Annotated in this window: 65 protein-coding genes and 1 pseudogene (2 of these 66 cut by a window edge); 31 read left to right on the forward strand and 35 right to left on the reverse strand. The window is 48.0% G+C overall.

Going from position 1 to position 55,828, the window contains the following annotated elements; genetic code table 11:
- Positions 1–766, forward strand: partial view of an FAD-dependent oxidoreductase gene (locus KNP94_RS03600; RefSeq protein ID WP_215115243.1) — the end only. The gene continues 899 nt to the left of window position 1, outside the view; 766 of the gene's 1,665 nt are visible here — the last part of the coding sequence; its start codon lies off the left edge, out of view; it ends in the stop codon at positions 764–766.
- A 252-nt stretch (positions 767–1,018) separates the two neighbouring features.
- Here KNP94_RS03600 and KNP94_RS03605 read toward each other — a convergent pair whose 3' ends face one another.
- From KNP94_RS03605 to KNP94_RS03615, 3 genes are all read right to left on the reverse strand, one after another.
- A complete protein-coding gene (locus KNP94_RS03605) occupies positions 1,019–1,666 on the reverse strand; it encodes a DUF4352 domain-containing protein (protein WP_215115244.1) in 648 nt (215 codons plus the stop codon).
- Between the two features lie 11 nt (positions 1,667–1,677).
- Positions 1,678–3,036, reverse strand: a complete 1,359-nt coding sequence (locus tag KNP94_RS03610; protein WP_215115245.1) for an alkaline phosphatase — start codon at positions 3,034–3,036, stop codon at positions 1,678–1,680.
- A gap of 209 nt (positions 3,037–3,245) precedes the next feature.
- Positions 3,246–3,782, reverse strand: coding sequence for a GNAT family N-acetyltransferase (locus tag KNP94_RS03615; RefSeq protein WP_251132559.1), 537 nt, complete (start codon positions 3,780–3,782; stop codon positions 3,246–3,248).
- Positions 3,783–3,934: 152 nt separating this feature from the next.
- Here KNP94_RS03615 and KNP94_RS03620 point away from each other — a divergent pair, with 152 nt between their 5' ends.
- On the forward strand, positions 3,935–4,351 hold the full coding sequence (locus tag KNP94_RS03620) for a GNAT family N-acetyltransferase (RefSeq protein ID WP_215115247.1): 417 nt from the start codon (positions 3,935–3,937) through the stop codon (positions 4,349–4,351).
- 12 nt (positions 4,352–4,363) lie between these two features.
- On the opposite strand, the gene KNP94_RS03625 is transcribed toward KNP94_RS03620, so the two are convergent.
- Complete coding sequence (locus tag KNP94_RS03625; protein WP_214894223.1) at positions 4,364–4,840, reverse strand: DUF2178 domain-containing protein; 477 nt, start codon at positions 4,838–4,840, stop codon at positions 4,364–4,366.
- Positions 4,837–5,046: a helix-turn-helix transcriptional regulator gene (locus KNP94_RS03630; RefSeq protein ID WP_215115248.1), complete on the reverse strand. Its 210-nt coding sequence runs from the start codon at positions 5,044–5,046 to the stop codon at positions 4,837–4,839. Before KNP94_RS03630 ends, KNP94_RS03625 begins: the two co-directional genes overlap by 4 nt.
- Before the next feature lie 197 nt (positions 5,047–5,243).
- Between KNP94_RS03630 and KNP94_RS03635 the strand changes: the two genes are divergently transcribed.
- The gene (locus KNP94_RS03635) at positions 5,244–5,423 is read left to right on the forward strand and encodes a DUF2171 domain-containing protein (RefSeq protein WP_214765909.1); all 180 of its coding nucleotides are present in this window, start codon (positions 5,244–5,246) and stop codon (positions 5,421–5,423) included.
- A gap of 50 nt (positions 5,424–5,473) precedes the next feature.
- Here the strand turns inward: KNP94_RS03635 and KNP94_RS03640 are convergent, their stop codons facing one another.
- A complete protein-coding gene (locus KNP94_RS03640; RefSeq protein WP_215115249.1) occupies positions 5,474–6,661 on the reverse strand; it encodes an MFS transporter in 1,188 nt (395 codons plus the stop codon).
- Positions 6,662–6,691: 30 nt separating this feature from the next.
- Positions 6,692–7,270, reverse strand: coding sequence for a TetR/AcrR family transcriptional regulator (locus KNP94_RS03645; protein WP_214765913.1), 579 nt, complete (start codon positions 7,268–7,270; stop codon positions 6,692–6,694).
- A 289-nt stretch (positions 7,271–7,559) separates the two neighbouring features.
- On the opposite strand from KNP94_RS03645, the gene licT reads away from it, so the two are divergent.
- From licT to KNP94_RS03675, 6 genes are all read left to right on the forward strand, one after another.
- Entirely contained in the window at positions 7,560–8,411 is an 852-nt protein-coding gene (gene licT, locus KNP94_RS03650; RefSeq protein WP_214894232.1) for a BglG family transcription antiterminator LicT, read from the forward strand.
- Positions 8,412–8,518: 107 nt separating this feature from the next.
- Positions 8,519–10,354: a beta-glucoside-specific PTS transporter subunit IIABC gene (locus tag KNP94_RS03655; protein ID WP_214804713.1), complete on the forward strand. Its 1,836-nt coding sequence runs from the start codon at positions 8,519–8,521 to the stop codon at positions 10,352–10,354.
- Between the two features lie 17 nt (positions 10,355–10,371).
- Entirely contained in the window at positions 10,372–11,823 is a 1,452-nt protein-coding gene (locus KNP94_RS03660) for a glycoside hydrolase family 1 protein (protein ID WP_215115250.1), read from the forward strand.
- Between the two features lie 146 nt (positions 11,824–11,969).
- Positions 11,970–12,332, forward strand: a complete 363-nt coding sequence (locus KNP94_RS03665; RefSeq protein WP_215115251.1) for a hypothetical protein — start codon at positions 11,970–11,972, stop codon at positions 12,330–12,332.
- A 75-nt stretch (positions 12,333–12,407) separates the two neighbouring features.
- Entirely contained in the window at positions 12,408–13,496 is a 1,089-nt protein-coding gene (locus KNP94_RS03670) for a flavin monoamine oxidase family protein (RefSeq protein WP_215115252.1), read from the forward strand.
- 203 nt (positions 13,497–13,699) lie between these two features.
- A complete protein-coding gene (locus KNP94_RS03675; protein ID WP_251132560.1) occupies positions 13,700–14,902 on the forward strand; it encodes a cation:proton antiporter in 1,203 nt (400 codons plus the stop codon).
- 66 nt (positions 14,903–14,968) lie between these two features.
- On the opposite strand, the gene KNP94_RS03680 is transcribed toward KNP94_RS03675, so the two are convergent.
- Entirely contained in the window at positions 14,969–15,679 is a 711-nt protein-coding gene (locus tag KNP94_RS03680) for a GntR family transcriptional regulator (RefSeq protein ID WP_214894244.1), read from the reverse strand.
- Positions 15,680–15,844: 165 nt separating this feature from the next.
- On the opposite strand from KNP94_RS03680, the gene KNP94_RS03685 reads away from it, so the two are divergent.
- The 3 genes from KNP94_RS03685 to KNP94_RS03695 all read left to right on the forward strand — a co-directional run bounded on the left by KNP94_RS03685 (position 15,845) and on the right by KNP94_RS03695 (position 20,030).
- Positions 15,845–17,743, forward strand: coding sequence for a beta-glucoside-specific PTS transporter subunit IIABC (locus tag KNP94_RS03685; protein ID WP_215115254.1), 1,899 nt, complete (start codon positions 15,845–15,847; stop codon positions 17,741–17,743).
- A gap of 15 nt (positions 17,744–17,758) precedes the next feature.
- On the forward strand, positions 17,759–19,219 hold the full coding sequence (gene bglA, locus KNP94_RS03690) for a 6-phospho-beta-glucosidase BglA (RefSeq protein WP_215115255.1): 1,461 nt from the start codon (positions 17,759–17,761) through the stop codon (positions 19,217–19,219).
- A gap of 139 nt (positions 19,220–19,358) precedes the next feature.
- Positions 19,359–20,030, forward strand: coding sequence for a 5'-methylthioadenosine/S-adenosylhomocysteine nucleosidase family protein (locus tag KNP94_RS03695; protein WP_215115256.1), 672 nt, complete (start codon positions 19,359–19,361; stop codon positions 20,028–20,030).
- Between the two features lie 366 nt (positions 20,031–20,396).
- On the opposite strand, the gene KNP94_RS03700 is transcribed toward KNP94_RS03695, so the two are convergent.
- Genes KNP94_RS03700 through KNP94_RS03710 form a run of 3 tightly spaced genes read right to left on the reverse strand, consistent with a single transcriptional unit; the run spans position 20,397 to position 21,499 of the window.
- Positions 20,397–20,591 carry a nucleic acid-binding protein gene (locus KNP94_RS03700; RefSeq protein ID WP_215115257.1) on the reverse strand — a complete coding sequence of 65 codons (195 nt, stop codon included), beginning with the start codon at positions 20,589–20,591 and terminating at the stop codon, positions 20,397–20,399.
- Between the two features lie 54 nt (positions 20,592–20,645).
- Entirely contained in the window at positions 20,646–21,185 is a 540-nt protein-coding gene (locus KNP94_RS03705; protein ID WP_215115258.1) for a DUF2812 domain-containing protein, read from the reverse strand.
- The gene (locus KNP94_RS03710) at positions 21,182–21,499 is read right to left on the reverse strand and encodes a PadR family transcriptional regulator (protein ID WP_251132561.1); all 318 of its coding nucleotides are present in this window, start codon (positions 21,497–21,499) and stop codon (positions 21,182–21,184) included. Before KNP94_RS03710 ends, KNP94_RS03705 begins: the two co-directional genes overlap by 4 nt.
- Before the next feature lie 183 nt (positions 21,500–21,682).
- Here KNP94_RS03710 and KNP94_RS03715 point away from each other — a divergent pair, with 183 nt between their 5' ends.
- Entirely contained in the window at positions 21,683–21,865 is a 183-nt protein-coding gene (locus KNP94_RS03715) for a hypothetical protein (protein ID WP_215115259.1), read from the forward strand.
- Between the two features lie 415 nt (positions 21,866–22,280).
- Here the strand turns inward: KNP94_RS03715 and KNP94_RS03720 are convergent, their stop codons facing one another.
- The 5 genes from KNP94_RS03720 to KNP94_RS03740 form a co-directional block, all read right to left on the reverse strand.
- A complete protein-coding gene (locus KNP94_RS03720; protein ID WP_215115260.1) occupies positions 22,281–24,158 on the reverse strand; it encodes a diguanylate cyclase domain-containing protein in 1,878 nt (625 codons plus the stop codon).
- Between the two features lie 168 nt (positions 24,159–24,326).
- Entirely contained in the window at positions 24,327–25,952 is a 1,626-nt protein-coding gene (locus KNP94_RS03725) for a putative bifunctional diguanylate cyclase/phosphodiesterase (protein WP_215115261.1), read from the reverse strand.
- Between the two features lie 95 nt (positions 25,953–26,047).
- Positions 26,048–26,584: a hypothetical protein gene (locus KNP94_RS03730; RefSeq protein WP_215115262.1), complete on the reverse strand. Its 537-nt coding sequence runs from the start codon at positions 26,582–26,584 to the stop codon at positions 26,048–26,050.
- Positions 26,585–26,870: 286 nt separating this feature from the next.
- A complete protein-coding gene (locus KNP94_RS03735) occupies positions 26,871–27,047 on the reverse strand; it encodes a hypothetical protein (protein WP_215115263.1) in 177 nt (58 codons plus the stop codon).
- Complete coding sequence (locus tag KNP94_RS03740) at positions 27,040–27,432, reverse strand: hypothetical protein (RefSeq protein WP_215115264.1); 393 nt, start codon at positions 27,430–27,432, stop codon at positions 27,040–27,042. The genes KNP94_RS03735 and KNP94_RS03740 overlap by 8 nt, the downstream gene beginning before the upstream one ends.
- A 116-nt stretch (positions 27,433–27,548) precedes the next feature.
- Here KNP94_RS03740 and KNP94_RS03745 point away from each other — a divergent pair, with 116 nt between their 5' ends.
- From KNP94_RS03745 to KNP94_RS03755, 3 genes are all read left to right on the forward strand, one after another.
- Entirely contained in the window at positions 27,549–27,848 is a 300-nt protein-coding gene (locus KNP94_RS03745) for a putative quinol monooxygenase (protein WP_215115265.1), read from the forward strand.
- Positions 27,849–27,937: 89 nt separating this feature from the next.
- Positions 27,938–28,405 (forward strand): hypothetical protein, encoded by a 468-nt coding sequence (locus tag KNP94_RS03750; RefSeq protein ID WP_215115266.1) that lies wholly within the window; start codon positions 27,938–27,940, stop codon positions 28,403–28,405.
- A 22-nt stretch (positions 28,406–28,427) separates the two neighbouring features.
- Positions 28,428–28,889, forward strand: a complete 462-nt coding sequence (locus KNP94_RS03755) for a hypothetical protein (RefSeq protein WP_215115267.1) — start codon at positions 28,428–28,430, stop codon at positions 28,887–28,889.
- 48 nt (positions 28,890–28,937) lie between these two features.
- Here the strand turns inward: KNP94_RS03755 and KNP94_RS15880 are convergent, their stop codons facing one another.
- The 3 genes from KNP94_RS15880 to KNP94_RS03765 form a co-directional block, all read right to left on the reverse strand.
- Positions 28,938–29,972, reverse strand: coding sequence for an ABC transporter permease (locus KNP94_RS15880; RefSeq protein WP_251132562.1), 1,035 nt, complete (start codon positions 29,970–29,972; stop codon positions 28,938–28,940).
- Between the two features lie 33 nt (positions 29,973–30,005).
- Positions 30,006–32,168 (reverse strand): ABC transporter permease, encoded by a 2,163-nt coding sequence (locus KNP94_RS03760; RefSeq protein WP_251132563.1) that lies wholly within the window; start codon positions 32,166–32,168, stop codon positions 30,006–30,008.
- A 101-nt stretch (positions 32,169–32,269) separates the two neighbouring features.
- The gene (locus KNP94_RS03765; RefSeq protein WP_214894269.1) at positions 32,270–32,881 is read right to left on the reverse strand and encodes a hypothetical protein; all 612 of its coding nucleotides are present in this window, start codon (positions 32,879–32,881) and stop codon (positions 32,270–32,272) included.
- A gap of 248 nt (positions 32,882–33,129) precedes the next feature.
- On the opposite strand from KNP94_RS03765, the gene KNP94_RS03770 reads away from it, so the two are divergent.
- On the forward strand, positions 33,130–33,735 hold the full coding sequence (locus tag KNP94_RS03770; RefSeq protein ID WP_215115268.1) for a GNAT family N-acetyltransferase: 606 nt from the start codon (positions 33,130–33,132) through the stop codon (positions 33,733–33,735).
- A 45-nt stretch (positions 33,736–33,780) separates the two neighbouring features.
- Here KNP94_RS03770 and KNP94_RS03775 read toward each other — a convergent pair whose 3' ends face one another.
- A complete protein-coding gene (locus KNP94_RS03775; RefSeq protein ID WP_214769300.1) occupies positions 33,781–34,440 on the reverse strand; it encodes a hypothetical protein in 660 nt (219 codons plus the stop codon).
- 103 nt (positions 34,441–34,543) lie between these two features.
- A complete protein-coding gene (locus tag KNP94_RS03780) occupies positions 34,544–35,755 on the reverse strand; it encodes an MFS transporter (protein WP_215115269.1) in 1,212 nt (403 codons plus the stop codon).
- A 143-nt stretch (positions 35,756–35,898) separates the two neighbouring features.
- On the opposite strand from KNP94_RS03780, the gene KNP94_RS03785 reads away from it, so the two are divergent.
- Together KNP94_RS03785 and KNP94_RS16200 are read left to right on the forward strand one after the other, a co-directional pair.
- Positions 35,899–36,657 (forward strand): NAD(P)-dependent alcohol dehydrogenase, encoded by a 759-nt coding sequence (locus KNP94_RS03785; RefSeq protein ID WP_483299332.1) that lies wholly within the window; start codon positions 35,899–35,901, stop codon positions 36,655–36,657.
- 8 nt (positions 36,658–36,665) lie between these two features.
- Positions 36,666–36,830: a zinc-binding dehydrogenase gene (locus KNP94_RS16200; protein WP_483299333.1), complete on the forward strand. Its 165-nt coding sequence runs from the start codon at positions 36,666–36,668 to the stop codon at positions 36,828–36,830.
- A gap of 109 nt (positions 36,831–36,939) precedes the next feature.
- On the opposite strand, the gene KNP94_RS03790 is transcribed toward KNP94_RS16200, so the two are convergent.
- On the reverse strand, positions 36,940–37,461 hold the full coding sequence (locus tag KNP94_RS03790) for a dihydrofolate reductase family protein (protein WP_214894277.1): 522 nt from the start codon (positions 37,459–37,461) through the stop codon (positions 36,940–36,942).
- 85 nt (positions 37,462–37,546) lie between these two features.
- Between KNP94_RS03790 and KNP94_RS03795 the strand changes: the two genes are divergently transcribed.
- Positions 37,547–38,434, forward strand: a complete 888-nt coding sequence (locus KNP94_RS03795; protein ID WP_215115270.1) for a helix-turn-helix transcriptional regulator — start codon at positions 37,547–37,549, stop codon at positions 38,432–38,434.
- An 83-nt stretch (positions 38,435–38,517) separates the two neighbouring features.
- Positions 38,518–40,530, forward strand: coding sequence for a Na+/H+ antiporter (locus KNP94_RS03800; protein ID WP_214765962.1), 2,013 nt, complete (start codon positions 38,518–38,520; stop codon positions 40,528–40,530).
- 46 nt (positions 40,531–40,576) lie between these two features.
- On the opposite strand, the gene KNP94_RS03805 is transcribed toward KNP94_RS03800, so the two are convergent.
- Positions 40,577–41,992 (reverse strand): NAD-dependent succinate-semialdehyde dehydrogenase, encoded by a 1,416-nt coding sequence (locus KNP94_RS03805; RefSeq protein ID WP_029329917.1) that lies wholly within the window; start codon positions 41,990–41,992, stop codon positions 40,577–40,579.
- A gap of 183 nt (positions 41,993–42,175) precedes the next feature.
- Complete coding sequence (locus tag KNP94_RS03810; protein WP_214765966.1) at positions 42,176–42,943, reverse strand: SDR family NAD(P)-dependent oxidoreductase; 768 nt, start codon at positions 42,941–42,943, stop codon at positions 42,176–42,178.
- Between the two features lie 123 nt (positions 42,944–43,066).
- Between KNP94_RS03810 and KNP94_RS03815 the strand changes: the two genes are divergently transcribed.
- Entirely contained in the window at positions 43,067–43,702 is a 636-nt protein-coding gene (locus KNP94_RS03815) for a hypothetical protein (RefSeq protein WP_215115271.1), read from the forward strand.
- A gap of 49 nt (positions 43,703–43,751) precedes the next feature.
- Complete coding sequence (locus KNP94_RS03820; RefSeq protein WP_214845643.1) at positions 43,752–44,183, forward strand: DUF4362 domain-containing protein; 432 nt, start codon at positions 43,752–43,754, stop codon at positions 44,181–44,183.
- A gap of 1 nt (position 44,184) precedes the next feature.
- On the opposite strand, the gene KNP94_RS03825 is transcribed toward KNP94_RS03820, so the two are convergent.
- The 3 genes from KNP94_RS03825 to KNP94_RS03835 all read right to left on the reverse strand — a co-directional run bounded on the left by KNP94_RS03825 (position 44,185) and on the right by KNP94_RS03835 (position 45,831).
- Positions 44,185–44,553, reverse strand: a complete 369-nt coding sequence (locus KNP94_RS03825; RefSeq protein WP_215115272.1) for a hypothetical protein — start codon at positions 44,551–44,553, stop codon at positions 44,185–44,187.
- A gap of 92 nt (positions 44,554–44,645) precedes the next feature.
- On the reverse strand, positions 44,646–45,512 hold the full coding sequence (locus KNP94_RS03830; RefSeq protein WP_215115273.1) for an NAD-dependent epimerase/dehydratase family protein: 867 nt from the start codon (positions 45,510–45,512) through the stop codon (positions 44,646–44,648).
- Between the two features lie 22 nt (positions 45,513–45,534).
- The gene (locus tag KNP94_RS03835; RefSeq protein ID WP_251132564.1) at positions 45,535–45,831 is read right to left on the reverse strand and encodes a hypothetical protein; all 297 of its coding nucleotides are present in this window, start codon (positions 45,829–45,831) and stop codon (positions 45,535–45,537) included.
- Positions 45,832–45,921: 90 nt separating this feature from the next.
- Here KNP94_RS03835 and KNP94_RS03840 point away from each other — a divergent pair, with 90 nt between their 5' ends.
- Positions 45,922–46,569: a hypothetical protein gene (locus KNP94_RS03840; protein WP_215115274.1), complete on the forward strand. Its 648-nt coding sequence runs from the start codon at positions 45,922–45,924 to the stop codon at positions 46,567–46,569.
- A gap of 4 nt (positions 46,570–46,573) precedes the next feature.
- Here the strand turns inward: KNP94_RS03840 and KNP94_RS03845 are convergent, their stop codons facing one another.
- Entirely contained in the window at positions 46,574–47,059 is a 486-nt protein-coding gene (locus KNP94_RS03845; protein WP_214803611.1) for an NUDIX hydrolase, read from the reverse strand.
- Positions 47,060–47,076: 17 nt separating this feature from the next.
- Positions 47,077–47,607: a hypothetical protein gene (locus KNP94_RS03850; protein ID WP_371816000.1), complete on the reverse strand. Its 531-nt coding sequence runs from the start codon at positions 47,605–47,607 to the stop codon at positions 47,077–47,079.
- Positions 47,608–47,683: 76 nt separating this feature from the next.
- Here KNP94_RS03850 and KNP94_RS03855 point away from each other — a divergent pair, with 76 nt between their 5' ends.
- Positions 47,684–47,863: a hypothetical protein gene (locus KNP94_RS03855; RefSeq protein ID WP_215115276.1), complete on the forward strand. Its 180-nt coding sequence runs from the start codon at positions 47,684–47,686 to the stop codon at positions 47,861–47,863.
- A 523-nt stretch (positions 47,864–48,386) separates the two neighbouring features.
- The gene (locus KNP94_RS03860; RefSeq protein ID WP_215115277.1) at positions 48,387–48,893 is read left to right on the forward strand and encodes a GNAT family N-acetyltransferase; all 507 of its coding nucleotides are present in this window, start codon (positions 48,387–48,389) and stop codon (positions 48,891–48,893) included.
- Between the two features lie 33 nt (positions 48,894–48,926).
- On the opposite strand, the gene KNP94_RS03865 is transcribed toward KNP94_RS03860, so the two are convergent.
- From KNP94_RS03865 to KNP94_RS03875, 3 genes are all read right to left on the reverse strand, one after another.
- Positions 48,927–49,370, reverse strand: coding sequence for a hypothetical protein (locus tag KNP94_RS03865; protein WP_088837057.1), 444 nt, complete (start codon positions 49,368–49,370; stop codon positions 48,927–48,929).
- A gap of 384 nt (positions 49,371–49,754) precedes the next feature.
- Positions 49,755–50,450, reverse strand: a complete 696-nt coding sequence (locus KNP94_RS03870) for a DUF3169 family protein (protein WP_088837058.1) — start codon at positions 50,448–50,450, stop codon at positions 49,755–49,757.
- Complete coding sequence (locus KNP94_RS03875; RefSeq protein WP_088838481.1) at positions 50,447–50,653, reverse strand: helix-turn-helix transcriptional regulator; 207 nt, start codon at positions 50,651–50,653, stop codon at positions 50,447–50,449. The genes KNP94_RS03870 and KNP94_RS03875 overlap by 4 nt, the downstream gene beginning before the upstream one ends.
- Before the next feature lie 270 nt (positions 50,654–50,923).
- Between KNP94_RS03875 and KNP94_RS03880 the strand changes: the two are divergent.
- Positions 50,924–51,037, forward strand: a pseudogene (locus KNP94_RS03880) (helix-turn-helix domain-containing protein); the annotation flags it as partial.
- Positions 51,038–51,158: 121 nt separating this feature from the next.
- On the opposite strand, the gene KNP94_RS03885 reads toward KNP94_RS03880, so the two are convergent.
- Together KNP94_RS03885 and KNP94_RS03890 are read right to left on the reverse strand one after the other, a co-directional pair.
- The gene (locus KNP94_RS03885) at positions 51,159–52,061 is read right to left on the reverse strand and encodes an ABC transporter ATP-binding protein (protein ID WP_215115278.1); all 903 of its coding nucleotides are present in this window, start codon (positions 52,059–52,061) and stop codon (positions 51,159–51,161) included.
- Between the two features lie 2 nt (positions 52,062–52,063).
- Positions 52,064–52,747: an ABC transporter permease gene (locus KNP94_RS03890; protein WP_215115279.1), complete on the reverse strand. Its 684-nt coding sequence runs from the start codon at positions 52,745–52,747 to the stop codon at positions 52,064–52,066.
- Between the two features lie 284 nt (positions 52,748–53,031).
- Here KNP94_RS03890 and KNP94_RS03895 point away from each other — a divergent pair, with 284 nt between their 5' ends.
- The 3 genes from KNP94_RS03895 to KNP94_RS03905 all read left to right on the forward strand — a co-directional run bounded on the left by KNP94_RS03895 (position 53,032) and on the right by KNP94_RS03905 (position 54,594).
- Positions 53,032–53,469: an NUDIX domain-containing protein gene (locus KNP94_RS03895; protein ID WP_215115280.1), complete on the forward strand. Its 438-nt coding sequence runs from the start codon at positions 53,032–53,034 to the stop codon at positions 53,467–53,469.
- A gap of 13 nt (positions 53,470–53,482) precedes the next feature.
- On the forward strand, positions 53,483–53,950 hold the full coding sequence (locus tag KNP94_RS03900; RefSeq protein WP_215115281.1) for a GNAT family N-acetyltransferase: 468 nt from the start codon (positions 53,483–53,485) through the stop codon (positions 53,948–53,950).
- 272 nt (positions 53,951–54,222) lie between these two features.
- Positions 54,223–54,594 (forward strand): YciI family protein, encoded by a 372-nt coding sequence (locus KNP94_RS03905; protein ID WP_088837063.1) that lies wholly within the window; start codon positions 54,223–54,225, stop codon positions 54,592–54,594.
- 102 nt (positions 54,595–54,696) lie between these two features.
- Here KNP94_RS03905 and KNP94_RS03910 read toward each other — a convergent pair whose 3' ends face one another.
- Positions 54,697–55,554: a LysR family transcriptional regulator gene (locus tag KNP94_RS03910; RefSeq protein ID WP_215115282.1), complete on the reverse strand. Its 858-nt coding sequence runs from the start codon at positions 55,552–55,554 to the stop codon at positions 54,697–54,699.
- Positions 55,555–55,701: 147 nt separating this feature from the next.
- On the opposite strand from KNP94_RS03910, the gene KNP94_RS03915 reads away from it, so the two are divergent.
- A protein-coding gene (locus KNP94_RS03915) for an ArsR/SmtB family transcription factor (RefSeq protein WP_088837065.1) crosses the window boundary here: on the forward strand, positions 55,702–55,828 show its 5' portion. It continues 224 nt past the right edge of the window; only the first 127 of its 351 coding nucleotides appear in the window; the start codon lies at positions 55,702–55,704; the stop codon falls past the right edge of the window.

Genomic DNA, 55,828 nt, shown 5'->3' on the forward strand with positions numbered 1-55,828 from the left:
CGGTTCAACAGCGAACAAGATGGGTCGGATTGCCGGGATGGTCATCACCGGCGAAGAGGCGGCACATCGCGGCATTCTCGGGACGGGGATTTTCAAGGCATTCGATTTGACGGTCGCCCAAACCGGCTTGACGGAAAAAGAAGCCCTTGCCGCCGGATTCGATATTGAGATTTTACACAACATTAAACCGGACCGTCCCGAGTATATGGGCGGAAAGGACATGGTCATCAAAGCGATTGCTGACCGTAAAACGGGACGGGTCCTCGGGGCACAAATCGTTGGACCGCAAGGCGTCGACAAACGGATAGATGTCCTCGCGACGGCAATCACATTCAAGGCGAAAGCGGAAGACTTATTCCACCTCGATCTTGCCTATGCCCCGCCGTTCTCGACGACAAAAGATCCTGTCCTCTACACGGGGATGGCACTTGATAATGCGATTAAGAAGACGGCCCGCTTAGTGACGCCGGAAACATTGGTCGAGCAAACAGCGACGGAAGAATCGATTCAAATCATCGATACGCGGTCGAAAAAACAGTTCGAGAAGAATCATGTCGACGGCGCGGTTCATATCCCGCTCGGCGAACTGCGGACGCGGGCTGCGGAACTCGACCCATCCATCCCGACGGTCGTCTATTGTAATAAAGGCGTCACCGGCAATGCAGCGCAAAACGTGCTCAAGAATCTCGGGTTTACGGATGTCTGTAACTTGTCCGGTGGAAATACGAACTATCAGCACCTGAAGCATTGTTTTTCTAAGAAATAAGCGCAAAAATCGCATAAACAGGGACCACGCTCCGTCTGACGGAATGTGGTTCTTTCAGCGTGCAGACAAACTATTATGAAGCGTGAACATGCGATAACGAGAGGCAATCCGTTCGCGCTTCCTTATCTTGTCTCGCCTCGCCCGAGGAAAGCAACGAAAACAGACGCGCGATCTCCCGATAGCACTTTGTCTACAGTCTGCAAGAACCACGCTCCGCTAGTCGGAACGTGGTTCTTTATCTTGTCTATTAATTTAATCGTGTAGCGTCACTGTGAAAGGCTGACCTTTTTTAATGACCTGCTGCTGCGCATCAAGGACGTCACTCGTCAAAAACTCGAGTTTTTCAACGGGACGTTCCGTGATGAAACCGAGGTTGCCGCTGCGCTGTTCCGATGGCTCATATGTCCCGGCCAATGCTTCGAGGTACAGGTCATCATCAATCGTTTTTTCTGTCGATTGATTGATTTTTACATGAGCAACCGGGTTGAACGTGACCGGTTGCTTGCTCGTATTCGTAACCGTGACGCGGATCTTCACCATATCGAATGCTTCTTCATGGGTGAAGCCGTGAAAGAAATCAATCATCGCGTAACTCGGACGGGTCTGAATAACTTTTACTTCCTCGATTGTCATGTCAATCGGTCCAATCGAGTGAGTTTGTTTGACGAACTGGATTTGTTGTAACGTCAATTCACCTTTATCGTCACGAACCGTCTGATTCCGTTTCGTCAACATCCGGTCGTCCGGCAATTGCGGGTTCGGCACATAGACGTCCGTCTTTTCAAGTGCGACGGAGGTGTGTATGACGGGTGGTGCCGGCACGGCTTGTTGATCAGCTGAAGAATCACTACATCCGGCGAGGATGGTTCCAAGCGTGATCGAGAGCAGGAGTCGCTTCATGATGGACCTCCTTATTTATTCTTTTTCAAGAGATCAAAAATGATTTTGGCGTGATCCGTATTGTCGACTTGTCCGGCAAACCGGTCTTTAGCCGGTCCATAGGCATAGACGGGAACGTCTTCTCCCGTATGTCCGCCCGTCGTCCAACCCGTGTGCGACCGTTGATTGAAGATTTCTTCAATCGCGTTATCGACGTCTGTCACGTTCTTAGAGGCAGCAGCTCGTTCGACCGAAGTGAATTCCTCTTCCGTCAAAGCCAATTTTTGTTGATCGATGTACGTCGTCAAGGTTTTGCGGACATCGGCGCCGGAAACGATTTTTTCAGCCATGAAGTCGGGTGTTTTCTTTGCTGCTTTAATCGGCTCGGCGAACCAGTTATAAATCCCGTCTGCCCCGATTGAATAGCCACCCGTCGAATGATCGGCCGTCGCGACGACGAGCGTATGCTTGTCCTTTTTCGCAAAGGCGATTGCCGCTTTAAACGCCCGTTCGAAATCTTCCATTTCACTCATCGCGCCGACGATGTCGTTATCATGTCCGGCCCAGTCGATTTGACTCCCTTCGACCATCAGGAAGAAGCCTTTTTTGTTCGTATCGAGTCGTTTAATCGCCGCATTCGTCATTTGCTCCAATGAGGGAACGGTATTTTCGCGGTCGATCCGTTTTGCTAAACCGCCATCGGCAAACAGACCGAGGACTTGTTTGTTGCGGTCGGCATTTAATTCGTCAAGATCCGTCACGTATCCGTAACCGTCTTTTTTGAATGCTTTCGTCAAATCGACATCCGGACGGACGAAGTTGGATTTACCGCCGCCGAGTAAAACATCGATCTTATGTTTCCCGTTAATCCGTTCCTTAAAGTAATCATCTGCGATCGCGTTCATGTTTTTCCGATTTTCGTCATGAGCGCCGAACGAAGCCGGTGTCGCATGGGTGATTTCTGACGTCGCGACGAGTCCCGTTGACTTACCGCGTTCTTTCGCCGCTTCAAGGACGGTCTTGACTTCAGACTTATCATTGTCGACGGCAATCGCTGCGTTGTACGTCTTGACGCCGGAAGACATTGCGGTTGCGGCAGAGGCAGAGTCGGTGATGTTTTGTGCCGGATCTTCCGGATAGGTCATTTGCTGACCGACGAGATACTGGTCGAAGGCTGTTTTTTCGGCGACGGTCGTCGTCGGATCATTTTTTAAGTAGCGGTGCGCCGACGTATAGGAAACACCCATCCCGTCACCGATTAAAAAGATGACGTTGCGGATTTCCGGCGTCTTCTTGTATTTGCTTTTGGCATCGGCATCCGGTGTCGATACCATCGTGCCGAGCGATAAGGTCGATAGGGCGAGAATCGGGATCAGTCGTTTCAGTTTCATGGTAATTCCTCCTTGGTCATTTAAAGAACAGTATGTATTGCCTACATTCATCATCCTACTGAAGGAATATGAACGGAAGATGAGAAAAATGTAAACAATTATGAAGAAGTAATGACAAGGAGCTAAGAAAAAGGAGTTGGCATGCCTTACGAAACAAAAATATGAAAAAACTAGTCAGCGAAGCCACCGGCTAGTTAGTGTGAAGCGTGTTAAACGAGGAGTAAGCCCATCAAAATCGTATCATAATACAAGCCGTCCGCAAGCAGTCGGTCGTGCTTGAGTCGTCCTTCGACTTGAAACCCGGTTGTCTGATACAAACGAACGGCCCCTTGATTCGTCTCGACGACGGTCAATTGAATCTTTTGCAGTTCGACCGTCCGTGCCCAGTCAAGTGTCGTCTGTAAGAGAGCCCGCCCGATGCCTTGCCCCCAAAAGTCACGGACGACCCCGACGCCGAAGTCGGCTTTATGTGCGAACCGACGCAAGGGGAAACCGACACAGCGGGCATAACCGACGAGTTGTCGATCCACTTCAGCGACGAGCAGGGAGTGGGGAATACCGGTCTCATGCTGAATCAATTGCAGAAATCCCTTTTCATCCAGCACGTCTTCGCCCGGGAATCGGTCAAAGTGGTCCGTTTCTGCATCGAGTCTCGCGCGTAGTAAAGCAAGCTGTCGTGCATCCGTAGGTTCTGCCGGACGAATCGTGTACGTTACAGATTGAATGTTCGCGTCAATTGGATCCATCATATTCGCCTCCAAACTAGTAGAATCAAAATCGCCCCCCTTAAGGATGCCATAGATAATTTAAAAATGTAAAGTATTTCCATTAATGCGAACGAAGATTGTCTAAATCGACATATGATAGACTAGAAACAGATTGGAAAGGATGGATAGAGATGGAGATGATTCAGAACGGTTCAACGAAGGACCGCGAATACATTCGCGAACAATTGATCGGCTTCAACAAAACGAAAGTTCCGCTAGCGGTTCAACATGAGACGGAACAAATCTGTTTTCTTTTAAAGGAAGATGGAGAGATTAAAGGCGGATTGACAGGTGAATACAGCTGGAACCACGTCCACGTCTCTTTCTTGTGGCTCGACGAGTCCGTCAAAGGCGGCGGATACGGCAGCAAATTATTGAGTATGGTCGAAGCCTATGCCAAAGAACGTGCCTGCAGTAAAGTCATCCTCGACACGTTCAGTTTTCAGGCACCCGGCTTCTATGAAAAAAACGGGTACGTCGAATACGGTCGCTTGGACGATCATCCGGTCGAAGGGATGACGCAATACTTCTACAAAAAATTAATGTGAATGAATTGTTCCTTATTTCTTATAGTAGTAGATCCAGGCTGACATATAGGATAGTGTACCGATTGATAAAACAGCGGCCAGTGCATAAAACGGGAAGGTGGGGAAACGAGCGCTGAAATAAGGATAGGCTATGAAGGACACCATGACGACGGGAATCGAGACTAAAAATGAGACGTAAGCAATTCGGGTCGCCTGACCTGTAATGAAGCGCTCGCGTTCATCGTTATCGGAAAACTCTGGTGTTGTTGTCGACCAGCGTGAAAAACCAAGTGTTTTATTTGTCCGTGAAAAATAACCGAGACTGGTCAATAAAACCAGCAACAAAACAATCGGTAAGATGATCGACAGGTCGAGACTCAAGTTGAAGCCTGTTCCTTTAAGCGGATCGTCCTGAAAAACAACAAGCTGACGGGCGATGGAGCTGAGTAAGACAGCAGCTAAGACATACAACAGGACATTAGCGATTGATTGAATGATGACACGCTTCATGATGATTCCTCCTCCAAATAAAAGATGTCTTCGATTGGTTGGTCAAAGACCCGGGCGATGTGCATCGCCAGTAACAAGGACGGGGTGTAGCTTCCTTTTTCGAGTGAGATGACAGTCTGGCGCGTGACGCCGATCAAGTCAGCGAATTGTTCTTGCGTCCAGTCCATTTGGCGCCGTAATGCTTTGACGCGATTCGATAGTTTCATCAAAACGCTCCTTTCCTTCATGAGTTAATTGTATAGTTTGTTTTACATTTTGTAAAGTAGACTATACTTTTTATTTTTTTCGTCTCATTTATCGAAAATTCGTGGAGTCTGACTAAAACAGAATAGTCTGACAACTTTCGGGTAATATGTACTTTATCACTTCGACGGCATCGGGACAGAAAAAGGGGGGGAATTAAATGTTGCCTGAATGTATTCCGGATCAAAGGGAGCTCGCACGCCGCATGCGCATCGTCAAAACGTTACGGAAGCTCGGAAAAACGGATGAAGCCATTGCAAAATCATTATATGTCCCGGTCGAGTGGGTCAGATCAGTCGAAGATAATTTATCGAATACTAGTTACCAGCAATCATCTTAATGCATGAAAAAGAAGCGTCTCCCTTAGTTCAGGGGGACGCTTCTTCATGTTCACGATGACAGTTTCGTTGCGCCCGAGTCGACCGACAGTTTCGGTTGACGCCAAAAGAACGTCAGGATGATGCCGACTGTCAGGACGATCGTCGCGAAATAAAACGGATAGTTAAGATTGACGTCAAACAGGAGTCCGCCCGCAATCGGTCCGAGGATGTTCCCGACACTCGTAAACATCGAGTTCATCCCGCCGACGAAACCTTGTTCATCACCGGCGATCTTCGACAGATACGTCGTGACGGCAGGACGCATCAAATCGAAACCGACGAAAACGACCATCGTCACAAGGATGATTGCGAGGTAACTCGTCACGTACGTCATGACGAGGACGAGGGCCGTTGATAGGATCAAGCTGTAACGGATCAGGCGAATCTCACCAAACCACCGCGTCAAGCGGTCGAACAGGCCGACCTGGACGACGACACCGACAATCGCTCCGAGCGAAATCGCGAGGGCGATGTCCTTCGCCGTGAAGCCGAACTTCCGGTCGACGAACAGGGCGAACAGCGATTCGAACGAGGCGAGGCCGAATGATGAAATCAACAGGACCAAAAAAGCGACGAAATAGAGGGGGGAAAAGATTTTTGAGAACCCGGCCGCTTGTTTGACGGTCGGCGCATCGGCATAATGACGTTCCGGTTCACGTAACGTGAAGACGGACAAAATCATCGCTATCATCCCGAACGTCGCGGCAAAGAAAAACGGAACCCGTGTCCCGATGTCAGCGAGAAATCCGCCGATCCCCGGTCCGATGATGAAGCCGGTCGAAATGGCGGCCGACATATAGCCGAGCGCCTTCGGACGCGTCTCATTCGTCGTGATGTCGGCGATGAACGCCGTCACGGCCGGCATGATGAAGGCGGCACTGACTCCCCCTAGGATGCGCGAAGCGAACAGGACTTCGACCGTCTGTCCGAGACCGAATAACAGTTCCGACATGCTGAAGATGAACAGGCCGATGATGATCATCGGCTTTCGTCCATACTTGTCGACGGCGCGTCCGGCAAGCGGCGAAAGAATCAGTTGGGCAAAGGCGAAAGCCGACACCATATAGCCGACCGTCGAGCCGGAGATGTTCAATTCATTCATGATCGTCGGGGTGACGGGAATGACGAGTCCGATCCCTAAAAAGGCGATAAACAGATTGAGTAAAAGTGTACCTAAAATGAGTTTGTTGTTTTGCATGATTTGAACCTCAGTTTCTGATTTGACTTCTTAACGGACGAGTCCGCGCCAAAAAATCGGCCAGACGGCAGTGAGTCGTTGTTGGTAGGCGTCAATCCCGTTATAGACGAGTTCTGTCATCGTTCCTTCCGCAACCGTCAAATAGGCGAGTGCGCCGCTCGTATAGTCTTCGGAGTAGAGAATCTGCTCCGTCCGGTCGCGTTCGCGAAATAAGCGTGCAAGGTGACGATGGATCGAATCGAAAAACGGATTGATCAACGCCGTCACTTCATGCTCCAGTTTGACGGGTGGGAAATAAGCGATGCGAAGGATGAACTTCATTTGGTCGTTTTGGTTGCTTTCCTCGATGAACCAGTCGAAAAATCCTTTTAGCGATGCTTCGAGCGGCAACTGCCGTGTCTCGACGAAGTAGGACGCGAGGTGTTTTTTCTGTTCACCGAGCGCGTACGCCATCGTCTTCAAAAAGAGATCGTCTTTTCCGGAATAATGGGCATAGATGGATGGTTTCTTGATACCGACTTCCTGGGCGATGTCGTTTAAGGAGGCCCCTTCGTAGCCGTGACTCGCGAAGTGGCGCAAAGCGGTCGGGATTAATTGTGCAGCTTTCAAATCATTCACCTTCCTAACGGTCGTTAGTTTACAAAATGACTATATCATCAATGTATGGGATTTAAAAGGACTGTGTTTTAAAAAAATATTTACCCAAAATGAAAACGCTTAACTTTTTCTTGACGCAGTCTTCAAGAAATTGTATTCTAATTACGAAAAGAATAAACCGTTAGGGTTGTTACTGGTCAAGCAGGCAAAACCTAAATTGATATCTGTTGCGTGTTGCGGCGATGGATATGAATTTAGGTTTTTTCTTTTCATCAGACTGTGGGTGGAGGTGATGGATTCCATGCAGATCGTAAAAGTGTTTAATAACAACGTTGTATCGATTGAATCAAAAGGGCAGGAACATGTTGTGATGGGACGCGGGATTGCGTTCCAAAAACGGACGGGGGATACGATTGAAGAGAATCGTATCGAAAAAATTTTTACACTTGAAAGTAAGGAAACACAGGAACGATTCATCGATTTTTTGAATCAGATGCCACAAGACGAAATCGAGACTGTCAAAGAAATCGTTAAGGTAGCAGAGCATCAATTGAACAACGAGTTGCATGACACGATTTACGTAACGCTGGCCGATCATATTCACTATGCCCTCGAACGGTATGCGGAAGGAATCATCATTCGAAACCCTCTGGTTTGGGAAGTCAAACGTTTTTACGGACCAGAGTTTTCGATTGGCAAACAAGCCGTTCACCTGATCAATGAGCGGCATCATGTCAAGCTCGATGAAGATGAGGCAGTCGCGATTGCGCTTCATCTCGTCAATGCCTCGATGCTTGGCGTAAAAGGAGAGAGCTTACACGTCGTCACGGAAATGACGAAGGCGACACAAGCGATTTTGACCATCATCACCTATCACTTTCAAGTCGAACTCGATGAAGAAGCACATGCTTATTCCCGCTTTTTAACTCATTTAAAGTACTTTGTGCAACGAATCGTTTCTAAAGCAGCCTTGAAGGCGGGGGGCGATGAAACACTGTTCGAAATGGTCAAAAATCGGTACCCTGCAGCTGCTGAATGTGTATTGAAAATAGCGAATTTAATTGAAGCGAAATACGACTATCATGTTTCGACGGATGAACGATTATATTTGATGATTCACATCGAAAACTTAATGAAACAAAGTCAATCCTAAGGATGGTTACTGATGATGCAGGCCAAACCTAAATGACTACAAGTATGGTGTTACTTGTAGTGGTTTAGGTTTTTTTTATCCTATTATTTAAACCGGGAGTGAGACGAATGGGAAAATATCAAGCGTTAGCAAAAGACATCGTACGATTGATCGGCGGACAAGACAACGTAAAAAGTGTGTTTCATTGTGCGACGCGTTTACGGTTCAAGCTAAAAGATGAGCAAGCGGCTGACGCAGAACAACTCAAGCAACAGGACGGTGTCATTACTGTCGTCAAAAGTGGCGGACAATTTCAAGTCGTCATCGGAAACAATGTCAGTGAAGTCTATCAAGACGTAGTCGCGATTGGTGGTTTTGAAACGACGGTTGATGACGGTGAAAAAACGACGGTGTTCAACCGGCTGATCGATACGATTGCCGGAATCTTCACGCCGATTTTAGGACCGATGGCAGGGAGCGGTTTACTGAAAGGCTTACTGGCGATTTTAGTTGCCCTTGGACTGTTGACGCAAGACATGGGGACATACATCGTCCTCAATGCGACAGCAGACGCGCTCTTTTACTTCCTGCCCATCATTTTAGGTCATTCAGCTGCCAAAAAGTTCGGTGGGAATCCTTATATCGGGATGGTCATCGGGGGAGCGCTCGTTTACCCTTCGATGGTCGCCTTGCAGGCATCAGGTGAAGCACTCAGTTTCTTGACGGTTCCGGTCGTCTTGATGAGTTACGCATCGTCCGTCATTCCGATTATCCTAGCGACCTATGTATCAGCGAAACTCGAGAAGTTCTTTAATCAACATTCGCATGAGGCCGTCCGCAACTTTACGACGCCGATGCTCGCGCTCTTAATCGTTGTCCCGTTGACGTTCCTCGCAATCGGACCACTTGCGACGTACGCGAGTCAAGGACTAGCGGGTGCTTACTCGTTCATTTATAACCTAAGTCCAGTCCTCGCGATCGCTTTCATCGGAGCGTTTTGGCAAATCTTCGTCATGTTCGGATTGCACTGGGGTCTTGTACCAATTCTCATCAATAACATTACCGTCATCGGGTTTGATACGATCAGCGTCGGTGTACTGATGGCAACGTTCGGTCAGGTCGGTGCCGTCCTCGCGATTACTGTTAAAACGAAAGATAAGAAGACGAAGGGACTCGGTACATCTTCAACGATTGCAGGTGTCTTCGGAATCACGGAGCCTGCGATGTACGGCTTGACGCTGCCGCGGAAAAAGCCGTTTATCTTTGGTGTCATCGGTGGAGCAGCAGGTGGACTTGTTGGGGGTGCACTGGGTACAGCTTCTTACACGATGGGCGGACTTGGCATATTCGCTGTGCCAGTCATGATTCCTCAAAGTGGTGTTGACCTCTCGTTTTGGGGTGCCTTCATCGGTTTGTTCGTGGCGACGGCGGTTGCTTTCAGTTTGACGTACTTCCTGACGAAGGAAGAGATCGCAACGACTGAAACAACACCATCTTTATCAAAAGAGGTCGGGTTACCCGTCCTCGCGCCAATCAAAGGCGAAATCATTTCTCTGGAGTCAGTCAATGACGAAGTCTTTTCGAGTGGCGCGATGGGCAAAGGTGTGGCAATCATTCCGAACGAAGGAGTCGTTTACGCTCCGTTCGATGGTGAAGTCGTGACTGTTTATCAATCGATGCACGCGATTGGTTTACGTTCAGATACAGGTGTCGAAATCCTGATTCATATCGGACTCGATACGGTCCAGTTGAACGGACAGCATTTCGAATCGTTCGTCTCGAGTGGACAGAACATTAAAGCAGGAGATCGGTTGATCGCGTTTGACTTAAAAGAAATCGAGCAAGCGGGATATGACATCATCACGCCGGTCATCGTGACAAACACAGCCAGCTATTTGGATGTTCTTCCGACGTATGTCGGATCGGTCGAACCGTCACGTGACGTGTTACGCATTTTAGTATAAGAGAGGGGTAAAGGAAAATGAAGAATGTACCAGCAGAATTTTTATGGGGTGGCGCTACTGCCGCCAATCAAGTTGAAGGCGGATTTGATCAAGGGGGTAAAGGGTTGTCAATCGCCGATGTGATGCCAGGCGGGAAACAACGGATGCAGTTGATTCATGATGCGGCATTTGACTTTGAATTACATGAGCAATACACGTACCCAAACCATGAAGGTGTCGATTTTTATCACCGGTACAAAGAGGATATCGCCTTATTTAAAGAAATGGGTTTTAAGACATTCCGGATGTCGATTGCCTGGTCACGCATTTTCCCGAACGGCGACGAGACAGAGCCGAATGAGGAAGGTCTCGCGTTTTACGACCGTGTCATCGATGAATTGATTGCCCAGGAGATCGAACCACTTGTGACGATTTCGCATTATGAGTTGCCAAGACATTTGGCGACAGCATACGGCGGATGGCGCGATCGCCGTCTTGTAACATTCTTTGAACGATACAGCCGGGTTCTGTTTGAGCGTTATCAAGGAAAAGTGAAATACTGGTTGACGTTTAACGAAATCAACGGGGCGCAGTTCATGCCGATGCTTAGCCTCGGTGTCGCATTACAGGATGAAGAAAACCATCTTCAAACGACATACCAAGGGTTACATCACCAGCTCGTTGCGAGTAGTCTTGCGACGAAAGCAGCACGGGAAGTCGACCCGTCAATGAAAATCGGATGCATGTTAATCGCAGCACCAGTTTATCCGTATAGTTCCAATCCAGCAGATGTCCAAGTTGCCCTCGATGAAGAGCGGATGATGAATTACTTCTGCGGCGACGTCCATGTCCGCGGCGAGTATCCGGCATTCGCGAAACGTTTCTTTGCCGAGAACGGGATTGAACTTAAACAGGAAGAAACGGATGCGGCAATCTTAAAAGAATACACGGTTGATTTCTTCTCTCTCAGCTATTATATGTCACGGACGGAAAAGGCTGATAAAACGACAGACATGACAGCCGGAAATATCATGAACGGTGTCAAAAACCCTTATTTGAAAGCGAGTGACTGGGGCTGGGAAATCGACCCGGGTGGACTGCGGATCATTTTAAATAAGCTGTACGACCGCTACCAAAAACCGCTGTTCATCGTCGAAAATGGACTCGGTGCTTACGATAAGGTGGAAGCAGACGGTGCAATTCATGACGAATACCGGATTGATTATCTTAAAGCACATCTTCAAGCAATGGTTGAAGCGATGGAGGACGGCGTCGAGGTCATGGGCTATACGAGTTGGGGATGCATTGATTTAGTCAGTGCTTCGACCGGCGAGTACAGCAAACGGTACGGCTTTATCTACGTCGATAAGCAGGATGACGGGTCCGGTACCCTCGACCGCTCGCGGAAGGATTCATTCTTCTGGTATCAGGAAGTGATTGCGACGAACGGACAAGCTTTGTACAAAGATTCAATTTCAACGCGTTCATAAAAAGAAAAGACCTGATTTCGCTAAGCGAAGTCAGGTCTTTTCTTTTTTCGAATGAAATGTTCAAAAAATTAGACTTTAAAAAGATGGTAAAAAGATAAGGGGTTGGAGATAATGGATATAGATGGGTAAAAATGGGAGGATGCAAAATGTATAAAAAAGTACTATCGGTTATCTTGATCATAATTCTACTAGGAGGAACGTATTACGGGGTGATATCCCTATTGTTCAAAGAAGGTACATCTGTCAGTTCGTTCCCGATCCCGCGCTTTGCGACGGAGCAAACGGTTGCGAACGGTCAACACTACGCGACGCAACTTGCTTCAGAAACAGACGGACCGGGACTCCTGTATGCAGCACGCTTGAATCGTGACGGCTGGAAGAAAGTGAATCAAGAAGGAGCTAAAATTCTCTATCGCAAAGGGGAGACATTCGTTTCGCTGACGACGTTCGACGAGGAAGTATATGTTAAGGCTGTCCGTTTAGTCGAGTTCGAGCGTTTGGAGGATTGAGTCGGAACAAGGTACACTTGCTACAGCACATGAGGACAAGCGCAATTGATCTGTCCGTAGCAAAGGAGAATCAAGATGACACAATCCATCGCAATCATCGGAGCAGGCGTCAGCGGGCTCTATACAGCATCACTTTTACAACAGAAGGGACAAGCAGTCACCGTCTATGAGGCACGGGACCGGATCGGCGGACGTATCGTAAGCGTGGCGGGTATGGACGGAGACGAGGCAGACCGCTTTGACCTCGGACCGACATGGTACTGGCCGGATACGGAAACGGTCATCACGAATCTTGTCGCCGAACTCGGTCTGACGGCATTCGCCCAACACACGACGGGCGCGATGGTACTCGAACGGCAAGTAGGAGCCATCGAACATCATCTGCTGGCACCGGACAGTATCGTCCCGTCGAAGCGGTTAGCGGGAGGAATGGAAGCACTCGTGACAGCGATTGCGGCACAACTTCCGGTGGCATCGCTGCGCTTACAGACACGCGTCACGAAACTTGAGCGGACGGGACAGCAAGTAACCGTTACGTCAATCAAAGACGGGCGGACGACTTCAGAAACGTATGACAGTGTCGTGGTTGCCCTTCCACCCCGTCTTGTCGAGCGAGTCGCGATCGAACCGCCGTTTTCCGAGACGACGCGGGAGAAACTGCAAACGACCCCGACCTGGATGGCCGGACAAGCAAAAGCACTTGTCGTCTATGACACGCCGTTTTGGCGCGAAGCGGGGCAGTCCGGGTTCGGGATGAGCTGGGTCGGTACCCTGCAGGAAATTCATGATGCATCACCGCAGAATGGCCCCGGTGCCTTGTTCGGCTTCCTGCGGCTGACGGCGGAAGAACGTCAGTCACTCGGGACGGAAACGGTCAAAGCCCGTATCCTCGAGCAACTGATCACGATGTACGGTGAAGCTGCCCGGCATCCGCGGGAAGTGCTCTATTATGACTGGGCGCAAGACCCCGATACGGCGACACCTGCAGATAGCCGTCCGTTAACGGAATTTCCGCAGTATGGACCCATCGCAGTCGACGCAAACTGGCAAGGGCGGCTTTATCTTGCCGGGACGGAAACGGATAGTGCGTTTGGCGGCCATATCGAAGGGGCGCTCCGGTCGGCGAAGCGGGTCGTCTCTGAATGGACGATGCGGCATGGGTGATTTGTTTTAATAATCTTCAATGTTATCATGGGCGTCCTCGATGATCGGGGGCGTTTTTTTGCTAAGTAATTATTGTAGAGAAAAAGTCATTTCACGATTTTCATTACAAACTGGTATGATGTGTTACTTGTTTTATTTAATTAGTGCAAAGGTATAGGGAAATATATTATTTTTTGGGTTCAGTATGCAGGGAGGGCGACGTGATGACGCAACAGATATTGATTCTCTTATTGATTGGCTACGTAATTTACACAATCGATTTAAAACAAAAAATGATTCCTGTTCCGATGGTGCTCGTCGTGATTGGACTGGGTCTTTCATTTATCCCCTATTTTTCTTCGCTTCATCTATCAAAGGAAATCGTATTTGAAGTGTTTTTGCCGGCGCTCCTGTTTACGGCAGCGTATCAGTTTCCGATTAAACAGTTGAAAAATAATTGGGGTATCATTACGGCGTTCAGCACGATTGGGTTGATTGTGACGGCCTTATTGCTCGGTGTCTCAATTTACTGGATCTCGAATCTGTTCATTTCACTTTCGCTGACGGCTTCGCTGCTCCTTGCCGCCATCCTGATTCCGACCGATCCGGTCTCGGTAACGTCCATCATCAAGAAAAGTACAGGGGATGAACAACTCGCCGATATCGTGGAAGGAGAATCGATGGTCAATGACGGGACGAGTATCGTTTTGTTTACGATCTTATTATCGATGTTTCAAACGGGGGAACGTTTTAATTTCACGACCTTCATCGAACAATTTATGCTTGTTTCGTTTGGCGGAATTCTGATCGGTTTACTGCTCGGATGGATTTTAAGTAAAATCATTCACTTGACGAAGCAAAAAGAATACCAAGTGATGTTGAGTATCGTCATGTCGTACGGTGGATTTTATCTTGCGGAAGCGCTTGGTGTCTCAGGTGTTCTCACCACCGTCATTTTGGGGATTTTCTTGTCTTACGAAATCGAAAAAGCGGATGAGGAGAAGGGAATTAAAGTATCATTAGATGGATTTTGGAACATCATCAAACCAACATTTTTATCGATTTTATTCTTACTGATTGGGATTCAAGCAGCTGGATACTTAGTTTTTTCACAATGGGGACTGGCGTTAATCATTTTTGGCCTCACCTTGTTGGCACGGTTCATCATGGTCAGCGGCTTCATTTATGCGGTACCGGCCTGGAAAGGTGAATTTCGCGACGACTTTTCGACGATCTCAATCATTACGGCAGCCGGGATTAAAGGTTCGATGTCTGTCGCGTTGTTACTATGGCTCGAAAAAACGGTCTCAGCGCAATATGATGTGTTGATTTCCTTAGCGTTTGCTGTCATCGTCCTGTCGTTGATTGTCCAAAGTATCGGTATTTATCCGCTGACGATTTTTTTTAGTAAACGGCATAAACGATGATTAAATAGAAAATCAAAAAGCAGACACTGTCCAAAAAGTACTTGGATCGTGTCTGCTTTTTTGCGTTTACAGATACAAGCCGTTCGCCTGAACGACGAATTGCGAGTGTTCGTAATGATAGGTGATGACGGAATAATCGAACGGTCGACCGTTCGTCAAGTGGAAAATCGTCTCGACCGTCAATGCCGGATCACCGGCTTCAAGTTCCAAATGTTCCGCGATTGTCTCCGGCAATTTGCCGACGTGCATGTACATGTCGGAAAAGCCGATGTTCAGTCCGAGGGCCGTCTCAAGATACTCGAAAATCGATTGTTCGACGATTTCCCGGTTCAGATAAGGCACGATCGCTTGCCGGTAATAGGATTCTTCAAGGCACATGATGTTACCGTCGATATAGCGGATCCGTTTCACGAAATAGACCATGTCGCCTTGTGTAGTACCGAGATTTTCGGCAATCGTCTCCGGACACGGGATCAACTCAAACGACAGGACGTTCGACTGGATGTCATGTGCGACGAGATTCTGCTTAAAGCCTTGCGTCGAAAACAGCTCGATGTAGCCTTTCCGGTTCGTTTTCCGGACAAAAATCCCACTGCCGCGGACTTGAAAGATGATCCCTTTACGCTCCAGCAGTTCGAGTGCTTTCGTCATCGTCGTCTTACTGACTTCAAATTGGCGGATCAGTTGATCGAGGACTGGTAATTTATCGCCTTGCTGTAACGCATGTCGTTCGATATAAGCTTCGATTTCCGTCGCCGTCTGTTGATATTTCAGCATGGTTCACCCTCATTTACGTAAAAATTGTTATACCACAACTATATCATAATGAAAGGTTGATACTTGCGAACATGTCTTTTTAAATTAAATATGTATTGATTAATTGTACATGTACAATTACAATAAGAGTGCATGAAAGGGTTATCATAAAAAGGAGGTTCTTACATGAGTAAAGTGCGGGATTATGAAAAACTTGCCCGATCGATCTTAGATGCGGTCGGAGGGGAAGACAATATCATCAGTGCAGCGCGGTGTGCGACGCGGTTACGGCTCGTCTTGAAGCGGTCGGACACAGCGGCAAAGGAACAAGTGGCAGCACTGCCAAGCGTCATCACGGTCGTCGAATCCGGTGGTCAGTTCCAGGTCGTCATCGGACAGCATGTCGGTGATGTCTATGAAGCTTTTTCGAAACTGGTTCAGCTCGATGATACGGCTGAAGACGCACAAGCGAATAAAGGTACCATCTTGAACCGGATCATCGCGACGATGTCAGCCGTCTTCGCTCCGTTTGTCTATATCCTGGCCGCGGCGGGAATTCTGCAAGGTGCACTCATCCTGATTTCTTTACTGTTTAAGGACTTCGCAAAAACGGGAACCTATGAAGTGTTCAGCTTTATCTCATGGGCACCGTTTACGTTTTTACCGATTTTCATCGCCATCACGGCAGCGAATCATTTTAAAGTCAATCCCTTCATCGCCGTCGCCTGTAGCGCGGCACTCATCAGTCCTTCGTGGGCTGACATGGCAGCACGTGTGGTCGCCGGTGAGTCGATTTCCTTCATCGGCATCGCGTTATCCGGTACGACCTATACGTCATCGGTCTTGCCACCGTTGTTTCTCGTCTGGATCTTATCGTATCTTGAACGGTTCCTGAACCGGACGATCAATGATGTCATCAAACCGCTGTTTGTGCCGTTCTTCAGTATGGTAATCATGGTCCCGTTAACGATTCTCGTCATTGGTCCGATTACGACACTCGGAGCAGAAGGGATTGCCAATGGGTATAACTACCTCGCCGACCACGCGCCGGCACTCGCCGGACTTTTGATTGGTGGTTTTTGGCAAGTCATCGTCATCTTCGGCGTCCACTGGGGTGTTACGCCGATGGTCCTTGCGAACTTCGAACAGTATGGTCGGGATTCGTTCCAAGCCTATCAGACGATCGCCGTCATCGCTCAGGTCGGTGCTGTCCTAGGCGTCATCTTAAAAACACGCAACCAGGAAACAAAAAAAGTCGGGGTCTCGGCCGGTCTGACGGGGATTTTCGGAATCACGGAACCGGCGATTTACGGGGTGACGTTACGTTTTAAGAAACCGTTCATCTACGGTTGTATCTCGGGCGCGGTCGGAGCAGTCGTCGCTAGTTTCTTTAAACCATATTATTTTGCCTACGCCGGTCTACCGGGACCATTAACACTCGTCAACGGCATCAGTTCCGATTATCCGTCGTCAATCATCGGTCTCTTGATTGGTGCCGCAATCGCCCTTGTCTTACCGGTCGTCTTGATCCAAGTGCTCGGGTTTGGTGAAGATACGGTTGCGACGGCAACTCCAACAGGACAAGCAGCACCAGTTGTCCATGAACAAGAAGTCAGTGCGACACTGACGAACGAAGAAACGATTGTATCGCCGTTGTCAGGTCAAGTCGTCCGCCTGACGGACGTCCCGGACGAAGTGTTTGCCTCCGGTGCGATGGGTGATGGATTTGCGATTGTACCGACCTTGCCACATGTCGATGCGCCGTTTAATGGAACGGTCGTCATGGTCGCCCCAACGAAACATGCGATCGGACTCCGGTCGACGAGTGGAGTCGAAATCTTGATCCATGTCGGACTGGATACCGTCAATTTGGGCGGAACACCGTTTAACGTCCTGGTTGCTGAAGGCGATACCGTCGAAGTCGGACAACGTTTGCTCGAGTTTGACATGACGATGATTGAAGCACGTGGACTCAAAACGATTACACCGGTCATCGTCACCAATGCGTCTGCTTATGCCAAACTTATCATCGAACAGACTGAAACGATTGCGGCGAACGAGCCGATCGTGACCGTCGTTAAATAAAAGGAGGAAATTAAGATGAAAACATTACCAAACGACTTTTTATGGGGCGGCGCACTGGCTGCCCATCAATTTGAAGGCGGCTGGAACGCCGGCGGCAAAGGACCAAGTGTCGTTGATGTCATGACAGCAGGTGCACATGGCGTCGCCCGGCGCATTACCGATACGATTGAAGAAGGGACGTTTTATCCGAATCATGAGGCGATTGATTTTTATCACCGCTATCAAGAAGACATCGCGCTGTTCGCCGAGATGGGATTGAAGTGTCTCCGGACATCGATCGGTTGGAGCCGGATTTTCCCGAACGGGGACGAAACGGAACCGAACGAAGCGGGACTGCAGTTTTATGATGATGTCTTTGACGAATTGATTAAGCACGGCATCGAGCCGATCATCACGTTATCGCACTTTGAAATGCCGCTCCACCTCGCGCGCGAATACGGCGGGTTCCGTAACCGGAAAGTCGCTGAGTTCTTCGAACGCTTTGCCGAAGTCTGCTTCACACGCTACAAAGATAAAGTCACGTACTGGATGACGTTTAATGAAATCAACAATAAGATGGATGTCGAGAATCCGCTGTTCCTCTGGACGAACTCCGGTGTCAAAGTCGAGCCGGGCGAAAACGCGATGGAAGTCATGTACCAGACCGGTCACCACGAACTGATTGCGAGCGCCCTTGCCGTCGCGAAAGGGAAAGCAATCAATCCCGACTTCCAGATCGGAGCGATGATTTCCCACGTCCCGATCTATCCGTACTCATCGCATCCGGAAGACGTCATGCTGGCGGAAAAATCGATGCGTCAACGTTACTTCTTCCCGGACGTCCAGGCACGCGGTTATTATCCGAACTACGCCTTAAAAGAGTTCGAACGCGAAGGCTATCAGATTCCGATCCTCGACGGCGATGACGAGATTCTGAAAAACGGAACGGTCGATTACATCGGCTTCAGCTATTACATGTCGACGACCGTCAAACACGATGCGACGGTCAACAATACCGGTAACATCGTCAACGGCGGTCTTGCGAACGGCGTCGAGAATCCGTACATCCAGTCGAGTGACTGGGGCTGGGCGATTGATCCGGTCGGACTCCGTTACGTCCTAAACCGGTTATATGACCGCTACCAGCTCCCGCTCTTCATCGTCGAAAACGGCTTTGGGGCCGTCGATACGATTGAGGACGGCAAGATTCACGATGCAGCCCGGATTGATTACCTGAAGACGCACATCGAAGCGTTGACGGAAGCGGTCACGGAGGACGGCGTCGAACTGATGGGCTACACACCGTGGGGCATCATCGACATCGTCTCGTTCACGACGGGTGAGATGAAGAAACGCTACGGGATGATTTATGTCGACCGCGACAATGAAGGCAACGGCTCGATGGAACGGATGAAAAAAGATTCGTTCGACTGGTATAAACAGGTCATTGCGACGAATGGACAGGAGTTGTCGTACGACAAAGCGACACAACAGTAAATCGATAAGCCTCCACCTATACCGGGTGGAGGTTGTTTGTTGTCTGTCAAATCACGCTTGCTTGAAATATGAAAACAAGCGATGATGAGAATGTATATATTATCCAAAAGTGACGAGGGACGTTTAAGGGGATGAATGAATGATTGGTGTCAGTATTGCGACGATATGGGAGTTCGAAGCGACGCTCGCGTATTATGATGTACATGAATCAGAACGTACTAAGTACCCATACGGCGAATATTTTTTCCGGACGATTGCCGGAAAACGTGTGTTGTTTTACAGCACCGGTGTCCGGAAAGTAAACGGGGTCGGGGCCAATCAGTACATGATGGCGCAGTTCCCGCTTACGAAAATCATCGTTGCCGGGACCAGTGCCGGCATCGACGAGTCGTTTGCCGTACTCGACATCATCGTGCCAAACCGCGCGGTCCAATATGATTGTACGGTGAAAGAAGTCGAGCCGTTGATCAAGCCGTCCTTCATCGTTGAACTCGACGTCGCGGACTATCAGGCGGATTGTCACACCGGAACGATCGGTACGGCAGACCGGGCCGTCGTGATGTGGAACGATTACTTGGAGCTGAAAGCAAATGGGATCACGGTCGCCGATACGGAAGCCGGCGCAATCGCCTATATCTGTCAGAAAAACGGGGTCGAATGTATCATCATTAAAGGCATCTCCGATTTTCCGGTGGACGAGACGGACCGCGATCCGGTCCAGTCGAACGAGGAACAAATCAACGTCTACATAGCGAATACGCCAAAAGTGATGCACAAAATATTCAGTGACTATCTGACACGATTCATTTAGAACATCAGGAGGGGCAACGCATGAAAACATTAGTGGCTGGTTGTCTGCTGACCGTCAACGCTAAAAGCTTAATGACACAAAAGACGCAGTCTCGGATGAAATCCCGGAACTGCGTCTTATTTATGCTTAGTGCATCGGCTGCAATTTTGTTCAGACTCTTGTTTTTCTGACTGAGCCGCTTTGAAGTTGCGATAAATCGTATAACCGACTGTGACAGGAAGGATGACAATTCCATACCCAAGCGGCAAGTCTAAAAAATAATACCAGAAAATCGTAAAAACAATCATGATTAGAAGTAGGCGGATACTTGATATGTGGTATGTACTCACTTAAAACGTTCCTTTCTTTCAAAGTATTGTTATGTTTTTAGAAAGGCGTTTGGTTGACGACATAAAGTTGGACCAATCCGCACTTCGGACAAACGGCAGCTTTCGCTTCAGCAGATGCCTTACTGAAAAAACGACCCGGTTTTTTAATCTTTAAGCCGTACATGGCACCTTTGACGTGGACTTCACAGTCTTCGACCAGTTGGGTGTCGCATTGGGTACAGGTTCGGTTCATGGAACGATTCCTCCTCTCCCGGTGTGAATCTTTTTTTGTAGAAGTTCCGACTCGTTAATGAGTCATATGTTTCAAAATGTCAATTCTTGATTTGAGTCGTAATGACATGACGCCGAATAACACTACTATCGTAGCGTTTAAAATTAAAATCGTGAACAGGATGCCGTTCATGAAGACCGACTCATCTGCGACACTTCCTAATGAGTTAACGGCGAGTCCGACGAATATAAAGAGATATAGAAAAACGAGAAAACTGAAAAGAGTCAAACGCTTTTTTAAATATGTAAGCATGGAGGGTGAATCCGTGAATAATGAAAACAGGGGAGCATTCGGTTGTTGTTCTTTTCGGTAGTATGCCCAGACCTTGTTCGTATGGACAACTTCGACGCCAGTCCCTTCTATAAATGAAAAGTAGTCCGCTAAATCGTCGTGTGAAGCAACGAACTCATTCCGATACATATAGTTCGTATTCGTCCCTTTTGTAAATGTATAGACGAATGGCGTAAACTTAACTAAGTCCCAACCTTGTTGACTCATCGAATTGACCCATGTTTCCTCTTTTTGGTCGTCAATAAAAAATCTGATTTTTTTCATCGGGATCCCTCCTCTAAGAGTTGTTTTGCATGGTGTAGTACTTCTTCGATACGTTGTTTTTCCTGGAGACAAACACGACGTCCTTCTTCTGTTAAGGCGTAGATTTTTTGCCGTCCGGTCGTGTTCTCGACTTCAATCCAGCGTTTTTCAATCAAATTTTTTAGAACGCCATACATCGTCCCCGGTCCAATCGTGACGCGTCCATTTGTTAACTGCTCGATTTGCTGCATCATCGCATAACCATGCTTCGGTGTTGTTAAGCATAATAAAATATAATAGGTGCTTTCTGTGAGTACTAATGTATCGCGGCTCAATATATCGCCTCCCGATATATAATGTATCGAATTCCGATATAGTTGTCAATAGAATTGGATGATATTTGTAAAGTAAAAAACAAATTATGGTATATTTTAAAAAGGTTTACTAGACGGATATGGATTTTTCTTGAATCATGCGGAAGGATCTTAAATTAATTGAGTTAAATGGGAGCTGAAAAGATGAAGTTTGTTCTATTGGGGATGGGTATTATTTTATTCGGGATGACGATTGTGATCGCATATAGTTCATTGGGATTAGCGGATTCATCTGGAATAACATTCGGGTTAGCCGTTTCCTCTGTGGGTGTATTAAGCAGTATTCTTGGTGTTGTCGTTGACGGGAAAAGTGAAGGGGAGAAGTAAGCAAAAGGCAAGGACGGAAAATCGTCCTTGCCTCAAAGTGTAAACAAACGCTTATGAAGCGAAAACATGCGATATCGTGACGCAATTCGTTCGCTTTTCGCGGTTCTAAGCGATTCAAGACGGATTGTGCTCTAAACCTTCTGCATGACCGGATTTTTGTCACATGGTTACCTAAAAAGCGTCACGTTTCGTTGACTCCTACGGGAAAAAGTGCGTTTTTAACGCACGTTCAGAGGCAGGCAAGACCCTGCTCGTTGTCCGTGAGGATCAAGGAGCAACGGCTTGCGCCTCGCCCGAGGAAAGCAACGAAAGAAGACGCTTGATCTTTCGATAGCACGTTGTATAGAGCAAAAGGCAAGGACAGAAAATCGTCCTTGCCTTTTGCTCTATTTAAGGGAAATTCGTACAAAAACGATTACATCGACGTTGTCGAATCGAAGAACGCATAATGTCCTTGTCTAATCGTTTTTGCTTGATACATGGCGGAATCAGCAAATTTAATCAACTCGTCACCCGTCCCTGCCTGATCGGGATAGGAGGCGATACCGATACTCGGGGGACAATGAATCAATTGGTTCGCCAGCGCGTAAGGTTCGCTTAGTGTGGAGAAGACCTGTTTCGTCAGCTGTTCTACGTCGTTTAACGACCGATTGACTAACAATAACGTGAATTCATCACCACCTAGTCGGGCGATAATCGTGAAGCGCTCTTTAAAGGCTTGAAGGCGCATGGCGACAGATACGAGGAGTTGATCACCGTTGTCATGTCCGAACGTATCATTGACGTCTTTAAAATCATTCAGATCCATGAACAAGAGTGAGGCACGTCTCGTCGAGGGTGCACGTAATGTTTGCTCCAGCATTTCTTCGAAGGACGAGCGGTTGGCTAGTCCGGTTAACGCATCATGATACGCGAGATAATGGATTCGTTTTTCCTTCTCCTTGATTTCCGTCATGTCTTTCCCGATTCCGAACACACCGACTAGTTGTTTTTGGACGATGATCGGTACATTCGTAATGTGCATGAACGATCTTGTTCCGGAACGGCTTTCGATTTCGACTTCATAATGTCGTGCTGTGCCGGTAAAAACTTGTTTGACTTCGCGTGACACGAAGGGGCGGTCGGACGGCGCGACGAATGCAAGGCTACTTTTTTGTAACAATTCCTCTTGGCTGTAACCGAGAAGCTGTGTGCAGGAGGCATTGACACTGTCGAATTGACCATGAAGATTCGTCGAATAAACCGGATCGGGATGATTTTCGAATAAACATTTGTAGCGTTCTTCACTTTGTTCTAGCTCTTGCGATTTGAGATAATATTTTTTAAAGAGGCGTTGATTTTCAAAAATGATCGTGATTTGCCGGATGAAGACAAGGATGATCGAGATGCCGGAGCCGATTGTGATGATATCGATTCCTTCCGAGTGAAGTCCCATAAAAATAAATAAAATCAAGGCACCGCCATAAGGCGTCACGATTTGAAAAATCGTCAAACGTTTGACCGATTCCGGTGACTGCTCTGCTGTCGAATCTGAATGTATCGTCAGTCGGCCTGCTATACCAATCAGTAGACCAGCAATGATGAATAGGGGGTCGATGTAGCTTCCGGACGTGTAATCATTGGATGAAATTAAGTACAGATACACCGAATCGGCAACAGTTTGAATGAATAAAGCAAAAAACAAAATGAGTAAGTAAGATGTATTCGACTGTTTTGATGTACTGAATAAAATAAAGACGATGGCAATCAAGATGCCTAAATCACCGATTGGATAAGCTAAGGAAACAATCAGTGAGAGCAGCGAAACCGTATCGGACTTCAAGATGGGTGTAAGGATAAAATGCCAGGATAATGTCGTCGCGACGACCATGACGATCAGAGTATCAAAGACAAACGGAATCCGTTCTTGATTTTTTGTTTGTGTCACGATCTTATATAGAAGTGCTACAAGAATCGTGAAGACTTGAATTAAGTAGAAAATATCAGAAACCCCGGGATAGCTGACACCCGTTTGTCGGATGCTCTCAAAATAAAACCAATAGATTTCAGCAATCAAGTAACTGCTATTCGCAGCTAACAGGATCCCCCAAAATATTTTTTCGTTTTTTGCGACCTGTCGGACAGTCGTAAACGTCCAACAGACAGTAATCGCCATACCTAACAAAGAAAAGAGGTTACCCCCGAATTGCTGGATATAGGCGTCTTCTCTCCAGTAATAAATCCAGCTGTAGTAGCTCAATGTAAATACAAAGAGAAACAACAACGAATAGGATGGTAACTTACGATTAACCATAGACCAAACTCCTTCATGAATGAATCAGACATTAAACTACAAGTATAAAGAGAATGGTAAACAATGTCTTCTAAAAAAACAGAATAATACAAAAAAATGAAGCGGATGGATAAAAAAATGAAAGCAGTCCGTGCATGAACTACTTTCATGTAAGATAATGAAAGCCGTTTAGAAAACGAATTCATTTTTTTGATAAAGAGCATCAAGCAATTCCGTGAAGTGTTGTGCATTGATTGGTTTAGAGAAGAGGTACCCTTGTCCGATGGAGCAGCCGTACTCTTTCAAGATCGTCGACTGATTCGGAGATTCAATGCCTTCGGCGACGACATTCAGTTGTAAATTCAAACCGAGTTCGATGATGGTTTTGACCATCGGCGATCGACTGCCTCGACTTAACCGGTCGATGAAGGATTTATCAATTTTTATCGTATCGATGGGTAATTGTTCAAGGACACTTAAGGAAGAATAGCCTGTTCCAAAATCATCAATTGAACATTTGACACCGATTTTCTTTAATTTTTTTAAGATGGAGACACTTTCTGTAATATTTTGGACGATACTTTCCGTAATTTCGAGTTCGAGATGGTTCGGTTGCAAATGGGTTTCTAATAAAATCGACGACACAACTTCACAGAAATGACGATTCTGGAATTGAAGAGCGGACACGTTGACGGAAAGTAACAGTGGTGGATAGCCACTCGCTTGCCACTGTTTACTTTGCGCACAAGCTGTCCGTAAGACCCATTCTCCAATCTCATTGATTAAACCCGTCTCTTCAGCGATCGGGATGAATTCAACAGGGGAGATCATACCGAGATGCGGATGTTCCCACCTCACTAACGCTTCCATCCCGACAATCGTCTTCGTTTGTAAATGCACTTTCGGTTGGTAGTGGACGGACAATTGATTCAGTTCGATTGCTTTTTGTAATTGAACTTCGAGTTCCATTTTTCGAAGGACATCCGATTCTAGCCGTTCACTGTAGATGATGAAATCGTTTTTACCTGACGTTTTCGAATGGTGGAGGGCAGTACTTGCATTTTTGAGTAAGTCTTCCGCATTTTCGCCGTGCTTAGGATAAATACTGATACCGATATTTGTTTTTACAGCAAACTCATGGTCAGATATGACGAATGGGACATGTAATGCCTGGATGACGGTGCTCGTAAAATCTTCGCAAGCGACCGCACAGTCATTTTCTACCAAGATGACGAATTCATCGCCACCGATCCGGAACACCGGCAAACTGCCATTATGGGTCAGACTAAGCCGGGAAGCAACTTCTTTCAGGACATCGTCACCAATCCGATGACCAAGCGCATCATTGATCATTTTAAAGCGATTTAAATTGATTAAAATTAAGGCAAAGCGTGTCGTAGATTCATTTGTTAAATAGCGGTCAATGGTATTGATGAAATTCAAGCGATTGCCGAGTTGTGTCAAAGGGTCGTAATAGGCTAAATGTTGGAGTTCTGTAAAGAGCTTCTTATTTTTAATCATGACGAATGATTGGCGGGTAATGATCATCACGAAAATTAAAAACCAACCAAAACTTAACGAATTGATTCGCCAGTCGTAGCTTTCAATCATCAGGATCGTCAAAAGAATGATGCTTAAATAGGGAAATAAAAATTCGCGTTGAAGGAGTGGAAGCTTTTTATTCGGTTCATGCGACGAGATGCTTCGGCTATAGCGATAACCCGTAAATCCAATCAAGAGTAAGGCAGTTGTCCAAATATAATCGACGAACCCGCCAGCCGTATACGTCTGTTGTGTAGAAAAATAAGAGAACAAGGAATCACCGACTAGTTGGAGTAATAATCCCGTGACTAAGAAAAATAAGCTCCTGTTCTCTTTTTCAAAATGAAGCAAATAATACAGGGTGATGACTAAAAAAGTAATGCCAGGTCAATCACTAAAAAGATAGTAGTGTAAGTGATTGATAAAGTAGTCGAATACTTTAAGGCAATCAGCGGTGACAGCAAATAATGATAACTGATTGAAATGGAAGCAATCATATAGATGACTGTATTAAAAAAATACGATTTGTTCGAAAAATCAACAACGTTCGTGCGGATTTTATAAATCAAGGCACTTAAGTAACAAACGTATGAGAGGACCCAGATAAAATTAGACAGAAGAGGGGTGTTGATCTCTTGATTAATCAAGGTTAAGTAAAACCAAATGGCTGTCCCGAATGTCGAGAAAAATACACCCAGTGATAAGAGAAGCCAAAATGTTTTTAATCGAGTCGTTTTTTGTTGATAAACTTGCCACAGCCAGTAGAAACTGATGATGCCAATGCTGAATTGTACACCGTTCGACAGCAGTATCCGGGTGCTAGCTGTCGAGATGAATGTGTTGCTTATCAGATAGATAGCAGACACGACGATCGTCAATAGCACAAGAATGTTTTTGAAGACCATGGTTGATTGTCCTCCTCTAAGCGAGTTGTCTAAAGATAGTTTTTCCCTATATCTTTTTATCGGCAAGATGCTCTAAAAAATCGAGAGGTGGACATGATTTAAACTAGAAAACCTAGCAAAATCACGACAACCGGCAGTCATTTCGGACGAAAATCAAAAAAAGAGATGACATGGTGTCATCTCAGCTTGTAGCAAAACTTTTATGAAGATAAAAGATTTTGTTTGGGAATGCAAATCTACCCCCGTCTCGTCTACGAAGCGGAACAGCATATAGGAAAAAAGTATCCTACTTTTCACGTAACACGTGTCGGAGTTCGCTGACGCCAAGGATCAGCATACAAAGTGCTAACGGGATGAAGAATACTAAAAACGATAGTGTTGTTATGACATCCAATAAAAATAAACTGATCAGGATGATGGTCAAAATGGTCGTCAAGCTGACGAGCGAACTGCGGTTAGACATCGTTCTCCTCCTTTGAGTGATCGTTCATCCGCAAACGGACATACCGGATGATGGCTGGTACCGCAATCGAAATCGAAAAAGCGCTTACGAGCAACAAATCGGCCTGCCCGAAAAATAAATAATCGATGCCAATCAACAAGAATAATAAAATCTGGATGATCCGAAAACGGAGCCGTGTACTGCGGTGAATGATGTCCTGTTCTTTTGTTCGACTGGCGTGGTGAGTATTCTGACTCAGTAATTCAAAATAAAAATAACTGAGGACGCCGAGTTGGACGACCGAAAAGAAGGTAGCGCCTGTCTGTTCAAAGAAGATACTAAATAGGGTCATCCCGAACAGGAGTAAGTAGAGTGATAATACGATTCGTTTCGTACGTGTAGTCAAAGTAAGTCCTCCTGGAAGTCAGTCGATGCTACTCTGTTCTACGGCACGGCAAGGAAAATGTTTCAAGCTATGAATGCATACAAAAGGAACTTAAGAAACAATGAGGAGGAATCAGGATGAGTTACGGGATTTTTGGGAAAATTACGACGACGGCGGGACGGCAAGAAAAATTGGTGGAGCTGTTACTTGAAGCAGCAGCCTCGCTTGAAGACGAGCCGTCATGTCTCCATTATATCGTCAGCGTATCAGAAGAAGCGGACACGGTCATCGTCCACGAAATTTGGACGAATCAAGCGTCGCACAAGGCGTCACTCGAGCTTCCGGCGACGCGGCGCCTGATTGAGCAGGCACGCCCGCTCATCACGGGAATGGAGCGGTTATTGACATTCGATCCGCAAGGCGGAAAAGGGTTATAAAGGGTAATTTTTGATGTTTTAGTCGAAAGTTTGTAAAAAATTAGAACTTTTTTTGCCGATTGACGTAGAGTATACATGAGGTGAGTATGATGGAAAAACGACGAAGAATTCAACGTATCCGTGAAGAAAAGGAACGCATCGCGTTCTTTCGCATTATTTTTGCTGTAATGTTTGGTTTTAGTATCTTTGCACTTCTTCAATATGAAACAGCAATATGGCCGAAAATCCTTGTCGGGGTCAGCTTCCTGGCACACGGATGCCTGCACTGGATTGAAGCGAAACGGGTCGGAGCATTATCAAACAGCCAACCGGCGCGCAACCTGATTCGACTCCGTTACGCGGTTGATTTTGCGTTAATCGGTCTGATTGCATGTTTCTTCCCGTTATTAATTTGGTTAGAATTGCCGCTTGTTCCAAGTTTCATCGGTTACTTTATCGGCCTGCTGCTTTTTTATCTGATTGATGTGTACCTGGAGCGGAAGGTGCAGACCCTTGATCCGCTGCAACCGACAAAAAAAGAATTACGCAGTAAAATACCTGAACTGAAAGCCAGATGACTTTAAGTAGGGGATGAACAAAATGGAAAAACAAACAAAAATTCTAATCATGCAGCAGGAAAGCAAGCGGAATTTTTTTAAACGATTGGCATTGGTAGGAGTCGTCGCGCTAAGTCTGTATGGCTTGGTTCAAACGGGAGCTGACGAATGGATTGTCCCACTGCTCGTCATCATCGTCCTCATCCATGGACTGTTACTGCTCGGCGAGGCAAGACGAATCAGTGCCCTATCAAGCATCAAAGCAGCACGGCGGCTGATTCGTTTCCGTTACGCGGTCGAGTTCGGTTTCGTTCCCGTTCCTTTATTGATTGCGCTTCAGGCATGGATCCCTGATTATTGGAGTATATCTGTTTTAATCGTTCTTCTGCTGGCTCTGCTGTTGATTGCCTTTTTAAAGCAATACCTGGAATTGCGCATCATGCGGACGGATCCGAGTCACCCGACGAACGACGATCTACGAAAAAAAACGCGGATGGCAAACTAAAACAGTACTTCTACTCGCGCATCAACCAACGGGTAGAAGTACTGTTTTTTAGTTGAGTTCGATTTTGACGGTAGTCGGTTTTGCAAACGCGTCACTTGACGCGAACATGACGAAGACATTTTCCGTTTCCGGTACTTCGTAGACGAGATCGACCCTTGATTGATAAGGAGCAAAGTACTGGTAACTGTTTTTCCAGGCCTTCTCATTGCGGTTGACGTAATCGACCGTCTCGTAGACATGCCCATTCCCATCCTGAAGCGTGAACCGGTCCGGTTTATATTGACTGTAGGAGCCGAGTACATCTTCTGTAATATCCGGGTCATGTAAGAACAATGGGAGCGTGATGTAGCGTTTACCGGCTTGCTGAGTCAGTTTGAGTTCAGCCGGCGGGCGGTCTAACAGTTTCCCGACACGGAAGGTGGCATCCTTTAATTTCGGGTCACCGGGATACGTTTTGAGCAGCCCCTGATTCATCAGCTTTTCGATTTTTGCCGTTTCCCGTTTCGACGGTTGTGACGCGGTCGATTTTTTGGCGGTCAAATCGGCGAGCTTCGTCCCTGTCGTCGTTTCAGTTGATTGAGTTGTCGGCTCGGCCGCCGGTTGCTCGACTTCACTCGTCGTCGCAAAGAAGAATAGTCCGGCGACACCCGCGACAAGCGCGGTCCCGACTGTTCCGAGCGCGACTTTGAAGCGGCGTTCCGTCGCCTTGGCATTGACGGCGACGCTCCCGATGGCTGCATTCGGTGTGATTTTAACCGCGCGGTAGGCGGGTAATAAGGCACCGATGATCCCTGTCGTAATCGGAATCAACAGCGTCAGGCTCAGGAATCCGAGCTCGGCTATCGGGAATTGATTGTACATCTTGTAAATCAATCCGAGTGAGACGGCAAGACCGATCAATCCGGCAAACAGACCGGTCATGACCCCTTCAAGCAAGACGAGTTGACGAATCATCCCGTCACGCCAGCCGGTCGCTTTCAGCACGGCGAGCTGTGATTTCCGTTCGTTGACGTTCTGCCACATGATTTCCGTCGTCGTCAAGATGGCGATCAGCAGGGCAACCCCCATCGCGACATAATGCATCATGCCGACTTCAAGGGCAACGAATTCGCCGAGCTAGGACGCATACAAGACCCCCTTGAGCCGGAATGTGACGAACAGGAAGAAGATGAACAAACTGGTCGGTAAGGCGATTGCGATAAGCGATAGTAATGTTCGTTGCCAATACGTCGCCAATTGGTTGATGCTCATGCCAAGGACGGACTGCGAACGGACGAAACGACGTCCCCGTGAGACTTCTCCCGCCTGGATGCTTTCGTACGGTTGAATCTTCCGGATCAATAGCATCGGGACGAACGTGCCGCCCCAGTAAATCAACAGTCCGGCGAGACCGATCAGAACGATCCGGGCAAGGGCGATCGGATGATCCGTCGTCAGCCAAAACGTCCCGAGAATCACCCAGGCAATCAAGGCGACGAGTGAACCGAGTAACGTCGCTTCGAGGAACAGCATCTTCGACAGCTGGCGCGGGCGCCAGCCGAGGGCCAGTAAAATCGCAAATTCTTTTTTCCGGGCGTAAAGCAGGATGATATTCGAGCTGAAGACATAGACGAGTGCCACCAAAATGACGCTTGCGATGACCCCACTCATCCCGACTTTTGCTTCCTGGAAGATTGCCATTGAGGAACCGAGTTTAATCCAGGGCTGCTGGATCCAGCCGAGCGCCGGCTGGTCTTTAAGTCCGGGCAGATATGTCAACGCCAGTTGCGGTGACGAACCGAGCGTGACATCCGTGATCAGTCCGGTCTTGTCTTCGATTTCCTGCGCGACGGCCTGTAATTTTTTCTCGCTTTGTTCATTCATCGTATCGATGCCTTTGACATTGACCCGGATGACGGAGATGGCCTTTTTGCCGCGAATCTTGAAAGCAGCGTCAAGCGTCGTCAACATCGAAGGTGGTTTTGTCATGAAATCGTACGGATCGTTTGTTGGTTTGACGTCACGCGGCGGGTTGACCGGTGTCTCATTTTTATCCATGACCCACTGTGCCTTCGCCGGGAAATAGGTTTCCATCGGCAGTTCCGTAAGCGGATCTTTCGATAAATTCAATTTCTTCGGATCAAACACCCCGATGTAATAGGGATTGATCCGCGGCCAGTCATCACTCGACGTCCCGAACTCGCGTGCTGCCCGGTACATGCTGCGTTTCGCAAGCAGGGAATCGGGGTTGATCAGCTTCGGTTCGACCTGATAGGTGAACGGCCACCGGGACGGATAGGGACTCTTGACGGATTGATAGCTGATTGGTGAAGGCTTGAGAATCAGCCATTCCGAGTAGCCGCTGTATTTTTCAGGTAATGAATTGTTCAAAATATCATGAATGAATTGTTTTTGGACTTGCGCCGTCGTAATTTTATACGTCTGTGCCTTTTCATCGACGGTAGGGAGCTTGTCTAAGTATGTTTTGCCGCCCTTTTTCGTGACCTCTTGAATCGTCGGTACCATCGAGTCATCAATCAGCGGTAAATCAAGTTTTTCATATTTATAGGTCCGGGACGCATCGATGTAATCTCGTTCGTTCATTAAAACCGGAATCATATCGACGTTCTCGAGCGCCGTCACGACGTCTTCATCCGTGAAATAACGGCTGTGGTCCGACTTTTTCGTCGCTTGATCAAGCCCGACGAGGCGTGCTTCCGCTTCCGGATCAATCCCGGCAATCATCGTATCACTGCCATACTCGTCGAGTGGTTGTTTTCCGAGACCGACCGGTGAGACGCCGGATTGTCTTGTATCGCCGCTCGCATCCCAGCCGGCGGCTAAATAACGGACCGTCGTCGACTTGTCGACCTGCAGGCCGGTATTTTGATAATCGGTGATCGTCAGCTTATAGAAGCCGGGGTCATCAAAGGTATGCGTCCCGACGGATGAGCGTGTCGAGTTATTTCCGATCATCGCGATCGGCGCTGCGACTTCGACGTCCGTGATGTCTTTAATTGTCTGATACTGTTTCATCGTGATGCCGCCGTCGAGACCGCTCATATAATTCGGCTCGAGTAAATGTAAGTCTTCCGTTACGCTCCGGCTTCCCGGCGGCCGGACGACGATATCATATGACGAGTTCCAGCGTTTTTGCAGTTCGTCAACGACGGTCCCATTGTTCGCTTGGGTCGTCCCGATTAAATAGCTCAGTCCTGTACTGACAATCAGGACACCGACGAGTAACAGGATGAACCGTTCTTTGTTTCGCCACCATGAGTTCCAAATGAAGGACATCATAGGCGTCCACCTCCTTTTACGTGTAGCGATATGAAAGACGGCCTATTCCGAATCGGAACCGGCCGTCGTTTTAACCGATCAGGGTAGAAAAGATCAGCATGTTAATCGATGCTGATTTTGACGGTATACGTCTTCGGGAAAGCATCGCTTGACGCAAACATAACAAACGTATTAGCATTTTTCGGGACGTGGTAGACGACATCCATCACGAGACGGTTCGGAGCGATGTATTGATGTTCGTACTTCCAGGCTTTTTTGTTATGGCTGATGTAGTCGACCGGAGCATAGTCATGTCCGTGCCCGTCATTGATCGAAAAAGCATTCGGACGATAGACGCTATAGCCGTCTGACGTGCCTTCTTTATCGTGCAGGATGAGCGGGACGGTGATGTAGCGGTATCCGTCTTTTTCTTTCAGCTTTAATTCTTTTGGGGCAGATAAGACAATCGGGTCCACGCGGAAAGTATTTTTCTTTAAGGCCGGATCTCCCGGATACGTCTGGACCATTCCGGCACTCATTAATTTTTGGATTGACGGGGTACTTGACACGCGGGAAGTGGTGACTTTCGTGACAGTAGTGTCAGTCGCCGCGACATCCGATACCGTTTCGTCCTGCGTATTGAATCCATCTGTATTCGTAAAAGCAAAGACAGCTCCTCCGGCAAGGACGGTGATTGTAGCGAGTGAAAGCAAGCGTTTTTGAGTCGTCATCATGGAAACACTCCTTCTCCTGTTTAATTTGGGAATAATTATCAGAATACTCAGTCTAAATATACTGTTTATTATTTCCAAATGCAACTCTTCTTCGTGTAAGATGGGAATGAGAAAATGGAAATAAGCATTCGACGGGCTGGATTACGTCCGGTACCTGATTATCAACATGTTGAAAAGAAGAAACAAAAAATGATGTGGAACCGAAATGTTTTTTGTATATAATGTAAAAAAGAAACGGGGGATGCTTGATGACAACTGAACAATTTTACAAGATGTTACCAACACTTGAAACGGACCGTCTGCTGTTACGGCCGATGCGCCAAGAGGACGTAGACGATTTATTCGCCTATACCCAGGACGAGGAGACGGCGCGTTACGTGACGTGGAATGCAAATCAAACGGTGGAACAGGCAGAGCAATTCCTGACTTACGTCCTGTCAAACTACGAACAGGGGAAACAGGCACCGTGGGCAATTGAATGGAAGGCGACGGGACAGATGATCGGCACGATTGATTTCATTCATCTGTTGCTTGATGAAAACAAACAGGCCGAGCTCGGGTACGCGTTATCGCGGCAATTTTGGGGCAAAGGCATCGTCACAGAAGTCGTGGAACGGGTGCTGGACTTCGGTTTTGAGGCGTTACAGCTGGAACGGATTCAGGCACGGTGCATGGAACCGAACGTCGGTTCAGCACGGGTGATGGAAAAGGTCGGGATGACGTACGAAGGCACGTTACGCCGTTTGATTTTCGTCAAAGGGACGTTTCATGATGTCAAGATGTACTCCATTTTACGGGAGGAGTACGTGACGCAACGTCAGGCAGCGGAACAGAACGAAAAACAACATCAATGAGCGAATGAAGCCCCCGACCACTTTGAGCGGTCGAGGGCTTTTTGATTATGTTCTGTTCTCAATCAACGAATCGATGACGGTAACCGTGTTCGTGACCGTATCTAGAATCCGTGTCCGTCGATCGTCTTTTGACAGGAAAATCGCTTCGCCGGTCGCGTCATACGCAAACGCCGTCGGAATCGAAAAGCCGCAGTTGCGGTAAGACCCGTCGGCATGACTCGTCCCGATCACGATGGCGGATTGCTGGCGGCTGATGCGTGCTGCTTCGCCTGACCACTCGGCATATTGTTCCGGACTGAACATTCCGACGCCGATCGGATTGAAAATTAACTCAACGGTATCGTTTTTCAGCCCGTCCAGTCCTAAGAAGATTTCGCGACAAAGCAGGTACCCGTACCGTTGTCCATCATCGTCGACGGTCGACGGTTGATAGAGCGGACCAGCTTCCGGCGTTTTTGCCCGGTCGAGGACGACTTCCCCGTGTTCGTTAATGATCAAGGCCCGGTCCAACCGATCGGCGTCCCGGTACCCGGTGACGATCATCGTCGTGTACTGTTTTGCAAGTTGACAGAGCGTCGCGAGATCGGTCTGCCGGCAGTAGCCTTCCGGATACAACACGATGTCAATGTCAGGGTAGGCGGTAATGTCTCGTCGTAACTGTTGTAAGTCTGTTTCTTGTTTCGGTTGTCCAATCAAAATGTGCATGTGGCATTCGCTCCGTTCGTATCATGGTCTAATAAATCTATGTAGCTGACTTGATTTTAGCATAATTTGTCAATTTCAAAAGGAGAACGTCACGCCGTCTGATTTAGGAAATGTGTTTCGCCGGCAGATCTTCTTTAAAATATAGTTGTTTACCCGGCAGGAGGACAGCGATGCTTTGAAGGAGACTCAGTCCGACCAACAGACAGGCGGCCGTCAAAACGGTGAAGCGGAGCGGGAACAGGTCACCCGTAAAACCGACGAATAAAATCAATACGATGTGGAGCATGCTTTGCCCAAGTCCATAAAGGCTCGTAACCCGACCCATCAATTCATCGGGCACATTGTTTTGATAAAACGTCATAAAGCCGGTCCCGGAAAAGGCGTTAAAAAAGCCGAGCAAGATGAAGCCGGTCGCGACGAGTAAAAAAGAAGTGGCCGTCGCATAGATCAAGTAGCCGAGTGCGACGAACAGGTATCCGCTGACGAGCAACGTTTTGAGCGGCAGGTGACGCGAGAATCGGGCGACGGTCAGTCCGCCGAGCACGGAACTGATGCCCGTTAAGCTGATCAACAGTCCATAATCGGTTGCCGACAGTCCGACGACGGTCTGCAGAAAGACGACTTCCTGGGCGTCCATCGCCAGCGCAAGGCTCATCGTCAACAATCCGATGACATAAACCGCGATGATAAACCGGTTCGACCGACTGAATCGGGCGACGGTGCGCCAGTCCGCTGCGACGTCGGAGAATCGTAATTTCTCGACAGCGGGCGGACGAGGGACGGAAGGCAGGAAAGCTAGTAATATCCCGGAAACGACAAACGAGCCGGCATTGATCCAAATCGCGACATCGGTGGTCGCGACGAGTAACAGCAGACCGGCTAACGCCGGACCAATCAAAAAGGCACTCGACGTGATGAGACCCCGATAGGCATTAAACGTTTTCCGACCGGTGTCCGGCACGAGTTGTGTCAGGTAGGTCGTCGCAGCAGGTTCAAAAAATGCTTTGACAAGGGCGAGGGCGAACAGCGTCAGGTAAATCAACGGCAGTGTCGACAGGAAAGGAATCAGTGCGACGAGCAACGCCCGGATGAAGTCCGTCCCGATTAACCACCTGCGTACATCGACCCGGTCAATCAGACTGCCGGCCCAAAATTTCGTGAACAGTGCAGCAAACGGACCGATGATCCAGAGTCCGGCGACTGCGGTGGTGGAGCCGGTCAATTGATAGAGGTAGACATTGATTGCGACGAGGTAAATGAAGTCGCCGAATTGCGAAATGCCGAATGAAGCCAGGAGCGTCGTAGTACGAGACAAGGGGGATCCACCCGCTTTCTTTATACATATATTACCAATAGTATATCGGATGATTGTGGGGTTCACAATGCCTGAACCGTGCAGGTTGTTTGTACCGATTTGTCGTATTACTTAAGTAACAAATAAGCTTGAGGAGGGGTACGATGAGAGCCGTCATTTGTACTGCATATGGTCCGCCCGATGTACTGAAGCTGCGAGAAGTAAAACAGCCTGTCCCGAAAGCATCTGAGTTGCTGATAAAAGTCCATGCCTCCGCCGTGCATTCAGGTGATCGTCGTCTGCGGGCACTCGATGTACCGGCAGCAGGAAAACTTCCAATGCGTGTCGTCATCGGGTTTAAAGCACCGAGACAGCCAATTTTAGGGGTTGTCTTAGCCGGCGAAGTCGTCGCGACAGGCAATCGTGTCCAGGATTTTAAAGTCGGCGACCGTGTCTATGCCCTGACCGGGATGCGCTTTGGTGGTTACGCTGAGTATGCCTGTTTCAAGGAAACGAGCTGTGTCGGGCAGATGCCGCGCAGTGCAAGCTTCACGGAAGCAGCCAGTCTTCCGTTTGGCGGAACGACCGTCCTCCACTTTTTCCGGAAGCTGAACCTTAAGCAGGCGAAAACGATCTTGATTTACGGAGCCTCGGGCGCCGTCGGTTCGCTTGCTGTCCAAATCGCCAAACAATACGGACTTCATGTGACGGCGGTCTGCAGCGGACGGCACGTTGAGTTGGTGAAAGGTCTTGGCGCGGATGGTGTCGTCGACTATACAGCAGAAGGATATGATGCGCACCTGACGACGTATGACGCAGTATTTGACGCGTCCGGAAAAATTGACAAACGAAGGTACGTAAGCACGTCGGAGCGAAAGGGGCGTTTCGTTCAGTCGCCGGACAAGGCGTCGCGCGGGCGCTGAAAAAAGATTTGCTACTACTGAATGAGTGGTTTGAAACTGGGAAGATCAAAGCAGTCATCGATACGGTTTATTCGCTCGAAGAGATCGTCGCTGCCCATCGTTACGTCGATTCCGGGCGGAAATACGGCAATGTCATCGTGTCGGTCGTGGAGGATTCCGGTAAAACGGATTAGATGCCACATCGTCATGACGGATACCGTCGGACTGACGCAAAAAACAAAGTAGAACAAAAAACACCTTTGCCTGCAGCGTTTCAAAGGTGTTTTTTATCTGCGTGGAACGTCATTTCAAGACGTCATACGTCGCCATGATGAACTGACCGGACGGACGATAGCCGGTCAGCCGGAACCGTGTCTCAAGCGTCCCTTCCGGAAACAGTGGAATCCCGCTGCCGAGGACGACCGGCGCGATCGCCAGTTCGAGCTGATCAATCAATTGTAACCGTAAGGCTTCTTGAATCAACTCGCCGCCGCCGACGAGCCAAATCTTGCCGTTGATGGTCGGACTAATCCGGTCAATCAACACATCGAGTGGCTCATTCGTGTAGGTCGCGTATTCGGACTGTTGATCGTTCTGCCGGGTCAACACGTAGTTCTCGAGTCCACTGTACGGGTAGTCCTCACTGAGGACCAAGACTTCGTCAAATGTTTTTCGGCCCATGATGACGGCATCGACGTCTTCCATGAACGCCGCGTACCCATTATCACCGTCCCCTTCGACAGCGAACAGCCAATCGAGCGAGTCATTTGATCGGGCAATCTTTCCATCGAGACTACAGGCGATATATAAAACGGTTTTAGTCATCAATAACTCCTCCTTTTGTTCGAGCTATCTCTAGTCTACGCTATAATTATGACAAAAGATGTCGTAATTAGAGAGGGGATTTTGTATGAAAGGTCGCCATTTGAAACTGATGCGTCTGCTTAATCGGCAACAGCTATTGACGGCGCGGGAGCTCGCTGAAGCGTGCGGCGTCTCGTTACGGACGATTCAACGGGACGTACTCGAACTTGAAGCAAACGGATATCCGATTTACAGCGAGCGGGGAGCAGAGGGCGGATACCGGGTCCTGCCGAACCGTTTGCTGCCGCCACTTGCCTTACGGGAACAGGAAGCGATCACTTTATTTTTAATGCTCGACTGGGTCGGTCAAATTCCCGATCTGCCATTCGGTCCGTTACGGGGGGATCTTGCTGAATGGTATCTCCATGAACTGCCGCCGGACCTTGAAGCGAAGATGGACCGCCTGAAAGGACGGGTCCGTTTTGCTCGACCCGATACGCCGCCGTCTCCGTTGACGCGAGACGTGTTGCGATTGTTGGAAGCGGAAGTCAAAGGGGAAATCACTTACCGGACGACAAGCGGACGACGGACGATTTTGATGGATCCGATCGGTTTAACGTTTGAACGCAATCGCTGGTATCTGCTCGCCCAGACTGACCGGGGACTGCGGCAGTACCGGGTCGACCGGATGGAGCAGGTCTTACCGACGACTATTTCGTCCGAACAGCTGACATTCGAGGAGGCAGAACGTCAGGTGAAGTCAGGTGAACAGGTGACGATCCGACTGGAAATGACGTCACTCGGAGAACGGTTGCTTGAAGGGATTTTACCGCTGAACGCACAGCGGACGTGGTCTGTTCCGGTTACCGAATTACCGTTTCTCGGACGGCAGTTGTTTGGACTGGGCGAAAACGTAAAAGTCCTTGAACCGTCAACACTAAAGGAAGAAATCCTGCAACAGGCAAGGGATATGCTCGCGTCCTATGATGCCTGAAAAAAGGAGTGATTCTCCTATGCCAGCAAGAAATTATGGTACGATAAAACTAGAGAAAAGTGAAAGAATGGAAGTGATTTACTATGGAAACGTTATCATTGATTTTACTGTTACTGGCCTTAATTTTGTTGACGAACGTCATCGGACATTACATCCGTTTTATTCCGACGGCCCTGATTCAAATCATTGTCGGTACGCTCGTTGCTTTATCAATCAAAGAACTTTCGATTGAAGTCGAATCGGAATGGTTTTTACTGTTGTTCATCGCTCCCTTACTGTACAACGACAGCTCGCATTTTCCGCGGGAACAACTGTGGAAGATGCGCGGGGCGATTCTCGGCAACGCCATCGTGCTCGTCTTATTGACGACCGTGATCGGCGGATACTTCATCCACTGGATGTTGCCGGTCATTCCGCTCGCTGCCGCCTTTGCGTTAGCCGCGATTTTATCACCGACTGACCCGGTCGCGGTCAACGGGATCGCAAAACGTGTCCGGCTTCCGGAACCGATTTTAAATCTTGTCCGGGGAGAATCGTTGATTAACGATGCGTCGGGACTCGTCGCCTTTAGTTATGCCGTCACGGCCGTCATGACAGGCTATTTCTCTTTACGTGAAGCTTCGTTTGAATTCGTTTATATGTTTGCTGTCGGTGCCGTCGTCGGCCTTGTCATCATCGTCGTGATGAACTGGCTGAAGATCCGGCTCCGCCGGTCAGGAATTGATGACGTCGTCTTTTATGCCCTCCTGCAAATCTTGACGCCGTTCATCATCTTTTTCGTCTCGGAAGAACTGCTTCATGCGTCTGGCGTCATCGCCGTCGTCGCCGGTGGCTTACTTCATGCCTTAATTAAGGAACGGACAGAGACGTTCTTTGCCCAGGAACAAGTCTTGACGGATAACATTTGGACGATGATTGCCTATATCTTGAACGGGGTCATTTTCTTATTGCTTGGTTTGACGTTGCCCGGAGCGACGCAGGCCATCTTCATTGATGACGCCATCAACAACTGGCGCTTACTCGGGTACGTCAGCTTAATCGGTCTTGTCATCCTCGGGATCCGCTTAGTCTGGACACTGTTCTTTAATTGGTTTGATCATCGCTTTCTTCGTAAAGAGGAGCAACGGCCACCTTCGTTCAAGCGCGACTTAATCACGACGCTCGTCGGTGTGCGCGGGACAATCACGATGGTCGGTGTGTTATCGCTGCCGTTTTTGACGGATGCTGGTGTTGCATTCCCGGAACGGTCGTTGATCATCTTCCTCGCGGCGGGCGTCATCATCTTTACGTTAGTGCTCGCGACGATTGCCTTACCGTTGCTGAGTCAAAAAGAGACGGTCAGTCAAACGGACTTCGGATTGAATGCCCAAAAACAACGGATGATGTTACGGGCGATTCAGGAAGTCAAACAGGCGACGAATTCCGATAATTCACCGGTCGCGTTTGACCTGCTGAACGAATACCATGTCATGTTGCGGTTGCTGCGTGCAGAAGAGAAGAGCGAACAGGAACTCAACGTCTACAACGAACAGTTGAAGGAACTGCGCCTTGAAGCCGTCGCGTGGGAAACGGAATTCGTCAAAGCGTTCTTTAAGAACCATGACGTGCCGGATTTACTGAAAAAAGAAACGGTTGCCTCGATTGAACACCGACGCCGGGCGATTCATTCCGAATCGACGGTCCGGCTCTATCAGCCGTTACGGAAGCTGATGCGAAAACGTAAACGGTTCACGTTGTCACCGGATGAATTGATTCGTCTGACGGAGATGGAACATGCCCTCTATGAACATGTCATCGGCGACATCATCGACCGGCTCGAGACGTGCCGTGACAAGTATCCGACGGAAGTCGTCCAAAGCGTCAAAGGACATTACTTCCGCCTCCGCGGTAAACATACGCAGTGGGCGTCACCGGTCGGCAGTAAGGGCGACGTCGAACAGCAAAAAGAAGAACTGTGCTTACGGGCGATTGAAGTCCAGCGGCAAGAAATTGCCGAAATGTCGAAGGAAGGGGACCTTTCTTCGGAAAAAGAAAAAGAGTTGCGCCGTTTCATCCACTACATCGAAAGCGTCGTTCTCTATGAATATGTCGATTAATTAAAAAAGTCCCGTCTCTGTTGTTTCAGAGGCGGGACTTTTTGGTTTAACCGAGTGACAAGTATTTGACTTCGAGATAATCCTCGATGCCGTAGACGCCGCCTTCACGACCGAGTCCACTTTCTTTGTAGCCGCCGAATGGTGCTTGGGCAGCAGACGGCGCGCCGTCATTTAAGCCGACGATGCCGTACTCGAGTTTTTTACCGAGTAGGAGCGCTTCGTCGATCCGTTCAGAAAACGCATACGCCGCAAGACCGTAGGGTGTGTTGTTCGCGCGTTCGATGACTTCGTCAAGTGTCTCGAAGACCGAAATCGGTGCGAGCGGACCAAATGTTTCTTCCTGCATACAAATCATGTCTTCCGTGACGTTCGCGAGAACTGTCGGTGTAACGAAGTAACCGACCGAGTCATCGATCGTACCGCCTGTTAAGATCGTTGCACCTTTCGCAACCGCGTCGTCGATGTGTGCTTTGACTTTCTCGACGGCTTTTGCGTTAATCAAGGGTCCGATCGTTGAATCGGCGTCAAGACCGTTCCCGACTTTTAGTTTGTTCACTTCCGCGACGAACTTCTCCGTGAACGCGTCGAGCACAGAGGCTTGGACGTAAAAGCGGTTCGTTGCGACGCAGGCCTGGCCACCGTTGCGGAATTTCGAGCGGATTGCTTGTGTGACGGCTTTGTCGATGTCCGCGTTTTCCGTGACGATGAACGGTGCATGACCCCCAAGTTCAAGTGATAGTTTTTTCATCGTATCGGCTGCCTGGCGCATGATCAATTTACCGACGGCAGTAGAGCCGGTGAACGTGATTTTGCGAACACGGCGTTCGGCTTGCCAGACACCGCTGATTGTTGCGGCGTCACCTGTTAAGACGTTGATGACACCAGCCGGAATTCCTGCTTCTTCAGCAAGTTCGACGAGGCGAAGGGCTGTGAAAGGTGTTTCTTCCGACGGTTTTAAGACGACCGTACAACCGGCTGCAAGAGCCGGGGCGAGTTTTCGTGTGATCATCGCAGCGGGGAAGTTCCACGGTGTGATCGCGGCGACGACGCCGACCGGTTCTTTTTCGACGAACAGGCGTTTACCCGGAACCGATGCCGGAATTGTTTCCCCGTATATCCGGCGTGCTTCTTCTGCATACCAGCGGACATATTGATTGCCGTAATCGACTTCACCGAGTGCTTCGACAAACGGTTTTCCTTGTTCGCGTGTCATGATGTCAGCGACTTCGTCGCGGTGTTCATTGATCAAGCGGTACCAGGCGTCGATTTTATCGGCACGCGCATCCGCCGTTAAGCTTGACCAGGTGACGAAGGCATCGCTCGCCGCGTCGACTGCCCGTAGAGCGTCATCTGCTGAACTGCTTGGGACGTGCCCGAGTAATTCTTTTGTTGCCGGGTTAAAGACCGGAATCGTTTGTTCTGTTTCGTACCATTGTCCGTTCACTACATTTTTTTCAATCATGTGTTGCACCTCCATGTGTTTTCATTACGTCCCTAATTAAACACCCGGAAGGCGCATTTGTGTACTTCCGATTTGGAGGGGGGACATAACGGAATGGAATGACTATAAAAATTAGAGGATCTATAAAAACACGACGAAAAAGGACTCACGATTTACAATCGGAAAGTCCCGTTTCGTTCCTACTTAAAACCCTTTAATCGTCATCCCGCCGTCGACGAACAGTGTCTGACCGGTGATGTACGATCCGGCGTCCGACGCGAGGAAGACCGTCGGACCGACGAGTTCCGTCAGTTCACCGACCCGTCCGAGCGGTGTCACGTCGACGATGTCCTTTAAGTATGCCGGATCGGCCAGTAACGGTTCCGTCAGCGGCGTCTTGAAATACCACGGACCAATCGCATTGACGCGGATATTTTTCGGACCCCATTCGAGGGCGAGGACTTTCGTCATCTGAATCAAGGCCGCCTTCGTCGTCGCGTAGACGACACCGGTCCGCAAAGCGACGTGACCTGCGACCGAGGCGATGTTGATGATGTTGCCACCCGTGTCCTGCATCCGGCGTCCGACTTCCTGCGAAAACAGGAAGGCCGACTTCAAGTTCGTCTGTTGGATCGTCTCCCATTCGTCTTCCGTGACGTCGAGCGCTTTCGAGCGGATGTTCATCCCGGCATTGTTGACGAGCGTATCAATCCGGTCGACGAGCGTATAGGCTTTTTCGACCGTCGCGACGACTTGCGTCCGGTCGGTCACGTCACACGTCAGGACGAACGCCTGTCGTCCGAGTGCTTCAATCCGGCTTGCCGTCTCCCGTAAATCCGCTTCCGTCCGGGCGACGAGGATGACGTCAGCACCAGCTTCTGCCAACCCGATGGCAAGTGCCCGTCCGATGCCGCGTCCGGCTCCGGTCACGAGGGCTGTTGTTTGATCAAGTCGAAACGTCGGTAAGTACATCTAGCCACATCCTATCTTAAAAAAAGTCTGTCTTTACTGTACGTCTAAATTGACTGAAAAGAAAGAAAAATGCTGTAAGCACTTAATTTTAATGTTATTATTTGGGAAAAAAGGAGGGATGAGATGAAACGGAAAGTAGGGATAGCTATTTTGGTCGTTTGTTTTTTAGCAGCCTCTTTTCAAGTCTTCGGGCAGTATCTCTACACGACATATATTCATGAACCGGCTGACTATGCGTTTAAGTACGACATCAAACCACGTAAGCCACTCGGCTCACCAGATTTGAGGGGGAAACCTTTTCCCGCTGGTCCGATGCCTCATTTTGTTGATGTGACATTTCCGAAAGCACTCGCTTCAGTCGGCGCCATCGTGACGATCGGGCTGTTGATTTTACTGGCGTCTGTGTTGAAGAGGAAACGGAACAAACGAACGGTAAAACAAAGTGGTGATACCTCTTTTGAAGAGGAGCTGAACATCTTACCAAAACCGTCAACGTCGCCGAGTAATGATACACATTCTTACCAATCAAACAATGCCTCTGAAGTCCGTCGATTGATTCAGATATTTGACCAGCGGCTTCCCGCTTCATCTAGGCGTCGACCGGAAGAGACGATGAAGGAATGGTTAGAGCGGATCGGGCTGACAGTTGATCCGGTGCTCTATCATCTCGTACGGTACGGGGAACAGGATGAGACATTATTTAAACAGGCAGACGTCGATATACTACGGCAACAGTTGCGGCGTCATCCAGGAAATTAACGCACGGTACTGTGCGTGGTGACAGCTTATTATGGTAGGAGGCAGACAAATGGTGAAGCAACGATGGGTAGGTCTTGTTTTGGTAGTCGTTCTTGTCGGATGTGGAAAAAGTTATCCGATTGAACAAGCAATCGAAAATGGTGATATTGTAACGACGCCAAGTCGTGAGAATGTGGAACGGTTCCAGACATTTTTGAACCAAGTCGATCAAAAAGGCAAGGACAGCATCCGGATTACTTCCTACACGACAGAAGGTGACCCGGTTTTTCAGGACGTCACGTATGACGGACAACAGTTCAGTTATTCACTCGATTCGTCGCAAGATGAGTTCGGGAACCAAGCGGACGACCGGGACGGGGAAAGCTGTCAGGCGTTGAAAAAAGACCAAACAGACGAAACGCACGTCTATCTGTTGACAGATTGTGCCGAAGGAGAAGATCATCCGTTACTCGAAGCGACAGCAGCAGAACTCGGAAAGTAAATCAGCCTTCCGGAATCGCTTCATACAAGTACGTTTGATTTTTTTCGAAAATGTAGAGGACACCCGTCGTGTCGCCCCGGTACAGTTTCGTTCCTGCCGGCCAGTCTGTCGCCATCCCTTCCGCTAAGGGCTCGTTTGCGGTCAATTGTTTCGTGACGGTCGCAAACGATTTGACGTCTGCCTGTGTAAGCGTCACGGGTGCATCGGATAGCTGGTAAACACGGTCTTTGATTCGGATTAAGTCGGCATCTTTGTTTTGACGGGCTTCTGCGGCGATTGTATCAGTCGTCGAAACACGTGTCGTATCGTCGGAACAGCCGCTTAACGGGATGAGACTGACTGCGAGGGCAAGTGAAAGAATACGTTTCATAGAGTGATACCTCGTTTCTTAAGAATCGATGATTGGTTTCTTACAGTTATACGGTAGAATCAAAGGTTAGTTTTTTAAATCCTGTTTTTCCTTTAAAACAACTCAATCAATCGCTGCATCGTATCCGAAAACGAACGAACAGGTGTGTAGCCGAGCGTCCTAATTTTATCCGTTGTGTAGAGAGGGCATTCAACCGGTCGGTCCGGCACCTGATAGGGTTTACCGGACGCCTTTATCAGTTGCATCCGAAATTCGGTCTCCGGGATGTTGGCGTCAACCGCATGAAAGATATCTCCCGGTGTTGCGCGCCGGACGGCAAGGTGAACCATTTCCGCCAGATTATCGGCGTGGACCCAGTTGACCACATCATCCGGATGGACCCACGTGACAACTTTTGTTTCCTGCATCCGTTTGACTTGACGGTCGCCCCAGTAAGAGTTTTCTTCGGCGCAGATCGCACCGGGACGCAGGATGATGACGTCAAGCCCGTCAGCCGCATACTGCTGTAAAATCCGTTCGGACCGCACTTTCGTCAAGATGTACGGTGCCGGATGATCGTCGCTCAGTGGCGTCGCTTCCGTTATGAGACCGCCCGCCGGTTCGCCGTAAACGGAAGTCGTCGAGATGTGGAGGAATAAGGCGCGCGCGTCAAGCGTGGCAGCCGCGAGATATTCGACTCCGGTGACGTTCGCTGCTACGGCAAGTTCGATGTCGTCGCCGAGGTAAGCGGCACAGTGGACGACGATGTCGATGTCCTGCATCGCTGTTTCAAGCGACGCGGCGTCCGTCAAGTCACCGAACGCGGGCGTAATCCCAAGTTGTTTGCAACGGTCGGCTTGTCCTTCGCTCCGGACGAGCCCCCGGACTTCGGTTGCTTCTTCTATAAAACGGCGGGCGACCCGTGGGCCAAGTGTTCCGCTGATCCCGGTGACGAGAATCCGTTTTCCTGTAATCTCCATAAGGATGACCTTCTTTCTATCGTTAATTGCCGTGCTCAATCGTTTCGACAAGCGGCTCCTGATCCGTCCGATAGTCGAACCGGATGACGTCATGTTTCTTTAAAACGGATCGGTTGTCCCGCTTGCCATAAATCCGTGTTTTCCGGTCAACCGTGACTTCTGTCAACGCATAGGAGGCGTCCGGGTCCTGTTCGTCCGGTCCTAAAAAGATCTGGTCTCCTTGTATGTCGACGATGACGTAGGCGTCGTCTGCCGAACAGGCACATAGAACGAATGACGTCAGGCAACTAACCAACAAGAACTGGATTTTGTATCTCAAGGATTCCACCTACACTATCTTTAGCTAAGAAATGGCATCACGTTAAATTTTGCTCCGTATGCATAGGACGCTCACTACAGGAGGAGACAGATGAGTCGATTCGTAAAAGGTATGTTATTCGGTTTTGGATTAATTCTCGGAACTACTATAATACTCGGAGTCCTCTTCATCCGGTCGATGCAACCAGACGAGGAGCAAGAAAAAATCGTCAAACGCCAAGCAGAAGCTTATCTAGAACAACATTATAAAGAGGCCGAAGTTGTAGACGTCTACTTTGATAACATGGGCAACCATGTAGCATTTGATTACGCGGCGCAAGTCATCGATCGCAAAACAGGCATTGAGTTTTTAGTTTATCTCGATCAGTCGACAAACAAAGTTGTGGATACCTATTACGTCGAACAGTGGACTGCCGACGTGGTCGCGGTCATCCAGCCGTCAGTTGGAGAGGTGTTCGGGAACGATGCGGATTATCTTGTCCATTTTGATGAAGAAAGCGTGATAGCGTTAAATCTTCAGCCGGGTGCCGAGGTGGATTATCGTGATACGAAAATTCCACCGACAATCAGTATCACCCTTCACCGCAAGCAACAAACGACTGACAAAAAGCGTTTAAACAACTTGAGTACAACACTGCAGTCAAACAACTACCTCCCGCATGGCACGATTCAAGTCGAATATGTGGATGAAGATGGTGAGGTATTTGAAGGCGGGGAAGAATTGAAAGCAGTGTTTTAAAATGTTACTTCAAAACAGTCCAGGCATCATACGTTTCTGCCTCAATCCCTAACTGTGCCGACCGGATCCAGTCAAAGGCTTTGAGGACGAGCGGTGATGCATTGTCAGGCGTCACGTCCTGTTCCGAGACCCAGACAGCCCCGAGCGAGTCCTGTCCGTCGAACTGTTCCGGGACCGTGATGGCACCGCCGATTGCCTTGACGGTGTAGTAGACGGCGATGTGGTGGACGTCGGTGAAATTTCGCCAAAGCCACGGCAGTTTGAAGTCAATCACGCCGATGTTTTGGAGGAGTTCGATTTCGAGACCCGTCTCTTCGCGGAACTCGCGGCGCATCGCATCGGCTAACACTTCACCGTCTTCAAGGCTGCCTCCCGGGAGGTCATAGCGGTTGATATACGGACCGCCGTTTTTGTTGATGACTAATAATTGATGGTCTTTTACGAGCAGGCCATAGACGCCAAACGCGCGGTGGCAGGTGGTTACTGACATATGTAACGACTCCTTTTTCAGTTGATAGTGTGCTGCAAGATGGTGATTAGGGAATGGAACAGACCTATGAGATAATCGGTTCCCAAGAAAAGGATCCAGACGGCAAGCGGTATTTCAAGGCTCATCAATGCCTGCGTCCATCGGTACGTCGCTTGTCTTCTTCGTAAATAACAATCAACCGTAAAGAACAGGACGGCAGCAATCACGCTGAGGAAAGCGATAAGTGGGTTGAGGACAAGAAAAACGAGACCGAACGAGACGTGGAATATGCCGGAAAGAACGACTTCTTTTCTATTCTTTGCTTGGTTTCGGTAGATGAATCGACTGAATGTCTCACTCAAAATCGATGTCGTCACACCATAAAGGAAGATGACCGGAAAGCTGTACATCAAATAGGCAGGAGTACTGATGATCACGGTCGAGAGGTAGCGCAGGATTGAATAACCGATATCAGCACTCGGATAAGGAACGAACAGCCCGAGTACGATCGCAAACAGTGAACCTGCAAGTGAGGCGGCGATGATTTTGCGGTAAAAGACTAGAATCACGTCCATTCCTTGAGGCTATGTGTATTCAAATGAATGAATGTCCGAGTATACTAGCGATATAGGAGGTTGATGCAAATTGAAGAAAAATTATACAGTCATATTTCTCCTGCTGTATGCTGCCGCCATCACGGGGGGACTTGGACTGAGTAACCTGTTTGACTCCGCGATGTTCGTCGGTACTGGTTTAGGAACCCTCTTCCTGCTGTGTGCACTATTATTTCTCGGAAAAAAGCAAAAGGGACCGAAGACACAGTAATTTCTAGCGCTGTGTCTTTTTTTAGCAGACGGGATGTTTCAATCAGTCATGGAACGGATGTCACAACAGCAACCGGCATGATCGCTGGCTAAATCAATTGCTTTTCGTTTAATAAACATGAATGTTCCTGACTTGAGCGATGCTGAGGCACGGCATTCTATATGATTATAATTATAAAATATAGGAAATGGAAGGAATAATTGGATTTTTTAACGAGGGATAATGTACTAAAAGAAAAAGCGAGATGATGCAGAACGGAGGACACTAGATGTTTGCGAGAATCAAAAATCGACAACAAGATCGCCTGGCGACAAACGTAACGATTACCGGAATGCTCCTTTTTATAGTCACGCAGTGGTTTTTTGTCCTGTACGTGATAATGTTCGTCCTGTACGTGTTCAGTTTCTGGGACACGTCGAAAGATCCGTTGTCTAAAACCATCGCTGTCAATACAATGAGCCTCCTGTTATTATGGCTGCTCGTGTTTTTGTTGCAACAATTCTTGAGATGAAGAAGGGATAACATGAACATACTACTGACGAGCTGTACCGCGAAAGACATAGAAGCACTATATGCCTTTGAAACCGAAAACCGTCTCTACTTCGAACAATCGATTCCTTCACGGGGCGACGCCTATTACTTGCCGGAGACGTTCAAGGAACGGCACGCGGCGCTCCTGCAGGAACAGCAAGACGGCAGTTCGTTCTTTTACCTGATCAAGGACGAAGTCGGAACAATTCTCGGTCGGATCAATCTGGTCGACCGGAACCAAATCGAAAAAACTGCTCAACTCGGCTACCGGATCGGACAAATACATGCGGGAAAAGGAATCGCCAAAGAAGCCGTCCGCTTGCTACTCGAACAATGTCGGGAACACGACATTGATGAAGTCCAGGCCAAAACGACGGATGCAAACATCGCTTCACAAAAAATCTTGGCGCACAACGGATTTGAGCCGATAGACAAGAAAGAAGAAGCGGTGTTAGACGGTCAACGGATACAATTGATGCATTACAGCTGGAGACGGTAAGGTGTTTTTAGCGAATTTTCCCGTTGAGCGGAGTCATTTTTTAGGGGGAGTAAGCGGTCGCTTTCGTTGCAACTGATAAGATGTCCAAAAATAACAGAAAGCCGATGACCCGGCGAGCAAAATGGCGAGCAACAAAAAATAGAGGTCGCTGAATACATAGTTGCCCTCATGGTTGAACAGCAGGAGGGCTAGGGCAATTAGACTGCCGGACAAACCATAGAGAACAGCTGATATGAAAAAAGTGTTCCGACTAGTCGGAAAGAACAAAAGGATTCGTTTCATAAGTAAGTCAACCATAAGTCCTGAAATTAAAATTATTGGAAACGAATAAACGGTGTAGATTAAAAAAAGATCAACGGCTGAAAAATAGACATCTTCGCCGAAATCTTGGAAAAATGCGTAGATGGACAAAATCAGAGTCAACAGACCCGATGTTACGATTGACGTCAGTCCGGCGGCAATCAGTTTGTTGAACATACGAAAACATCCTTTTCTTATGTAGAACGCCGCCCAGTTCGTTCGATTATCCAAGATACGATGAAGTAGAGCATAGCTGATGATCCAGCAATCGTCAGAGAACTCGGAATATCAAAATCACCTTTCGTGAACTGTAAAATCAGAATTATTCCGATGACGGCACCTGATAGTACATATAAAATATTTGTAAGATAAATGTAAATCGGACAGAAGAAAAACCTTTAAATCCGTTGAAAGATGAATAATTCGCTTGCTGATGTATACAACGTATCGTCTGCTCGTTCCGACATCGGTGTATAGGACCAATATGTCAAGACGCTAGAAACAAAAATTGATGTCAGAACGACAGCAATAATTTTTTGGCATGATGATTTTCCTTTCCTTTTAACGATTTCGAATCGAAAAATAATATTTTGTATTGCTGACGATTAAGATCAAGGTGATCACGAAAATACTGAATAACTGAGAGGTCGACGTCAACAAGGAATAAAAGAGCAGTAAGATGATTCCGACAATCAACATCATGTTAACAACAGAATGTGTTTTATAAAGTCCTTCGAGCATGATATGTTTCTCACCATCATCAGATGCCGCTAGGAGTTTCATTCCGTAATCCGTTTCACTGACGTCAGGAAGGTTCCGTTCCGGATACATCTGCTGAACAAGCGTTTGAAAATGGATTGAACCGACCAATCCGACAACAATCAAAGTGGTTCCAATCACAACTAGTGGGAGTTGTTGATCGAGTACTAAATTTACGCTGACTAGAGCAAGACTGATTGGGAGGGTTAAGTTTAAACTCAGCGTACCATCGCTGAACCAGCGATACATTTGTTGGTCTGCCACATCTTCAGCATCACCCGTCAGTGACTGGTTGAGAAGACGTTGAATTTGACGATAACGAATCAGCGAAAACAGAAGTAATCCTACCAGTATCACAAGCAGTAGACCGTTTACGATGAAACTGTAGTGTGAGAAGGCGAGTCCTTCAAGCGGACTATTCATAATCCAATACATTACGAAAAATCCAATGGTGCCACCAACAAGTATCCGTACGATCATTTGTAGAGTTTTTTTCACAGTAATTCCTCCTCGTCGAATTGAAAAATATTCTCGATTGTCGTCTCGAAAACTAGGGCAATTTTAGTAGCGATCAAGAGCGACGGCATGAATTCCTCCCGTTCAATCAAACTAACAGTCTGACGTGAGATGTTGGCGCGTTTTGCCAATTCTGTTTGATTCCATCCATGGCGTGCCCGTAGTTCCTTTAATCTTGATTTCATTTCCTTCACCTCACTTGAATTATAACCAATACTCGTCTTGATGACAATGATATTAGTCAAAAAGACAAAGGGATTAGTCGTTTTTTATTCCTTCTAGAGCAACTATATGCTTGGAAAAGCCATCATGCATGATTACTTAAAGCGTGATCTTTATCAAAATTAGGCGAGAATACGCCCACTTCTAAACGATCCGGGTGAAGCCCTAGTGAAAGTGGGAGATGAATCGCCACCCTCTCTTTCGGGTATATCCTTTGTAAGGATGTGAACATCATGTTGACACACAAGGCCTGCAAATTCAGAACATACCCGACAAAAGAGCAGGAAATCCTGATCGCGAAGACCGTCGGTTGTTCGCGCTTCGTCTTCAACCACTTCTTAGCGAAGCGTAGGTGGAGGTAGTTCAACAATCTATCAAGGATTGGATAAATATGAAGACGTAGGATATTAGAAAGACAGATCATTACAAAAACAAACCCTCACCTTCATGTAAGAAGTTGAGGGTTTCCTAGACCGTCATGAAGACATCTTCTAAAGACATAGCTTCGATGTTGACTTCGTAGACTTTAATACGCGCTGCCGTCAATTGCTCAATCAAGAGTGGGATGGCTTCTTCCTCGTTCACCTCGATGACCGAGACTCCTTTTTCTTCTGTGATGAATTGGACGTCCTTTATGTTGTGTTGCTGTAAAATCGACGTGTCAAGTGACGGACTGGTCCGAAGGTGGACACGAATCGTCTCGTTCGCCGCGCGTTTTAGTTGTACGATTGTCCCGATTTTTGCAATCAAACCATTTGTCATGATGGCGACGGTATCACAAATCTTTTCGATTTCCGTTAAATTATGCGATGTCAGAAAAATTGTCTTGCCTTGGTCCTTTAACGAGACAATCAGCTGCTGAATTTCGATGGCGGATTCTGGATCAAGACCAGACGTCGGTTCATCGAGGAAAAGGAGTTCCGGGTTGCCGAGTAGAGCTTGGGCAATGCTGATTTTCTTTTTCATTCCGAATGAAAACGATTTGATTTTTTGTTTGGCAACATTCTGCAACCCAACTTGTTCAAGTAACTTTTTTAACTCGGCCGAATTTCTTCTATCACCTTTGAGTGACGCCATGTACTTCAAAAAATCAAGTGCCTTCATGTGTTGGTAGAGGTTGGACGTATCCGGCATGACACCGATTTTCTGTCTGATCGCATCCATGTGGTGATGCGTTTCCCCTAAAATCGTAAACGAACCACGCGTCGGCTGGGTGATACCGGTCAAGATATGAATGAACGTCGACTTGCCGGCGCCATTTCGTCCTAAAAAACCAAAAATTTCCCCTTGCTTGACGCGGAGTTGAATTCCTTTCAAGACATCCTTTGTCGCATACTGCTTATGTAAGTCACGCACTTCAATTGCTAGCATCGTTACAAATCCCTTCTGTTAAACATGAAATATGACGCTGCGAGAAACAGTAAACCAAGTAAAAACGGAACAACGAGATACCCGCCGGATGCGACGACATAATAATACGGTAAGAGATACTTGAAGGGCAGCAAATACCAGATGTTCGAAAAAGCGGCCCAAAACCCGAGGACGGGACAGAGAATACCCAATAGAATACCGACGAACATCGTCATGCCCGGCCGAGTAAGAACTGTCGACAACAAGACGTTTAAGCAAGTGATGAAGAACAGGACTATGATGACAGTCAGGTAATCAAGAAAAAATGTGGACTTGGCATAGAGTGTTACAACAAAAAAACTGATGGAAATCGAACAAACCCAAAACAAAAATGATCCTAGAAACTTACCGGCGATGATATTGAAACGGGACGTTTTGCTGACAAGCAGGCGAACCGTTTGATCATCGAGCTCGCGATTCACGATGTCATGCGAGACGGCGAAGACAAACAGGAAACCTAAAAAGAAAATTGAAAACTTGATACTTGATGTATAAGCCGAGTCATTGCCTCCATCTCCTAACAGTTCTGGATGGTTCGCGAGATAAGTGGCAGTCAAAAAGGAGGTTAACGTAAAAAATAGGACGATTGCGACGGACTTAAAACTTTTAAACGTCTGGAAAAATTCATATCGAATGATTGGAATCATAGCTTGCTCCTTCTAAGTAAGAGTTAGTGGGTGCAGAATGTGATAAAAAATTAAAAATCAGCTCACCTTATTAGTCGTCCGCAATAAATCAAGAAGTTTGCACCGGTGTATTATCAGATAAGCCAACACCCTGATTTTAGATGGAATAAGTGTACCATAAGCATTATGTATTAGGGATAATTTACCTTTTACTGTTTTGTGATAACTCCTTGCTGTATTTGAAATGGAATATGTTATAGTGATTAAGTTAAAAAATACCATCTGTTCATTTGGGGGAGTAAGGAATGACTGCACGGAAAAATATCGTTTATAACGTCTTATTCAATGAGACGCGGAATCAGCTGTTGATGGTCAAAAACATCGGCCCGTCGTATTCGTATTACACGTTACCGGGCGGGACGGTCGAGGCGGGTGAGACCTTACCGGAAGCCGCGATTCGCGAAGCGAAGGAAGAGACCGGTTTTGACGTCGAAGTCGGAGACCTGTTACACGTCAGTGAAGCGTTTTTCCCGCAAGTCGACGAACACTGCCTGTTCTTCTTTTTCACGGCGGAAATCGTCGGTGGTGTCATCGGGACCGTCTTCCCGGATGAAATCGAAGACATCACATGGGTTTCGATTCCGGACGCCGTCCGCTACATGCAGCTCGAGCCGGAATATGAACACATCTTGACGAAACAACGAACGGTGCCGTATATCTTCAATGGGCAAATTACACATTAACGGAGGGAAAGCAATGCGAATCATCGAAACAACGGACGTCGACGTCCTGGCACGACTCAACCGGTACGTCCATGAGCCGCATGTGCGTCAGCAACCGCATCATTTTAAGCTGTACGACGTTGACGCCGTCCGTGCCTTTTTTACGAAAATCGCCGGGGAAGCGCTGTATCAGTTCCTGGTTCTCGTAGTGGAGGATGAAGCAATCGGTTACGCGTGGATTGAGTACGTCAGACGTGCTGAGAGTGCGTTTAAGTTTGCTGACGCGAAAGTCCGTGTCCATCATCTCTGTATCATGGATACGAAACAGCAGAACGGCTACGGTCGCCTGTTGCTCGAAGACATTGAACGGCGGGCACGCGAGCAAGGAATACATAAGGTTGAACTCGATTACTGGATGAGCAACGACGGGGTCGATGTCTTTTACGAGCGAATCGGTTTTGAAAAAACGCGGCAAGTTGTCGCGAAGTCGCTTGATTACTAATAGGAAAAAGGATCTAGGCACGGATAATATAGAATTGAATTTCATTTTTGGACTGTTGCGTATCGTGGTGCTCGTCATGGCGATTCCGTCAATGGTGTACGCGCTGTATCTGTTACGCAAGATTGCAAATAAATAAGAAACCCTTTGTTTTTGTCAGGGAGACAAGGGGTTTTTCTGTTAAATAAGGGACTTGAGCGAGTAAGTCAACTGAAATCAGGGTATTTTTTTAAAGAGCGACGTGTCAGGAAAGCCTTAGAACTAGGAGGGATTGGATGTACTTTCTATTCATCGGCTATTACGATGCAGAAAAGATGAATCAGTCCTCGCAAGAAGAGCTCGATGCCGTCATGGAACGCTGCAATCCACCATTGGAACAGTTTTTTAAGCAGACGCGTGTCTTGCAGGAGTGGCACCCGGGAGCGGACACGAAACAAGCCAGATTGTCAGGTGGTCAGATTGAACGGCAGGATGGACCGGATACGCGTAAAGCGGAGCAAATCGGCAGCCTGATCCTTTTTGAAGCGGATGATTTGGAGCAGGCCGTCGACTTGGCGCTGCTCCATCCGACGACGCAACTTGCGGAAGCGGAACAGTACGGCTGGCGGATGGAAGTGCGGCCGCTGCTTGATGTCAAGGATGCTTAAGGTCAAATTAGCCACTTGCCGGGTTATATGTAAAAACAAAGCTCGACTTCCCGAAGCACAACGGGAACTCGAGCTTTGTTTTCGTATAGTGGATCATCCGTTTTAGTCATGACCAATCAAACCGAGCAATGTCTTGTGATGCGTCGCGTCACGCGTCAGAAGCGATAATTCACGTTTGACATCGAACCCTGTAATCGGCAATGTCCGGATTTCCGGGGGAAGCCCGTCCTGGAAAATCTCCGGTAAGATGGCAATCCCGAGCTTAGCACGGATGAAACCGAGCACGCTTGACCCGAACTCCATTTCGGAAGCAGCCGTATAAGTGGCACCGCGCTTCTGGAACGCCGCCTTTAAGATGTTCGTCGAGTCGCAGTCGGTCGGTAACGACAGAAACGAAGCAGCCTCAATCTGGTCGAACCGGACGTCGTCGCACCCCGTAAACCGTTCATCTTCACGGTGGAAATAGAGTAAAAACTGTTCCGTATAAAGATGCGTCGACGGATACGGATGGTCGATTTTCCGGTCGTCGAGCAGGACACCGTCGTAATGGTGTTGCTCGAGTCCTGCCATCAATTCGACATACGTATGGGCCGTCTTGATTTTGAGTTCCGGACCGTTTGCCGACGGATGGAGCGCCAAGTGTTGCGGCAAGTAGGACATCGCGACACTCGGCCATGACCCGAGTGTGAACGTAACCTGACCCTGCAATTGGTCGATTTGCCGTTGCATGTCGCTCAGTTGCGACAAAATCTGTAAGGCTTGAGCATAAACGATTTCGCCGGCTGGCGTCAAAGCGACCCCCGTCGCCGAGCGGTGAAAGACGTTTGTACCGAGATCGTGTTCTAAATTCTTAATCTGTTTACTGAGTGCCGGTTGTGTCAGATGTAACAGCTCACTCGCTTTCGTCAAACTTTTTGTTTCAGCCGTCATCTGAAATGCTTCCAACCATTCCGTTTTCATTGAAATCCCACGCTTTCTTCGTCGTTCACTGTGATTGACGATACAGCAGAACCGCTCGTGGCGACAATCAATTCGCTCAAATTTATATATTCCTCTTTTGGAATATTCCTTTTTGGGTATATAGAAGATATAGAAGAGGTGACAGCCATGACAGAACCGATGTTACAGATCATCGTCGCCTTAGCAGACGCAAACCGTCTTGCGATCGTCGACTTGTTGAAACGGGGACCGTTGACGGTCGGAGAGATTGCGGAGCGATTGAGTTTAAATCAAC

Source organism: Exiguobacterium sp. s80, from assembly GCF_018618725.1.
Lineage (GTDB): Bacteria > Bacillota > Bacilli > Exiguobacteriales > Exiguobacteriaceae > Exiguobacterium_A > Exiguobacterium_A oxidotolerans.

Coding starts and splice junctions, on each gene's coding strand:
- KNP94_RS03605 (WP_215115244.1), bottom strand. CDS start 1,666: ATGAAGCGACTCCTGCTCTCGATCACGCTTGGAACCATCCTCGCCGGA.
- KNP94_RS03610 (WP_215115245.1), bottom strand. CDS start 3,036: ATGAAACTGAAACGACTGATCCCGATTCTCGCCCTATCGACCTTATCG.
- KNP94_RS03615 (WP_251132559.1), bottom strand. CDS start 3,782: ATGGATCCAATTGACGCGAACATTCAATCTGTAACGTACACGATTCGT.
- KNP94_RS03620 (WP_215115247.1), top strand. CDS start 3,935: ATGGAGATGATTCAGAACGGTTCAACGAAGGACCGCGAATACATTCGC.
- KNP94_RS03625 (WP_214894223.1), bottom strand. CDS start 4,840: ATGAAGCGTGTCATCATTCAATCAATCGCTAATGTCCTGTTGTATGTC.
- KNP94_RS03630 (WP_215115248.1), bottom strand. CDS start 5,046: ATGAAACTATCGAATCGCGTCAAAGCATTACGGCGCCAAATGGACTGG.
- KNP94_RS03635 (WP_214765909.1), top strand. CDS start 5,244: ATGTTGCCTGAATGTATTCCGGATCAAAGGGAGCTCGCACGCCGCATG.
- KNP94_RS03640 (WP_215115249.1), bottom strand. CDS start 6,661: ATGCAAAACAACAAACTCATTTTAGGTACACTTTTACTCAATCTGTTT.
- licT (WP_214894232.1), top strand. CDS start 7,560: ATGCAGATCGTAAAAGTGTTTAATAACAACGTTGTATCGATTGAATCA.
- KNP94_RS03655 (WP_214804713.1), top strand. CDS start 8,519: ATGGGAAAATATCAAGCGTTAGCAAAAGACATCGTACGATTGATCGGC.
- KNP94_RS03660 (WP_215115250.1), top strand. CDS start 10,372: ATGAAGAATGTACCAGCAGAATTTTTATGGGGTGGCGCTACTGCCGCC.
- KNP94_RS03665 (WP_215115251.1), top strand. CDS start 11,970: ATGTATAAAAAAGTACTATCGGTTATCTTGATCATAATTCTACTAGGA.
- KNP94_RS03670 (WP_215115252.1), top strand. CDS start 12,408: ATGACACAATCCATCGCAATCATCGGAGCAGGCGTCAGCGGGCTCTAT.
- KNP94_RS03675 (WP_251132560.1), top strand. CDS start 13,700: ATGACGCAACAGATATTGATTCTCTTATTGATTGGCTACGTAATTTAC.
- KNP94_RS03680 (WP_214894244.1), bottom strand. CDS start 15,679: ATGCTGAAATATCAACAGACGGCGACGGAAATCGAAGCTTATATCGAA.
- KNP94_RS03685 (WP_215115254.1), top strand. CDS start 15,845: ATGAGTAAAGTGCGGGATTATGAAAAACTTGCCCGATCGATCTTAGAT.
- bglA (WP_215115255.1), top strand. CDS start 17,759: ATGAAAACATTACCAAACGACTTTTTATGGGGCGGCGCACTGGCTGCC.
- KNP94_RS03695 (WP_215115256.1), top strand. CDS start 19,359: ATGATTGGTGTCAGTATTGCGACGATATGGGAGTTCGAAGCGACGCTC.
- KNP94_RS03700 (WP_215115257.1), bottom strand. CDS start 20,591: ATGAACCGAACCTGTACCCAATGCGACACCCAACTGGTCGAAGACTGT.
- KNP94_RS03705 (WP_215115258.1), bottom strand. CDS start 21,185: ATGAAAAAAATCAGATTTTTTATTGACGACCAAAAAGAGGAAACATGG.
- KNP94_RS03715 (WP_215115259.1), top strand. CDS start 21,683: ATGAAGTTTGTTCTATTGGGGATGGGTATTATTTTATTCGGGATGACG.
- KNP94_RS03720 (WP_215115260.1), bottom strand. CDS start 24,158: ATGGTTAATCGTAAGTTACCATCCTATTCGTTGTTGTTTCTCTTTGTA.
- KNP94_RS03730 (WP_215115262.1), bottom strand. CDS start 26,584: ATGGTCTTCAAAAACATTCTTGTGCTATTGACGATCGTCGTGTCTGCT.
- KNP94_RS03735 (WP_215115263.1), bottom strand. CDS start 27,047: ATGTCTAACCGCAGTTCGCTCGTCAGCTTGACGACCATTTTGACCATC.
- KNP94_RS03745 (WP_215115265.1), top strand. CDS start 27,549: ATGAGTTACGGGATTTTTGGGAAAATTACGACGACGGCGGGACGGCAA.
- KNP94_RS03750 (WP_215115266.1), top strand. CDS start 27,938: ATGGAAAAACGACGAAGAATTCAACGTATCCGTGAAGAAAAGGAACGC.
- KNP94_RS03755 (WP_215115267.1), top strand. CDS start 28,428: ATGGAAAAACAAACAAAAATTCTAATCATGCAGCAGGAAAGCAAGCGG.
- KNP94_RS15880 (WP_251132562.1), bottom strand. CDS start 29,972: ATGCATTATGTCGCGATGGGGGTTGCCCTGCTGATCGCCATCTTGACG.
- KNP94_RS03760 (WP_251132563.1), bottom strand. CDS start 32,168: ATGATGTCCTTCATTTGGAACTCATGGTGGCGAAACAAAGAACGGTTC.
- KNP94_RS03765 (WP_214894269.1), bottom strand. CDS start 32,881: ATGATGACGACTCAAAAACGCTTGCTTTCACTCGCTACAATCACCGTC.
- KNP94_RS03770 (WP_215115268.1), top strand. CDS start 33,130: ATGACAACTGAACAATTTTACAAGATGTTACCAACACTTGAAACGGAC.
- KNP94_RS03775 (WP_214769300.1), bottom strand. CDS start 34,440: ATGCACATTTTGATTGGACAACCGAAACAAGAAACAGACTTACAACAG.
- KNP94_RS03785 (WP_483299332.1), top strand. CDS start 35,899: ATGAGAGCCGTCATTTGTACTGCATATGGTCCGCCCGATGTACTGAAG.
- KNP94_RS03790 (WP_214894277.1), bottom strand. CDS start 37,461: ATGACTAAAACCGTTTTATATATCGCCTGTAGTCTCGATGGAAAGATT.
- KNP94_RS03795 (WP_215115270.1), top strand. CDS start 37,547: ATGAAAGGTCGCCATTTGAAACTGATGCGTCTGCTTAATCGGCAACAG.
- KNP94_RS03800 (WP_214765962.1), top strand. CDS start 38,518: ATGGAAACGTTATCATTGATTTTACTGTTACTGGCCTTAATTTTGTTG.
- KNP94_RS03805 (WP_029329917.1), bottom strand. CDS start 41,992: ATGATTGAAAAAAATGTAGTGAACGGACAATGGTACGAAACAGAACAA.
- KNP94_RS03810 (WP_214765966.1), bottom strand. CDS start 42,943: ATGTACTTACCGACGTTTCGACTTGATCAAACAACAGCCCTCGTGACC.
- KNP94_RS03815 (WP_215115271.1), top strand. CDS start 43,067: ATGAAACGGAAAGTAGGGATAGCTATTTTGGTCGTTTGTTTTTTAGCA.
- KNP94_RS03820 (WP_214845643.1), top strand. CDS start 43,752: ATGGTGAAGCAACGATGGGTAGGTCTTGTTTTGGTAGTCGTTCTTGTC.
- KNP94_RS03825 (WP_215115272.1), bottom strand. CDS start 44,553: ATGAAACGTATTCTTTCACTTGCCCTCGCAGTCAGTCTCATCCCGTTA.
- KNP94_RS03830 (WP_215115273.1), bottom strand. CDS start 45,512: ATGGAGATTACAGGAAAACGGATTCTCGTCACCGGGATCAGCGGAACA.
- KNP94_RS03840 (WP_215115274.1), top strand. CDS start 45,922: ATGAGTCGATTCGTAAAAGGTATGTTATTCGGTTTTGGATTAATTCTC.
- KNP94_RS03845 (WP_214803611.1), bottom strand. CDS start 47,059: ATGTCAGTAACCACCTGCCACCGCGCGTTTGGCGTCTATGGCCTGCTC.
- KNP94_RS03860 (WP_215115277.1), top strand. CDS start 48,387: ATGAACATACTACTGACGAGCTGTACCGCGAAAGACATAGAAGCACTA.
- KNP94_RS03865 (WP_088837057.1), bottom strand. CDS start 49,370: ATGTTCAACAAACTGATTGCCGCCGGACTGACGTCAATCGTAACATCG.
- KNP94_RS03875 (WP_088838481.1), bottom strand. CDS start 50,653: ATGAAATCAAGATTAAAGGAACTACGGGCACGCCATGGATGGAATCAA.
- KNP94_RS03885 (WP_215115278.1), bottom strand. CDS start 52,061: ATGCTAGCAATTGAAGTGCGTGACTTACATAAGCAGTATGCGACAAAG.
- KNP94_RS03890 (WP_215115279.1), bottom strand. CDS start 52,747: ATGATTCCAATCATTCGATATGAATTTTTCCAGACGTTTAAAAGTTTT.
- KNP94_RS03895 (WP_215115280.1), top strand. CDS start 53,032: ATGACTGCACGGAAAAATATCGTTTATAACGTCTTATTCAATGAGACG.
- KNP94_RS03900 (WP_215115281.1), top strand. CDS start 53,483: ATGCGAATCATCGAAACAACGGACGTCGACGTCCTGGCACGACTCAAC.
- KNP94_RS03905 (WP_088837063.1), top strand. CDS start 54,223: ATGTACTTTCTATTCATCGGCTATTACGATGCAGAAAAGATGAATCAG.
- KNP94_RS03910 (WP_215115282.1), bottom strand. CDS start 55,554: ATGAAAACGGAATGGTTGGAAGCATTTCAGATGACGGCTGAAACAAAA.